This window comes from Pseudomonas sp. MWU12-3103b (genome assembly GCF_023100615.1).
Lineage (GTDB): Bacteria > Pseudomonadota > Gammaproteobacteria > Pseudomonadales > Pseudomonadaceae > Aquipseudomonas > Aquipseudomonas putida_A.
Genome location: NZ_JALMEY010000007.1, coordinates 1 through 57,671, shown reverse-complemented (window position 1 = coordinate 57,671; position 57,671 = coordinate 1). Strand labels below are relative to the sequence as shown.

Here is a 57,671-nt window from a genome sequence, read left to right as displayed (position 1 = left end):
GCCGAAAAAGGCCAGGTAAAGTGCATCGGGTTGTTGCAGGTAAGGAACGGCTTCGGATTTCAAGCTAGGTATGAACGACAGCAGCAAGGCCGCTGCGCCCATTAGCAGGTGGACGATTTTCAACATTTTGATTGGCTCACGTTATGACGGCTCACAAGGAAGAGCTGAAGGCGCACGGTTCGCTTCGGAACAATAAAGAGGCGTTGGACACGTGCCCGGCATCAGCCTATGCGCGACACCCCCGAAAAATGGGGCGTAGCGACACACTGCCTATTTAACAGCAAAGCCTGCAGCTACTCAAATTACCCCGGCCAGCGGCACGTGCCCGGTCGATTTGTCGCATGGCGAGTGAAGATTGTCGGCTGCGAGGTGGCGGCTGCCTTGCTAGAGTGGGTCTGCACCTGTTGGATGAATTCAATCGCCTTAGGGGGTAAACATGGCAATCGATATCGGTATCAGTGAAGAAGATCGCAAGTCCATCGTCGAGGGGCTGTCGCGGCTGCTGTCGGACACCTACGTGCTGTATCTGAAAACCCATAACTTCCACTGGAACGTCACAGGTCCCATGTTCAGGACCCTGCATCTGATGTTCGAAGAGCAATACAACGAGCTGGCGCTGGCGGTGGATCTGATCGCCGAGCGTATCCGCGCTCTGGGTTTTCCTGCGCCGGGTGCCTACGCGACTTACGCGCGTCTCTCCTCTATTAAAGAAGAAGTCGGGGTGCCAAGTGCCGAGGACATGATCAAGCAGTTGGTCGATGGCCAGGAAGCGGTCACTCGCACCGCTCGCGGCATCTTCCCGCTGTTGGACAAGGTCAGTGACGAGCCGACGGCTGACTTGCTGACCCAGCGCATGCAGGTGCATGAGAAGACCGCGTGGATGTTGCGCGCGTTGCTCGAGGCCTGATAGTTCGGTGCGCGGACGTCCGCAGGTGTGGATGTCCGCATACTGTTTCAAATCTTACTGAACATGTCGGCTTATCCTACGCTGCTGGGCAACTAGTCATCTGGCGCTGACTTTGCGTCTGCGTTTTTATGAAGGCACAGGATGTTGTCTTTATAAAAGCAGCGATGACAAAGGAGTGTCAGCGATATGGTAGGTGGAGACAGGCGATGCGAGCACGTCGGTTCGCAACGGGAAATGAAGGTCGATCCGTTTGTCAGCGATTTCGATTTTGAGCTGATCCGGCCGCTGGCCAGATCAGTGCGTTTGAACGGCTTTGCCACTTGCTTGAGGCTCGAGCAGGTTTACTGGAACATTCTTGGTGACATGGCCGGGCACAACGGCTGTTCGGTCAGCACGCTGCTGTCACATGTGGACCGCCAAGTGCACCTGCGCCACGGCGGGGTGAAAAACTTCAGTGGTCTGGTACGGGTGGTGTGCGTGATGAATGGCCTGCGCGATACCCCGGCGGCCGTCATGCCCTGAACGGGCAATACTTGAAATGACGTGGCGGGCTGTGCAGTCTTACGGCTGCACAGCCCGCATTTAATGGATATAATCCCGCTCTTTCGCCGCAAAGCCCTGCGCGCGGTGGCAATCTGATCGCCGAGACACCCCCATGCCGATGTACGATTATCAATGTGCTTCCTGTGGTCATCAGTTGGAAGCCATTCAAAAGATCAGCGAGGCACCGCTGGTCGACTGCCCTGCCTGTCAGGCGCCAGAGCTCAAGAAACAGCTGTCCATGCCGGGTTTTCGCCTCAGCGGCAGCGGTTGGTACGAAACCGATTTCAAGACCGGAGCCAAGAAGAATCTGGCCGGTGGCGACAAATCTGACTAGGGTTCAGGCCCAGGTCGAACGACACGCGTGAGATTCTGCAGTGCTTGAGTGCGACGGGATCTCCACCGAATTTCGAATTACGAGAAGCGAAACCACTACCATGATGCGCAGCCATTATTGCGGCCAACTGAACGAAAGCCTGGAAGGCCAGGAAATTACCCTTTGCGGATGGGTTCACCGTCGTCGCGACCACGGCGGGGTGATTTTCCTCGATATCCGTGATCGTGATGGTCTGGCTCAGGTGGTGTTCGATCCGGATCGCGCCGAGAGCTTCGCCGCCGCCGATCGCGTGCGCAGCGAATACGTCGTGAAGATCACCGGTAAGGTGCGTCTGCGTCCGGCCGGTGCGACCAACGCCAACATGGCGTCGGGCATGATCGAAGTGTTGGGCTACGAGCTGGAAGTGCTGAACGAGTCGGAAACCCCGCCGTTCCCGCTCAACGAATACTCCGACGTCGGCGAAGAAACCCGCCTGCGCTACCGCTTCCTGGACCTGCGTCGTCCGGAAATGGCCGAGAAGCTGCGTCTGCGTTCGCGCATGACCACCAGCATCCGTCGCTTCCTCGACGAGAACGGCTTCCTCGACGTCGAAACGCCGATTCTGACCCGTGCTACCCCGGAAGGCGCCCGCGACTACCTGGTGCCGAGCCGTACTCACGCCGGTTCGTTCTTCGCGCTGCCGCAATCGCCTCAGCTGTTCAAGCAACTGCTGATGGTTGCCGGTTTCGACCGTTACTACCAGATCGCCAAATGCTTCCGCGACGAAGACCTGCGTGCCGACCGTCAGCCTGAGTTCACTCAGATCGACATCGAGACCAGCTTCCTCGACGAAAAAGACATCATGGGCCTGACCGAAGGCATGATCCGCAACCTGTTCAAGGAAGTGCTGGATCTGGAATTCGGCGAATTCCCGCACATGACCTTTGAAGAAGCCATGCGTCGTTACGGTTCCGACAAGCCGGACCTGCGTAACCCGCTGGAACTGGTCGACGTTGCCGATCAACTCAAAGAAGTCGAATTCAAGGTGTTCAGCGGCCCGGCCAACGATCCGAAATGCCGTATCGCTGCACTGCGCGTTCCAGGCGGGGCGAGCATGCCGCGCAAGCAGATCGACGACTACACCAAGTTCGTCGGCATCTACGGTGCCAAGGGCCTGGCGTACATCAAGGTCAACGAGCGCGCTGCCGGTGTTGAAGGTCTGCAATCGCCGATCGTGAAAAACATCCCTGAAGCCAACCTGAACGTGATCCTCGATCGCGTCGGTGCGGTTGACGGCGACATCGTGTTCTTCGGTGCCGACAAGGCCAAGATCGTCAGCGAAGCCCTGGGCGCGCTGCGTATCAAGCTCGGTCACGACCTCGACCTGCTGACCTGCAAGTGGGCGCCAATGTGGGTCGTCGACTTCCCGATGTTCGAAGAGAACGACGACGGCAGCTTCTCTGCGCTGCACCATCCGTTCACCGCACCGAAGTGCTCCCCTGAAGAGCTGGAAGCCAATCCGGCCGGCGCTCTGTCCCGCGCCTACGACATGGTGCTCAACGGCACCGAGCTGGGTGGCGGTTCGATCCGTATCCATCGCAAGGAAATGCAACAAGCGGTGTTCCGCCTGCTGGGTATCAATGAAGCGGAACAGGAAGAGAAGTTCGGCTTCCTGCTCGACGCGCTGAAGTACGGTGCACCGCCGCACGGTGGTCTGGCCTTCGGTCTGGACCGTCTGGTGATGCTGATGACCGGCGCCCAGTCGATCCGTGAAGTGATCGCCTTCCCGAAAACCCAGAGTGCTGCGGACGTCATGACGCAAGCCCCGGGTGTGGTAGATGCCAAGGCACTGCGCGAGCTGCACATTCGTTTGCGCGAAACGCCAAAGGCTGAGTAAGACGGGCCTGAAGGCGCATCTTCGGATGCGCCTTTTTTCTTTCTATAGAGAGCAGGTCGAGATTTTTTGTTTGCTGGCCACTGCGTGAGCAGGGCGGGCAACGTTTCAAGAGAATTCGGAGCGAGTTATGGCAGGTCATTCCAAGTGGGCGAACATCAAGCACCGCAAAGAACGTCAGGATGCCAAGAGAGGCAAGATCTTCACCAAGTGGATCCGTGAGCTGACCGTTGCGGCCCGTCAGGGCGGCGGCGACCCGGGTTCCAACCCGCGTCTGCGCCTGGCCCTGGACAAGGCCCTCAGTGCGAACATGAGCCGCGATATCATCGACCGCGCCGTTGCGCGTGGCGCCGGTGCGACCGAAGCGGACAACGTTGAAGAGCTGACCTATGAAGGTTACGGCCCGGGCGGCGTGGCGGTGATGGTCGAGTGCATGACCGACAACCGCAACCGTACCGCAGCTGCCGTGCGCCATGCGTTCAGCAAATGTGGCGGCAACCTTGGTACCGACGGTTCGGTTGCGTACCTGTTCGAACGCAAAGGGCAGATCAGCTTCGCCTCGGGCGTTGACGAAGACGCCCTGACCGAGGCGGCGCTGGAAGCGGATGCCGACGACGTGGTCAGCCATGAAGACGGCTCGATCGATGTGTTCACCTCGTTCACCAGCTTCTACGCGGTGCGTAACGCGTTGGAAGCGGCCGGGTTCAAGGGTGACGACGCAGAAATCGTCATGCAGCCGACCACCAGCGCCGAACTGGATCTGGAAGGCGCGGAGAAGGTGCTCAAGCTGATCGACATGCTCGAGGATCTGGATGACGTACAGAACGTCTACTCCAACGCAGACATTCCGGAAGACGTGGCCGCTCAGCTCGGTTAAGAGCGACTAGGCTTCAATGTGGGAGCGAGCAAGCCCGCTCCCACATTGGTTATTCGCTGTTTTGAATTTCTTGTTTTTACCGACTCCGCAGGCGTTATGACTTTAATTCTGGGTATCGACCCCGGCTCGCGCATCACCGGTTACGGGATTGTTCGCGATACCGGCCGCGGCGGCTGCATCTATGTGGCCTCGGGCTGCATCCGTACCGGCGCCGGTGAGTTGCATGAGCGGCTGCAGATCGTTTATCGCGGCGTGCGTGAAATCATTCAGACCTATGGCCCGGTGACCATGGGCATCGAAAAAGTGTTCATGGCGAAAAACGCCGACTCGGCGCTCAAACTTGGGCAGGCTCGCGGCGCCGCCATTGTGGCTGGCGCTGAAGAGTGCCTGGAGATTGCCGAGTACACCGCCACCCAGGTCAAGCAAGCTGTGGTCGGCACCGGCGCCGCCAATAAAGAACAGGTGCAGATGATGGTCATGCACATGCTCAAGCTGACCAGCAAACCGCAGATCGATGCCTCGGATGCCCTGGCCATCGCGATTTGTCATGCGCACACCCGTTCCAGCCTGCTGCCGCATGGCCTGGGAACCGCACGCAGTCGTGGCGGGCGCCTGCGTCTCTGATAGCATCAGCAATCATTTTTGCGGAATGCGGATTTCGCGCCTGGGTCGTCGGCCCGATTCCCGCCTTCCATCTGTCGCCAGCCCACGGCTGGCCAACGCTCAAGGATCTGAAACGTGATTGGACGCTTGCGCGGCACCCTGGCTGAGAAACAGCCGCCGCACCTGATTCTGGATGTAAACGGCCTCGGGTATGAGCTGGAAGTGCCCATGACCACCCTTTATCGTCTGCCGTCGGTCGGTGAACCGCTGACGCTGCACACCCATTTGGTCGTACGCGAAGACGCGCAGTTACTCTATGGTTTCGCCGGCAAGCGTGAGCGAGACTTTTTTCGCGAGTTGATCCGTCTCAATGGTGTCGGACCGAAACTGGCCCTGGCCTTGATGTCGAGCCTTGAAGTCGATGAACTGATTCGCTGCGTGCAATCCCAGGACACCTCGGCGCTGACCAAGGTCCCCGGGGTCGGCAAGAAAACCGCTGAGCGCCTGCTGGTTGAACTGAAGGATCGCTTCAAGGCCTGGGAAACCTCGCCGGCCATGTTCGCTCTGGTGCCGAACCAGCCGGACGGCCCGGCGCCGGTCAACACCGCTGAAAACGATGCGGTCAGTGCGCTGATTTCCCTGGGCTACAAGCCGCAGGAAGCGAGCAAGGCGATTACCGCCATCAAGGACAAGAATTTGAGCAGTGAAGACCTGATCCGCCGCGCCCTGAAGGGAATGATTTAAGTGATTGAAGCTGATCGTCTGATCGCCGCCGCGCACAGCCCGCGCGAGCGCGAAGAAGTCCAGGACCGGGCCATTCGCCCGGTCAGTCTGGCCGACTATATTGGCCAGCCGACCGTGCGCGAGCAGATGGAGCTGTTCATCCAGGCGGCGCGTGGTCGCAGTGAATCGCTGGATCACACGCTGATCTTCGGCCCGCCGGGGTTGGGTAAAACCACGCTGGCCAACATCATTGCCCAGGAAATGGGCGTGTCGATCAAGAGCACATCCGGCCCGGTGCTTGAGCGTCCGGGAGATCTGGCGGCACTGCTGACCAATCTGGAACCGCACGACGTGTTGTTCATTGACGAGATCCATCGCCTGTCGCCCATCGTTGAGGAAGTGCTGTATCCGGCAATGGAGGACTTCCAGCTCGACATCATGATCGGCGAAGGGCCGGCAGCGCGCTCGATCAAGCTTGATCTGCCACCGTTCACCCTGGTGGGCGCCACCACCCGTGCCGGCATGCTGACCAACCCGTTGCGCGACCGCTTCGGTATCGTCCAGCGCCTTGAGTTCTACAGTACGGCGGATCTGGCGACGATTGTCAGTCGGTCGGCGGCGATTCTCGGTCTGCCGCTGGATCCGGAGGGGGCTTTCGAAATCGCTCGTCGTGCCCGTGGCACGCCGCGGATCGCCAATCGTCTGCTGCGTCGGGTGCGCGATTTTGCCGAAGTCCGGGCCAAGGGCCATATCACCAAGGCGGTTGCCGATCTGGCGTTGAATCTGCTGGATGTCGATGAACACGGCTTCGATCATCAGGACCGGCGCTTGCTGCTGACCATGATCGAGAAGTTCGATGGCGGTCCGGTGGGCATCGACAGCCTCGCGGCGGCGATCAGCGAAGAGCGCCACACCATCGAAGATGTGCTGGAGCCGTACCTGATTCAGCAGGGTTACATCATGCGTACACCACGGGGCAGGGTGGTGACGCGACATGCGTACCTGCATTTCGGTTTAAACATTCCGTCACGAATGGGCGAAATGCCTGTGGCAGACGAGTTTCTCGATGCCGTGGACGATTGATACACATTTTTTGGCGATTTATTCAGCGTTTGTACTGTCACAGGACGGTACTTTTGCGGTAAAGCCTTAAACACTGAAAAAACAGTTGCCTGGCCGGATTGGCAACCCGAGGAGTAAGCACTAGAGTATGCGCGCGCAAAACGGGCTTGAGCCGTTCGCACATCGTTGTCGCGTTTATTACGAGGACACCGATGCGGGCGGCATCGTGTATTACGTTAATTACCTCAAGTTTATGGAACGGGCTCGAACCGAGCGGCTCCGGACGCTGGGCTTTGCCCAGTCGGAACTGGCCGGGGAGGACCTGTTGTTTGTCGTGCATTCCAGCGAAGCGCGCTACCACGCGCCGGCGCGACTGGACGATGAACTGCTGGTAAGCGCTGATGTAATCGAATTGAACCGTGCCAGCCTGCGCTTTAAACAGCAGGTCAGGCGGGCCACGGATAATGCGCTGCTCTGTGAAGGGCAGTTTCTGGTGGCCTGCGTGCGCACCGACAGTTTGAAACCCCGGGCCATGCCCGAATCCTTGCGTGCGGCCTTTGCCGACGCGGGCGGCACGGGTACACACTCAAAGCAGGAGATAAAGCGTGGAAGCTAACGTCGTCGACCATTCCTCCATGTGGAGCCTGGTCAGCAATGCCAGCATCGTGGTGCAGTTGGTAATGTTGACCCTGGTGGCCGCATCGGTGACCTCATGGATCATGATCTTTCAGCGCAGCAATCTGTTGCGCGCCGGTCGACGCGCCCTGGAGAGCTTCGAAGAGCGCTTCTGGTCGGGTATCGATCTGTCCAAGCTGTACCGTCAGGCCGGCAGCAACCCGGATCCGGATTCGGGCGTGGAGCAGATCTTCCGTGCCGGTTTCAAGGAGTTCTCCCGTCTGCGTCAGCAGCCAGGTGTTGACCCTGAAGCGGTGATGGAAGGTGTGGCGCGTGCCATGCGCGTTGCCATCTCCCGCGAAGAAGAGAAGCTGGAGCAGAGCCTGCCGTTTCTCGCCACCGTTGGTTCGGTCAGCCCGTACATCGGTCTGTTCGGTACCGTGTGGGGCATCATGAACTCCTTCCGCGGTCTGGCCAGCGCCCAGCAGGCGACCCTGGCCACCGTGGCCCCGGGTATCGCCGAAGCCCTGATCGCTACCGCGATCGGCCTGTTCGCCGCGATCCCGGCCGTTATCGCTTACAACCGTTTCTCTGCACGCAGCGAAACCTTGCTGAGCCGCTACTACACCTTCGCCGATGAGTTCCAGGCGATCCTGCACCGCAAAGTGCACACCAGCGAAGAATAAGCAGGTATTTCCCGATGGCTTTAATCGCTCGAGCCCGAAACAAGCGCAAGCCGGTCGCCGAGATGAACGTGGTGCCATACATCGACGTGATGCTGGTGCTGCTGGTTATCTTCATGGTGACCGCGCCGATGCTCAATCAGGGCGTGAAAGTGGATCTGCCCAAGGTTTCCAGCGAAGCCTTGCCGCAGGACAACAACACTCAGGTGCTGACCATTTCGATCAAGGCTGACAAGACCTACTACTGGAACCTTGGCAGCGAAGTCGATACCGAAAAGCAGCAGGACAGGGCAATGACGCTGCCGCAGATGACTGACGCGGTGACCAAGATCATTCGTGCCGGCACCGAAGGCGGCAAGCGTACCCAGGTCTTTATCCGTGGCGACAAGTCGGTCGACTACGGCGCCGTGATGGGTGCCATGGGCGGGTTGCAGAAAGCCGGGGTCGGTAATGTTGGTTTGATTACCGAGGCCCCCTGATGCAGCAACAGCGAGAGCCGTCCGCCTCGGAAAGCTACTTCTGGCCTAGTGTTCTGGCGATTGTCCTGCACGTGCTGGTGTTCGGCATGCTGTTCGTCAGTTTCGCCTTTACACCCGAGTTGCCGCCGGCCAAGCCGATTGTCCAGGCGACCCTGTACCAGTTGAAATCGAAAAGTCAGGCAACCACCCAGACCAATCAGAAGATTGCGGGTGAGGCGAAGAAATCCGCCGCGCGCCAGACCGAAGTCGAGCAGATGGAACAGAAAAAGGTCGAGCAGGAAGCGGTGAAGGCTGCGGAACAAAAGAAAGAAGAAGCGGCTCAAAAGGCCGAGGAAGCCAAGAAGGCCGATCAGGCGAAGAAAGCGGACGAGGCGAAAAAGGCTGATGAAGCCAAGAAAGCCGACGATGCGAAGAAAGCCGAGGCCAAGAAGGCAGAAGAGAAACAATTGGCTGATATAGCCAAGAAGAAAGCCGAAGAAGAAGCCAAGAAGGCGGCTGAAGAAGAGGCCAAGAAAGCGGCCGCTGAAGAAGCCAAGAAGAAGATCGTCGAAGACGCGAAGAAGAAAGCCGCCGAAGACGCCAAGAAAAAAGCTGAAGCTGAAGAGGCGAAGAAGAAAGTCGCCGACGAAGCGAAGAAGAAAGCTGCTGCCGATGCTGCGAAGAAAAAATCGCAGGAAGCGGCACGTAAATCCGCCGAAGAGAAAAAGGCTCAGGCCCTGGCAGATTTGCTTTCCGACACGCCACAGCGTCAGCAGGCCTTGGCCGATGAACAGGGTGACGAAGTCGCGGGCAGTTTCGATGACCTGATTCGTGCGCGAGCAGCGGAAGGTTGGGCGCGTCCGCCTTCGGCACGCAAAGGCATGACGGTCGTGCTGCAAATCGGCATGTTGCCGGACGGTACGGTGACTTCGGTCAGCGTGGCCAAGTCCAGTGGCGATGGTCCGTTCGATGCGTCGGCAGTTGCGGCAGTGAAGAATATTGGACGTTTGACAGAAATGCAGGGAATGAAGCCGAGCGATTTCGCTCCGTATCGTTCATTCAAGATGACATTCACACCTGAGGATCTAGCCTTGTGAGAAACCTTCTTCGAGGAATGCTGGTCGTGATCTGCTGCATGGCAGGGATCGCGATGGCTGATGAAAAGAACATTCTGGTCACCAGCGGCAGCGATCGGGCCACCCCGATCGCCGTCGTACCGTTCGGCATGCAGGGCGGTGCCGTTCTGCCGGACGACATGGCTGAAATCATTGGTAACGATTTGCGGAACTCGGGCTACTACTCGCCGATTCCAAAGCAAAACATGATCAGCCAGCCAAGCCAGCCGAGCGAAATCATCTTCCGTGACTGGAAGGCGGTGGGTGCTCAATACATGATGGTCGGCAGCATTGCTCCAGCAGGCGGTCGTCTGCAGGTGCAGTGGGCACTGTTCAACGTGGCCACCGAGCAGAAAGTGGCTGACGGCAGTGTCTCTGGTACCACCGAGCAACTGCGTGACATGGCGCACTTCATCTCTGACCAGTCGTTCGAAAAACTCACCGGTATCAAAGGTGCGTTTTCGACCCGTCTGCTGTACGTGACAGCCGAGCGTTTCTCCGAGAAGAACACGCGCTACACCCTGCAGCGTTCGGACTACGACGGTGCCCGTGCCGTGACTCTGCTGCAATCGCGCGAGCCGATCCTGTCGCCGCGTTTCGCACCGGATGGCAAGCGCATCGCCTACGTGTCGTTCGAGCAGAAGCGTCCACGGATCTTCATGCAGAACATCGACACCGGTCGCCGTGAGCAGATCACCAACTTCGAAGGCCTGAACGGCGCACCAGCCTGGTCGCCGGATGGCAATCGCCTGGCTTTCGTCCTGTCGAAAGACGGTAACCCTGACATCTATGTGATGAATCTGGGTTCGCGTCAGATCACTCGTGTGACGGCAGGTCCTGGCATCAACACCGAACCGTACTGGGGCAAGGATGGTTCGACCATCTACTTCACCTCGGACCGTGGCGGCAAGCCGCAGATCTACAAAACCAGCGCCAGCGGCGGCGGTGCCGAGCGTGTGACGTTCATTGGCAACTACAACGCCAACCCGAAGCTGTCGGCTGATGAAAAGACGCTGGTGATGATTCATCGCCAGGATGGTTTCACCAATTTCAAGGTGGCGGCCCAGGATTTGCAGCGAGGTAGTGTAAAGATCCTCACTGATAGCACTCTGGACGAGTCACCTACTGTTGCGCCCAACGGCACCATGGTAATCTACGCCACCCGCCAGCAGGGCCGGGGAGTCTTGATGCTCGTGTCCATTAATGGACGCGTGAGGCTCCCGCTTCCTACCGCACAAGGCGAAGTCAGAGAACCGTCCTGGTCCCCTTACCTGAACTGACGCGGCGCTTTACGTTTTACTTAACACACTGGGGTTCATTAGGAGTTTCACGATGGAAATGCTGAAGTTTGGTAAATTTGCTGCGCTGGCTCTGGCCATGGCTGTAGCTGTAGGTTGCTCGTCCAAAGGCGGCGACAACGCCGGTGAAGGCGCTGTTGATCCAAACGCTGGTTACGGCGCAAACACTGGTGCCGTTGACGGTTCCCTGAGCGAAGAAGCTGCTCTGCGCGCAATCACCACCTTCTACTTCGAATACGACAGCTCGGACCTGAAGCCAGAAGCCATGCGCGCTCTGGACGTTCACGCCAAAGACCTGAAAGCAAACGGCGCTCGCGTTGTTCTGGAAGGCAACACCGACGAACGTGGTACTCGTGAGTACAACATGGCACTGGGCGAGCGTCGTGCGAAAGCCGTTCAGCGCTACCTGGTACTGCAAGGTGTTTCCCCAGCTCAGCTGGAACTGGTTTCCTACGGCGAAGAGCGTCCAGTTGCTACCGGCAACGACGAGCAGTCCTGGGCTCAAAACCGTCGCGTCGAACTGCGTAAGTAATTCGATATGCGAACGTGCCGTCGTGCTGTAACTGTTCTGGCTCTCAGCCTCGCGCCGCTTGCGGCGTGGGCTGCGGTTCCTGTGGTCGATGACAACTCCGGTTATAACAATAGCGGGAGCAGTTATCCGCCTGCGGGTTACGGTACGAACGGCGCCTATGCCGGGGGAGCGGCTTCGGCCCCTGCCTCGGCACAGGGCATGCTGTTCAACCAACTGCAACAGATGCAGGATCAGATATCGCGCCAGCAAGGTGTGATCGAAGAACTGCAGAATCAGGTTGCGCGCATGAAACAGGAATCCCTGGAGCGATACCAGGATCTTGATCGGCGCATAGGATCCGGTGTTGCACCTGCCGCGACTCCTGAGAATTCTTCTGCCGGTGGCGATGCAAGTGCTGCTGCCGGTGCTGCCGCTGGCGCCGGGGCTGCTGCCCAGGCACCTGCTGCAAGTAGCGAACCGGGTGATCCGGCCAAGGAAAAGCTGTATTACGATGCCGCTTTCGACCTGATCAAAGCCAAGGATTTCGACAAGGCCAGCCAGGCTTTCTCGGCATTCCTGCGCAAATACCCGAACAGCCAATACGCGGGCAACGCCCAGTACTGGTTGGGCGAAGTGAACCTGGCCAAGGGCGATCTGCAAGGTGCAGGTCAGGCTTTTGCCAAGGTGTCGCAGCTCTATCCCAAGCACGCCAAAGTGCCGGATTCGCTGTACAAGCTGGCTGATGTAGAGCGCCGCCTCGGTCACACCGACAAGGTCAAAGGCATTCTGCAACAGGTGGTTTCCCAATACCCGGGGACCTCCGCTGCTCAGTTGGCCCAACGCGATCTGCAACGCATGTAAGTGTGTTTGACCCGTTTGGAAGAAACCCGCGCTTGTCGCGGGTTTTTTCGTTAGAATTCACGCCCTTTTTCTGAAACACGCTTCTGGTGATCTACGCGTTGGCGGGGTTATCTGAAGTGCCTGACGGAGGCGGACAGCCTGTTTAGCTGTTACGCCCGTGGCGACTATGCAAGACACATTGAGAATTACCGAAGTTTTCTACTCGTTGCAGGGGGAAACGCGGACTGCCGGGCTGCCCACGGTTTTTGTGCGCCTGACCGGTTGCCCATTGCGTTGCCAATACTGCGACAGCGCCTACGCGTTCAGCGGCGGTACGATCCGCACTCTCGACGATATCCTCGAACAAGTGGCCGGGTTTCGCCCGCGCTACGTCTGTGTGACCGGCGGTGAACCGCTGGCGCAGCCCAATGCCATCCCGTTGCTCAAGCAATTGTGTGATGCCGGTTACGAAGTGTCACTGGAAACCAGTGGTGCACTCGATATCTCGGCGGTAGATTCGCGCGTCAGTCGCGTGGTCGACTTGAAGACACCGGACTCCAAAGAGGCGCACCGCAACCGCTACGAAAACATCGAACTGTTGACGCCCAACGATCAGGTGAAGTTTGTCATCTGTTCGCGGGACGACTATGACTGGGCGGTTTCCAAACTGATCCAGTACGGTCTCGATCAACGTGCGGGTGAAGTGCTGTTTTCCCCAAGTCATCATGACCTCAATGCCAGGGATCTGGCGGACTGGGTGGTGGCAGACAACCTGCCGGTGCGTCTGCAATTACAGCTGCACAAGTATCTTTGGAATGACGAGCCGGGGCGCTGAGATGACTGAACAACTGAACACCACCGAACAGCGTGCAGTGATTTTACTGTCGGGCGGTCTGGATTCGGCCACGGTCGTGGCGATGGCCCGAGCCGAAGGTTTCGCCTGCTACACCATGAGTTTCGATTACGGCCAGCGCTCCCATGCAGAGCTGCATGCCGCCGCGCGCGTCGCTCGCGATCTGGGTGTGGTCGAGCACAAAGTGATCGGCCTGAACCTGAATGGCATGGGCGGCTCGGCACTGACCGACACCAGCATCGACATCCCGGAAGAGCTGGGCGAGGGCATCCCGGTGACCTACGTACCGGCGCGCAACACGGTGTTCCTGTCGCTGGCACTGGGCTGGGCTGAAGTGCTTGGCGCGCGTGACATCTTTATCGGGGTCAACGCGGTGGACTATTCCGGTTACCCGGATTGCCGTCCGGAGTTCATCGAGTCGTTCGAGCGCATGGCCAACCTGGCGACCAAGGCGGGTGTGGAGGGCAACGGTTTCCGCATTCAGGCACCGCTGCAGAACCTGAGCAAGGCGCAGATCGTCCAGGCGGGCGTGAAGCTGGGCGTGAATTACGGCCTGACTGTTTCCTGCTATCAGGCGGACGATGACGGCCGCGCGTGCGGCAAATGCGACAGCTGCCGCCTGCGTGCAGAAGGCTTCGCAGCGGCCGGTGTAAGCGATCCAACACCTTATTTTTGATTTTTTTCAAAAAGGTGTTGAATAGTCCTTAAAAATCAGTATTATACGCGCCACCACACAGCGGGTCGTTAGCTCAGTTGGTAGAGCAGTTGGCTTTTAACCAATTGGTCGTAGGTTCGAATCCCACACGACCCACCATATTTGGCGGTTTAGAAAATCCGGAAGGCCCACGAAAGTGAGGATTTCCGGGTTTTTTTTTGCCTGCGATTCAGGCACCTCTCCCTTGATCGTTGCCTGCGCTGACACAGGTCAGAATCATCTTTTGTATCAACGGGATATTCTGTAGCCTTGCGCAGCTTCAACGCTGTCCGTGCCTGATAATACTCACTCTCCCGGCGGTACCCTCAAGTGGTCCGGAGCCGGGTGTATACTCGACTTTCGCGCGAAAGCGCCTGCAGGTCTTGCGAACATGACGCAGATTTCCGAACGCCTTCTGGTTCAAGCCCACCTCGATGCCAAACAGCCCAAACCGCTGACTGCCGAGGAAGAGGCCTACTACCGTTCCGCCATCGCCGCCGAGCTCAAGGCTCAGGACGCGGTGCTGGTGGCCCACTTCTATTGCGATCCGGTGATTCAGGCCCTGGCCGAAGAAACCGGCGGCTGTGTGTCTGACTCCCTCGAAATGGCGCGCTTCGGCAACGCTCACCCGGCCAAGACCGTGGTGGTCGCCGGCGTGAAGTTCATGGGCGAGACCGCGAAGATCCTCAACCCGGAAAAACGCGTGCTGATGCCGACCCTGGACGCGACCTGCTCGCTGGACCTCGGTTGCCCGGTGGACGAGTTCTCGGCGTTCTGCGATCAGCACCCGGAGCGTACGGTGGTGGTGTATGCCAATACCTCGGCCGCGGTCAAAGCCCGTGCTGACTGGGTGGTAACGTCGAGCTGCGCACTGGAGATCGTCGAAAGCCTGATGGACAACGGCGAGACCATCATCTGGGGCCCGGACAAGCACCTGGGCACCTACATCCAGCGCAAGACCGGCGCTGACATGCTGCTGTGGGACGGTGCCTGCATCGTCCACGAAGAGTTCAAGTCCAAGCAGCTCGAAGACATGAAGGCGCTGTATCCGGACGCCGCGATTCTGGTGCATCCGGAGTCGCCGACCTCGGTGATCGAACTGGCGGATGCAGTAGGTTCCACCAGTCAGTTGATCGCTGCCGCGCAAAGCCTGCCGAACAAGACTCTGATCGTCGCCACCGACCGTGGCATCTTCTACAAGATGCAGCAGCTGTGCCCGGACAAGGTCTTCATCGAGGCGCCAACCGCCGGTAACGGCGCGGCGTGCCGCAGTTGCGCACATTGCCCGTGGATGGCCATGAACACCCTTGAGCGCACGCTCAAGAGCCTGAAGGAAGGGACCAACGAGATCTTTGTCGATCCAGCGCTGATTCCGCAGGCGATCCGCCCGTTGAAGCGCATGCTGGATTTCACCCAGGCGGCGCGGATGAAGCTGGCGGGTAACGCTTAAGTTCCAAAGGCAAAAAACAAGACCTGTGGGAGCGAGCTTGCTCGCGAAAGCGGTGTATCAGTCATCATTTAGATTGACTGACACGACGCCTTCGCGAGCAAGCCCGCTCCCACATTGGTATCTGGTGTCTGGAAACTATTTGACCTTCTTCGGAATCCGCACCACGCGGGTATCGGAGTAGATGTCGTGCCAGGTGCGCTTTTGCTTGTCGTACAGCGACCAGAAGAAGCCTAGCCCTGCGCACAGCCACGAAGCGATCGATACCATGAAGCGCAGCAGCGCCTGCCACAGGCTGATCGCGCTGCCATCGGCGTTCTGTACGCGGATGCCCCATACCTGCATGCCCAGTGTCTGCCCGCCGTGGGTCCAGAACTTGGCGAAGAACGCAAACAGCACCAACAGCAACACTGTGGAATACAGCGGATCGCCATCCATTTTTCCGGCGTCGGTCAGCACGCGCAGGCGTTCTTCACCGATGATCGCTGCCTGGATCAACTTGTAGACGAATCCGGTGACGATCAGCAGGGCAGTGCACAACAGGAAGTCATAGAACATCGCGGCCAGGCGCCGGCCGAGGCCAGCAGCAGGAAAGTCGCCCTGGGGAGTGAGCAGGTTCTTCGACATGGCAGCCTCTGGACGCAAAATGAAGCGCCATTTTACGGATTCGCGCGCACAAAAAAGCCCCTGATATCAATATCAGGGGCTTTTTCGTTACAGAAGATTAACCTTCTGCTTGTACTTCATCAGCCTGCATGCCTTTCTGGCCTTGCACAGCAACGAAGGTCACTTTCTGGCCTTCTTTCAGGCTCTTGAAGCCGTTGCCCTGAATAGCGCGGAAATGCACGAACAGATCCGGACCGCTTTCTGGAGTGATAAAACCAAAACCTTTCTCGTCGTTAAACCACTTGACGGTACCGCTCTGACGTTGGGACATTTCTTATTTCCTTTGACGCATAAATTGATGACAGCCTCTTTCTCATGAAAGAGTACTGGGGCTGGTTGCAGGAGAGTAAGAAGACGTCGAGCGGGATGTAGCTAACTTGTAGGCTACTGCCCAGGTCACGATTCCAAGCTGACCCATGCAAACACAGTGGACAAACTCTACGCCAACTACGGGAGAAAAAACAAGCCCCGCGAAGGCCCCGGTTTTACTGTCCCTGCTGGCAGTTAGTCAGTCTGCTAGTGCGGCTTAGACGATTAGCTTGTTCAAAAGTTTTCGAACGTTATAAGTAAAGTTCATAATCGAATCAAATGTTAGAAAATGCACTTTTTTGTGGCGATTGCGTTACACATTAGTGCACGCATAACGCAATCGCGTTACTTATAGAAACAGTCAATCAACCACGATAGTAGCGTTGTGGAACAAATGGCATTTTGCTTACAAGCATTTGCACCTTTTTCCCACGAACGATGGCCCAGACTGGCGTATCCAGGGTGACATAAGCGCTGTCGAGGTAACCCATCGCCAACGGCCCGCCCAGGGTCGGGCCGAAGCCGCCGCTGCACACGCTGCCGATGATTTCGCCCGCGTCGTTGACGATTTCTGCGCCTTCACGCACCGGCGTACGTTCCTGTGGCAGCAGACCGACGCGTTTGCGCGCGACGCCATTCTGCTGCTGAGCAAAAACTGTCTCTGCCCCCGGGAAACCACCGGCCCGCGCGCCGTCGGCACGGCGTGGCTTGGAGATTGCCCACAACAGGCTGGCTTCGATCGGCGTGGTCTCGGTGTTCATGTCGTGCCCGTACAGGCACAGGCCGGCTTCCAGGCGCAGCGAGTCGCGGGCGCCGAGGCCGATGGCCTGAACTTCCGGTTCGGCCAGCAGGGCGCGGGCGAGTTTTTCTGCATCGGCGGTGGGCACCGAGATTTCGAAACCGTCTTCACCGGTGTAGCCCGAACGGCTGACGAAGCAATCCACGCCCAGCAGTTGCACGCGATTGAACTGCATGAACGTCATCTTCGCCACCTCTGGCGCAAGACGCGCCAGCACGGTGACCGCAGCCGGGCCTTGCAACGCCAGCAGCGCGCGCGCTTCGAACAGCTCCGTAATGGTGCACTGAGCGCCAATGTGTCTTTGCAGATGCGCCAGATCCTGATCCTTGCACGCGGCGTTGACCACCAGGAACAGCTCGTCGTTACCGAGATTGGCGACCATCAGGTCGTCGAGGATGCCGCCGTTGTCGTTGGTGAACATTGCGTAGCGCTGCATGCCCACCGGCAGGTCGATGATATCCACCGGCACCAGGGTTTCCAGAGCCTTGGCGGCATTGGCGCCGGTCAGGCGGATCTGGCCCATGTGCGAGACATCGAACAGCCCGGCCTGCTCGCGGGTGTGCTGGTGTTCTTTCATCACGCCCAGCGGGTATTGCACCGGCATGTCGTAGCCGGCGAACGGCACCATGCGGGCGCCGAGTTCGATGTGCAGAGCGTGCAGCGGGGTTTTCGACAGTTGTTCGGTGGACATGCGTGGCTCCTTGAAAGTTTGAGTTTGGGGGGCATGGGGCTAGATTTAGATCAAGATCAAAAGCCCCTCACCCCAGCCCTCTCCCGGAGGGAGAGGGGGCTAAGTGCGGTCCTCTCCCAAAGGGAGAGGACATAAATCAGCATTCGATGATGTTGACTGCCAGACCGCCGCGGGCGGTCTCTTTGTATTTGCTTTTCATGTCGGCGCCGGTCTGGCGCATGGTGCGGATGACTTTGTCGAGGGAGACGAAGTGTTGCCCGTCGCCGCGCATGGCCATGCGCACCGCGTTGATGGCCTTCACCGAGCCCATGGCGTTGCGCTCGATACACGGCACCTGCACCAGCCCGCCAATCGGGTCGCAGGTCAGGCCGAGGTTGTGTTCCATGCCGATTTCCGCCGCGTTCTCGACTTGCTGCACGCTGCCGCCAAGCACTTCACACAGCGCGCCGGCGGCCATCGAGCAAGCCACGCCGACCTCGCCCTGACAGCCGACTTCGGCGCCGGAGATCGAGGCGTTTTCCTTGTACAGAATGCCGATCGCGGCGGCGGTCAGCAGAAAGCGCACCACGCCGTCATCGTTCGCACCCGGGATAAAGCGCATGTAGTAATGCAGCACCGCCGGGATGATGCCCGCCGCGCCGTTGGTCGGCGCGGTGACCACGCGGCCGCCGTTGGCGTTTTCTTCGTTGACGGCGAGGGCGTACAGGTTGACCCAGTCCAGCACCGACAGCGGATCGCGCAGGGCTGATTCCGGGTTCTTGCACAGTTGCCGATGCAATGCCGCCGCCCGGCGTTTGACCTTCAGCCCGCCCGGCAAAATGCCTTCGTTGCGACAGCCAGCGGCAACGCAGTCCTGCATCACTTGCCAGATTTTCAGCAGACCGGCGCGGGTTTCCGCCTCCGGGCGCCAGGCGCTTTCATTGGTCAGCATCACCTGACTGATCGACAGACCGTAGGTGGCGCAATGGCCGAGCAAGTCCTTGGCACTTTTGAACGGGAAGGTCAGCGGGGTGGTGTCTTCGACGATGCGGTCGGCGCCGGCGGCATCTTCATCGACCACAAAGCCGCCACCGACCGAGTAGTACTCACGGCTGCGAATCTGAATACCGGCAGCATCGAAGGCGCGAAAGATCATGCCGTTGGGGTGATAGGCCAACGGTTTGCGGATCATCGCCAGGTGTTCTTTCTCGTTGAACGCAATGCTGTGTTCGCCGAGCAGATTCAGCCGGCCATTGCCGCGAATCTCCTGCAGGCGCGCGGCGACGGTTTCGGTGTCGACGGTGTCCGGGTGTTCACCTTCAAGGCCGAGCAGCACGGCTTTGTCGCTGCCGTGTCCCTTGCCGGTAGCACCGAGCGAGCCGTACAGCTCGACTTTGATGGTGCTGGTGGCCGACAACAGGTCATCGCGGCGCAGGCCTTCGGCGAAGCGCGCAGCGGCACGCATCGGGCCGACGGTGTGGGAGCTGGAAGGGCCGATGCCAATCTTGAACAGGTCGAACACGCTTAACGACATGAGTGGTTCTCCGGTTTCTTGTTATAGGAATTGGCGCAAGCTCGAGGCTGGACACAAATCCCCTGTGGGAGCGGGCTTGCTCGCGAATGCGGTGTGTCAGGCAACATTGATGGCGATTGATACACCGCATTCGCGAGCAAGCCCGCTCCCACATTGGGATCTATGGTGTTGCTGAAAATCGGGGCAGGTGACCTGCCCCTCCTCCGCTTAAGCGTAGCTTTCGATCGACGGGCAGGCGCAGACCAGGTTGCGGTCGCCGAACACGTTGTCGACGCGACCGACCGGCGGCCAGTATTTGCCTTCGATCAACGACGCTACCGGATAAACGGCCTGCTCACGGCTGTACGGATGGGTCCACTCGCCGACCAGTTCCGCAGCAGTGTGCGGAGCGTTTTTCAGCGGGTTGTCGTCCTTGTCCAGCGTGCCGTTTTCCACCGCGCGGATTTCTTCGCGGATGCGGATCATGGCGTCGCAGAAGCGGTCCAGTTCTTCCTTGGATTCGCTTTCGGTCGGCTCGATCATCAGTGTACCGGCCACCGGGAACGACATGGTCGGCGCATGGAAACCGAAGTCGATCAGGCGCTTGGCAACGTCATCGACGCTGATGCCGCTGCTGTCTTTCAGTGGACGCAGGTCGAGAATGCATTCGTGCGCCACCAGCCCGTTGCTGCCGGTGTACAGCACTGGATAGTGCTCTTCGAGGCGACGGGAAATGTAGTTGGCATTGAGGATCGCCAGTTGCGAAGCACGCTTCAGACCGGCGCCGCCCATCATGCGAATGTACATCCAGGTGATCGGCAGAATGCTCGCGCTGCCGAACGGCGCTGCGCAGACCGCGCCTTCCTTGCGTGCCATCTGGCCGTGACCCGGCAGGAACGGGGTCAGGTGCGACTTGACGCCGATCGGGCCGACGCCCGGGCCGCCACCGCCGTGAGGGATGCAGAAGGTTTTGTGCAGGTTCAAGTGCGAAACGTCGCCGCCGAACTTGCCTGGTGCGCAGAGGCCGACCATCGCGTTCATGTTGGCGCCGTCGATGTACACCTGGCCGCCGTTGTCATGAATGATCCCGCAGATTTCGCGGATGCCTTCTTCGAACACGCCGTGGGTCGACGGGTAGGTGATCATCAGCGCCGCGAGGTGTTCGCGGTGCTCGATGGCTTTGGCGCGCAGGTCTTCGATGTCGACGTTGCCACGGGCATCGCACGCGGTCACCACCACGCGCATGCCGGCCATGTTGGCGGTGGCCGGGTTGGTGCCGTGGGCCGACGACGGGATCAGGCAGATGTCGCGGCGCTCGTCGCCACGGCTCTGGTGGTACGCGCGAATCGCCAGCAGGCCTGCGTATTCACCCTGCGAACCGGCGTTCGGTTGCAGCGAGATCGCGTCGTAACCGGTGGCGGCGCAGAGCATCGCTTCCAGTTCGTCGGTCAGTTGCTGATAACCGGCGCTCTGTGCGGCTGGGGCGAACGGGTGCAGGGCGCCGAATTCGGCCCAGGTCACCGGGATCATTTCGCTGGCAGCATTGAGTTTCATGGTGCACGAGCCCAGCGGGATCATGGTGCGATCCAGTGCCAGGTCCTTGTCCGCCAGTTTGCGCAGGTAGCGCATCAGCTCGGTTTCCGAGTGATAACGGTTGAACACCGGGTGGCTGAGGATCGGCGACTGACGTACCAGTGCAGCCGGGATGGTGCTTTGCACCGAAGCGGCCAGCGCAGCGAAGTCCGGCAGGGCCTTACCGTCGGCGAACAGCCCCCATAGGGTTTCGATATCAGTCTGAGTGGTGGTTTCGTCCACCGACAGGCCCAGACGCTGGGCGTTGATCACCCGCAGGTTGATCTGCGCGGCATGCGCCTTGTCGTGCAGCGCGGCGGTGTGTGCGCCGGTGGCGATGGTCAGGGTGTCGAAGAAGCTTGTCTGCTCGACGGTCTGGCCCAGTGCGCTCAGGCCCTTGGCCAGAATCGCGGTCAGGTGATGCACGCGGTTGGCGATCTGGGTCAGGCCTTTCGGACCGTGGTACACGGCGTACATGCTGGCGATGTTGGCCAGCAGCACTTGTGCGGTGCAGATGTTCGAGGTGGCCTTCTCGCGGCGGATGTGTTGCTCGCGGGTCTGCATCGCCAGACGCAGCGCCGGTTTGCCGAAACGGTCAACCGAAACACCGACCAGACGGCCCGGCATGTCACGCTTGAACGCATCCTTGGTGGAGAAGTAAGCCGCGTGCGGGCCACCGAAGCCCAGCGGCACGCCGAAGCGTTGTGCGGAACCGATGGCGACGTCGGCGCCGAACTCGCCCGGAGCGGTCAGCAAAGTCAGGGCCAGCAGGTCGGCAGCCACGGCCACCAGCGCGTTGGCGGCGTGGAAGCGCTCGGTCAGTTCGCGGTAGTCGAACACATCACCATTGCTCGCCGGGTATTGCAGCAGCGCGCCGAAGAACGGCGTGACGTCGCTCAGTTCACGCTCATCGCCAACCACCACGTCGATGCCCAGCGGCTCGGCACGGGTGCGCAGCACGTCGAGGGTTTGCGGGTGGCTGTGGATCGAGGCGAAGAACTGGTGGCTGCCCTTGTTTTTGCTCAGGCGTTTGCAGAAGGTCATGGCTTCGGCAGCGGCGGTGGCTTCGTCGAGCAGCGAGGCGTTGGCGATCGGCAGGCCGGTGAGGTCGCTGATCAGGGTCTGGAAGTTCAGCAGCGCTTCGAGACGGCCCTGGGAAATTTCCGGCTGGTACGGGGTGTAAGCGGTGTACCAGGCCGGGTTTTCCAACAGGTTGCGCAGGATCGGTGACGGCGTGTGGCAGTTGTAGTAGCCCTGGCCGATGTAGGTCTTGAACAGTTGGTTTTTGCCGGCGATCGATTTGATCATCGCCAGTGCATCGGCTTCGCTCAGGCCGTCGTCCAGGCCGAGGACGCTGGTGCCCTTGATGCTTTCCGGGATGACGCTGGCGCTCAGCGCTTCGAGCGAGTCGAAGCCGAGGCTGTTGAGCATGGCTTGCTCGTCACCGGCGCGTGGGCCGATGTGACGGGCGATGAATTCGTTGGCAGTGCCGAGGTTTACTTGGGTCATGTCGTTACTCCTCAGGCTTCGGCTTGGGCTTTGATCAGGCGGTCGTAGGCGTCTTGATCGAGCAGTTTGCCGACAGCGGCGGCGTCGCTTGGCTGAAAGCGGAAGAACCAGCCTTCGCCCAGCGGATCTTCGTTGACCAGTTCCGGGCTGCCGTCCAGTGCCGGGTTCACTTCCACAACTTCACCGTCGAGCGGCATGTACACGCCGCTGGCGGCTTTCACCGATTCAACGGTGGCGGCTTCGGCGCCTTTTTCGTAAGCCTGCAGCTCAGGCAGTTGCACGAACACCACGTCGCCCAAAGCGTTCTGCGCGAAAGCGGTGATGCCGACAGTAACGCTGCCGTCAGCTTCGGTGCGCAGCCATTCGTGATCTTCAGTAAAACGCAACTCGCTCATGGAAACTCCTAAGGGGGCCAGACTCGTCTGGTGGACGCGGTGGAAGGCTTGGGCATGAAAGCCCTGATTTATGAGCGGTTACTTAGCAAGAACGCGGCCAGATTGTATTTATCTATATAAATCAAATAGTTATATGTTTCTGGTTGTGATGGGTGTGGGGCTTCTGTAGCGAAATCGCTACAGCTTGGGGCGGGGAGAAAAGCTGAAGCGGATCAAAGCCTTGCACAGCGGTGATCAGAGGCGGGTGTAGCGATATCGTTCCGCTGTAGCGCTTTCAGTACAGATGGAGGTCGGTTTTGAACGGATTTCGAATCCGTCACATGAACCCCCTGTGGGAGCGGGCTTGCTCGCGAAAGCGTCAGGTCAGTCGACATCCCTGTTGAATGGCCCACCGCATTCGCGAGCAAGCCCGCTCCCACATTTTTGATCGCGTGCGGCTTACGGTTTGTTGGGGATGCCGTATTTGCGCAATCGATGGGCAATCGCCGTGTGCGAAGTCTGCAGGCGGCTGGCCAGTTGGCGGGTTGAGGGGTAGCTGACGTAGAGTTTTTCCAGCAGCGATTTTTCGAAGGATTCGACGGCTTGTTCAAGGCTGTCGACGTCGCTGTCGGTCTGCCGCGCCACCGAGGTGCCGGCGATGTCGAGATCACCAATATCGACCAGGCTGCTTTCGCAGATCGCCGCGGCGCGGAAGATCACGTTCTGCAACTGCCGCACGTTACCCGGCCAACGATTACCGAGCAGCGCCGGATAGGTACCGGGCGCAAGGCGACAGACCGGGCGCTGAATCTGCGCACACGCCTGCTGCATGAAATAGCGCGCCAGCAGCAGAATGTCCTGACCTCGCTCACGCAGCGGCGGCACTTCGACGTTGAGCACGTTGAGACGGTAGAACAGGTCTTCGCGGAACAGGCCTTCGCTGACCATTTTTTCCAGGTCGCGGTGGGTCGCGCTGAGGATCCGCACGTTGACCTTCACTTCGCGATCACCGCCGACCCGACGGAAGCTGCCGTCATTCAGAAAGCGCAATAACTTGGCCTGCAAGTAGGGCGACATCTCGCCGATCTCGTCGAGAAATACCGTGCCCTGGTTGGCCAGTTCCATCAGCCCCGGTTTGCCGCCACGTTGCGCGCCGGTAAAGGCGCCGGGGGCGTAGCCGAACAGTTCGCTCTCGGCGAGGTTTTCCGGCAGCGCCGCGCAGTTCAGCGCGAGAAACGGCGCACTGTGCCGCGCACTGATCGCGTGGCAAGCGCGGGCCACCAGTTCTTTACCGGTGCCGGTTTCGCCTTGAATCAGCAGCGGTGCGTCGAGGGCTGCGACTCGTTGCGCGCGGGCCTTTAGTGTGCGGATCGCCGGGGATTCGCCGAGCAGTGCATCGAAACCTTCGGCATGGTCATGGTGCAACGCTGACAGTTGTTCGCCGATACGATTCGGCTGATACAGGGTCAGCAGCGCGCCAGCGTCGGTGATCGGTGTGGCGTCGAGCAGCAGGGTCTGGCCATTGACAGTGATCTCGCGCAGCGGCAGGCGGAAGCCTTGTTCGAGCAGGGTTTCCAGCAGGCCGGGATCGTTGAACAGCTCAGAGACACTTTCCCCCGCCGGTTCACGCCCGTACAGCGCAATCAGTGCCGGGTTGGCCAGCAGCACCTTGCCGGCGCTATCGAGGGCAAGTACCGGATCGGTCATCGCCGCGAGCAGCGCATCGAGCTGCAGGTGCCGACGCTGACCAGGGAGGATGTCGACCACCACCACGGCCTCCACGCCGCGCACCCGAAACAACGCATCTTTGAGTTCTTCGAGCACTTGCGGGCTCAAGGTCGGTGCATCGATGTAGACGTTGGGCGGGATCATCTCCACCGCATCCAGATTGAGATTGCGCCCACCGAGGATCGCCAGGACTTCCTGGGTGATGCCGACGCGGTCGATGAAGCTGACGTGGATACGCATGGGGCGGTTCAGTGTTCTGGAATGCGGAGGGGGGCAAGTATGCCTTGATGGGGGACTGGGGTGAAATCTTGAGATTGTTGTCGTGCTGGAGATCTACCCCTCACCCCAACCCTCTCCCCAGAGGGGCGAGGGGGAAAGGGAGCAGGTTGGGGGCTTTTCAAAACTTGAGTTCGGCTCGCTATTTCAGGTCGGTGTACCTTGAGCGAGCAACTCGGTCAGTCCCCTCTCCCTCCGGGAGAGGGTTAGGGTGAGGGGGCTTTTGGGGTTACTCGAAGTGCTCGAGATTGACTGGATCCCCGGATTGCATATTCAACTTCTGCCGGATGTCCTCAAACATCAGATCGTAATGTTTGTGCACCGAACCGATCTGGCTGTGAGCCTTTGGAATCCCGTATTTCTCGGCAATCCGGGTCACGTCGCGGGCGAAGTTGTAAGCCTCTTCCTTGGGCAGGAAAAACGCTTCCTTCATGTCCTTGCCCTGCATATTGCCGTGCAGGGTGAACTGTATCCCTTTGCCTTTTTGCGGATCGGTGAACACTTCATAGTCGAGACACAGGTCGTAACTGACGTCATCTGGCGTCAACGCATGTCGCTCGATGTGCAAATGACCGGGGTTGAATATGGCCATGGGTTTCTCCTGATCAAGGCATGGGAGAAGGGCAGACCCTGGGCCTGCCCTTGAGTTTCTAATTATCGATAGCTGATGCCCGGCTTCGCCGTGCTGACGCGTGTGCCGGCAGTGCCCTGGACGATCGCTTCGATGTCCGCGAGCGAACCGATCACCGCGACCTTGCCAGTATGGCGCGCGAATTCGCAGGCTGCCTGCACCTTCGGCCCCATGGAGCCAGCGGCGAAACCGAGGCGTTCGAGTTCATCCGGGTGGGCTTCGGCGATGGCTTTCTGCGACGGCTTGCCATAGTCGACGAACGCCGCGTTGACGTCGGTGGCGATCACCAGCAAGTCAGCTTCCAGTTGCTCGGCGAGCAGCGACGAGCACAGATCCTTGTCGATTACCGCCTCGATGCCCTTGAGGTTGCGGTGCTCGTCGTACATGGTCGGAATCCCGCCGCCACCGGCGCAGATGACGATGCTGCCCTTGTCCAGCAGCCACTTGATCGGACGGATCTCGAAGATGCGTTTCGGCCGTGGACTGGCCACCACGCGGCGGAACTTGTCGCCGTCCGGAGCGATGGCCCAACCTTTCTCGGCGGCGAGTTTTTCCGCTTCGGCTTTCTCGTAGACCGGGCCGATCGGTTTGCTCGGGTTCTGGAAGGCCGGGTCCTTGGCGTCGACTTCAACCTGGGTCAGCAGGGTGGCGAACGGCACTTCGAAGTCCAGCAGGTTGCCCAGTTCCTGTTCGATGATGTAGCCGATCATGCCTTCGGTTTCGGCACCGAGCACGTCCAGCGGGTAAGGGGTGACGGAGGTGTAGGCCGCCGCCTGCAGCGACAGCAGGCCGACTTGCGGGCCATTGCCGTGGGCGATGACCAGTTGATTGCCGGGATGGATCTTGGCGATTTGCTCGGTGGCGATGCGGATGTTGGCGCGCTGGTTGTCAGCGGTCATCGGCTCGCCACGACGGAGCAGGGCGTTACCGCCCAGAGCTACGACGATACGCATGGTGCATGTCCTTCTAAAACAGAGGAATGGCAAACGACTCGGTCGCACTGCCGGAACCGGGGGCCTTGGTGGGAGGGGGCTTGCTCCCGAAGGCGGCGGATCAGTCGACATCTCTGTTGAATGACACACCGCTTTCGCGAGCAAGCCCGCTCCCACATTGGGATTCGGTTCCTTCAGTGGGAGCTATTTCAGTTACAGATCAGCCAGGGTCGAGACCAGAATCGCCTTGATCGTGTGCATGCGGTTTTCCGCTTGCTCGAAGGCAATGCAGGCGGGCGACTCGAACACGTCGTCGGTGACTTCGATGCCGTTGGCCAGGTGCGGATACTGTTCGGCAATTTGTTTGCCGACCTTGGTATCGCTGTTGTGGAACGCCGGCAGGCAGTGCATGAACTTGGTGCGCGGGTTGCCGGTGGCTTTCATCAGCTCTTTGTTGACCTGGTACGGCAGCAGTTGCTGGATACGTTCGGCCCAGGCTTCAACCGGCTCGCCCATCGACACCCAGACGTCGGTGTGGATGAAATCGACGCCTTTGACTGCGGCTTTCGGGTCTTCGGTCAGGGTGATGCGTGCGCCGGATTCTTCCGCGTATTTCTTGCAGCGATCGACCAGATCGTCATGCGGCCACAGGGCTTTCGGCGCGCAGATGCGCACGTCCATGCCGAGCTTGGCGCCGACCAGCAGCAGCGAGTTGCCCATGTTGTTGCGCGCATCGCCGAGGTAGGCGTAGCTGATTTCGTGGATCGGCTTGTCGGCGTGTTCACGCATGGTCAGCACGTCGGCGATCATTTGCGTTGGGTGATATTCGTCGGTCAGGCCGTTGAACACCGGCACCCCGGCGAACTTCGCCAGCTCTTCGACGATTTCCTGTTTGAAACCACGGTATTCGATGGCGTCGTACATGCGACCCAGCACGCGGGCCGTGTCTTTCATGCTTTCCTTGTGGCCGATCTGCGACGAGTTCGGGTCGATGTAGGTGACATTGGCGCCTTGGTCATAGGCCGCCACTTCGAACGCGCAACGGGTGCGGGTCGAGGTTTTTTCGAAGATCAGGGCGATGTTGTTGCCCTTGAGGTGTTGCTGTTCGGTGCCGGTGTATTTCGCGCGTTTCAGATCGCGGGACAGGTCGAGCAGGTAACGCAGCTCGCGTGGGGTGTGGTGTTCCAGGCTGAGCAGGTTACGGTTGTGGATGTTAAAAGCCATGATGGATCTCCTTCGGTGTCGGTTATCCCCCTGGCCGCGCTTTGTAAGTCGCGGCCAAGGCTCAGAGGTTTAGTAATCGATCGGGTCGCGGATGATCGGGCAGGTCATGCAGTGGCCGCCGCCACGGCCACGACCGAGTTCGCCGGCGCTGATGGTGATGACCTCCACGCCCGCCTTGCGCAGCAGGGTGTTGGTGTAGGTGTTGCGGTCGTAGCCGATGACCACGCCCGGTTCCACGGCCACCACGTTGTTGCCGTCGTCCCATTGCTCGCGTTCGGCGGCGAAGCTGTTGCCGCCGGTTTCCACCACGCGCAGCTTCGCCAGGTTGAGGGCTTTGGCCACGGTGTCGAGGAAGCTGCCTTCTTCGCGGCGGATGTCGATGCCGCCCTGTTTGCTTTCGTCAGGACGCAGGGTGAAGGCGACGATCTGGTTGACCACTTCCGGGAAAATCGTCACCAGGTCGCGATCGCAGAAACTGAACACGGTGTCCAGGTGCATCGCGGCGCGGGACTTCGGCAGGCCGGCGACGATGACTTTTTCCACCGCTTTGTTCTTGAACAGATTCAGCGCCAGTTGGCCGATCGCCTGACGCGATGAGCGTTCGCCCATGCCGATCAACACCACGCCGTTGCCGATCGGCATCACGTCGCCGCCCTCAAGGGTCGAGCTGCCGTGATCCTTGTCCGGGTCGCCGTACCAGATTTCGAAATCGGCGTTGGTGAACTGCGGGTGGAATTTGTAAATGGCAGTGGCCAGCAGGGTTTCCTGGCGACGCGCCGGCCAGTACATCGGGTTCAGCGTCACGCCACCGTAGATCCAGCAGGTGGTGTCGCGGGTGAACTGGGTGTTCGGCAGCGGCGGCAGGATGAAGCTGGAGTGGCCGAGGAAGTCGCGGAACATCTGGATGGTCTTGCCACCGAAGCTGTCCGGCAGATCATCGGCGGATACGCCACCAATCAGGTATTCGGCGATGTGTCGCGGCTCAAGGCTTTTCAGCCAGGATTTGACTTCGCTGATCAGGCCCAGGCCCACCGAGTCGGCGGTGACCTTGCGCTCGAGAATCCAGTCCAGCGCTTCCGGGATGGCGACGATGTCGGTCAGCAGGTTGTGCATTTCCAGTACGTCGATCCCGCGCTCACGCATCTTGGTCACGAAGTCGAAGTGGTCGCGCTTGGCCTGGGCGACCCAGAGCACGTCATCGAACAGCAGTTCATCGCAGTTGTTCGGGGTCAGGCGCTGGTGGGCCAGACCTGGGGAGCAAACCATGACTTTGCGCAGTTTGCCGGCTTCGGAATGGACGCCGTACTTAACTTTTTCCGTGGTCATTGCAGTGATCCTCCAGATTACAAATCAAGGGTTACAAGGTCAGGAAGCCGTCGTAGAGACCGTAGGCAGCCACCAGGGCACCCACGACCACTGCGGCGAAAATCAGCTTCTCGACGTTAGTGAAAATCGGTTGTTTGAGTTCCAGCTTGGCCTTGGCGAACAGGATCGCGCCGGGTGCGTAGAGCAGGGCCGAGAGCAGCAGATACTTGACCCCGCCGGCATACAGCAGCCACACCGCGTAGATCAGCGCGATGCCGCCGATAATCAGATCCTTGCGTCGTTCGGCCGCGAAGCCTTCGTAGCTTTCGCCGCGCACCGCCAGCAACAGGGCATAGGCCGCCGACCACAGGTACGGCACCAGAATCATCGAAGTGGCGAGGTAGATCAGCGACAGGTAAGTGCTGGCCGAAAACAGGGTGATGATCAGGAACAGCTGGACCATCGCGTTGGTCAGCCACAGGGCGTTGACCGGTACGTGATTGGCGTTTTCCTTGCGCAGGAACTCGGGCATGGTGTGGTCTTTGGCGGCGGCGAACATGATCTCCGCACACAGCAGCACCCACGACAGCAGCGCGCCCAGCAGCGAGATGATCAGACCGACGCTGATCAGCACTGCGCCCCAGTGACCAACCACGTGTTCGAGCACGGCGGCCATCGACGGGTTTTGCAATTTGGCCAGTTCCGGCTGAGTCATGATGCCCAGCGACAGCACGTTGACCAGCACCAGGAACAGCAGCACGGTGATGAAACCGATGACGGTGGCCTTGCCGACGTCGGAGCGTTTTTCCGCCCGCGCCGAGAAGATGCTCGCGCCTTCAATGCCGATGAACACCCACACGGTGACCAGCATCATGTTGCGCACCTGGTTCATCACGCTGCCCAGATCCGGGTTTTTCACACCCCAGATGTCGGCGGTGAAGATGTCCAGTTTGAAGGCGAATACCGCGATCAGCACGAACAGCAGCAGCGGCACGACCTTGGCGACGGTGGTCACCAGGTTGATGAACGCCGCTTCCTTGATCCCGCGCAGTACCAGAAAGTGCACGGCCCACAGCAGCACCGAGGCGCCGATCACCGCCGCTACCGTGTTGCCTTCGCCGAAAATCGGAAAGAAATACCCGAGGGTGCTGAACAACAGAACAAAGTAGCCAACGTTGCCCAGCCAGGCACTGATCCAGTAACCCCAGGCGGACGAGAAACCCATGTAATCGCCGAATCCGGCCTTGGCGTAGGCGTAGACACCGCCGTCCAGGTCAGGCTTGCGATTGGCGAGGGTTTGAAAGACAAAAGCGAGGGTGAGCATGCCGACAGCGGTGATGGCCCAGCCAATCAGTACCGCGCCGACGTCGGCGCTCGCGGCCATGTTTTGTGGCAAAGAGAATATCCCGCCACCAATCATTGAGCCGACTACCAAGGCAACCAATGCACCGAGTCGTAGTTTTCCGGGAGCTTCAGACATTGCATGACTCCATTGCAGGAGAGAAGAGTTCACAGCGTAGATCTGTTGTCTGTTCAATCAGCTGACATAGATCAGTGCATGGCCACATTCCATTGTTAATGAATGACTTATGAAAGAGCTGATGGCATAAAGCTGCTGCCCGAAAAGGCCCATTCCAGAGGCTTTTGGCAGATGTGGTTGGGAATTTCTCTTATTACTTTGGAATTATCACGCTAGTTGGTTTTCAGCTTTTGGCAAATTTTTCACATCTGTTTTCAGTACAGAATCGAATAATCAGGATTCGCGCACAAAAGCGATTAGTCGTGCTATGCGTTAGCGTTGTTGGCTATATATAAGAGGGGTATTGGCGTTATTCAAAAAACGTACTTACGCTTTATCCGTTTAGTTAATACCCAGAAATAGACACACCTTGTGGCGAGGGGATTTATCCCCGATGGGTGGCGTAGCCGCCCCAGATCCATTCGGCGCGGTGTCAGGCAGAACGAGTTCTCAGGTTTTGGGGCGGCTATGCCGCCCATCGGGGATAAATCCCCTCGCCACAGGTATAAACAGGTTTCGAGAACCGTTGTCAGGAAAAGGGAGACTGGAATGTCGCAACCGACGCAAAAGCTGCGACTGGGTGCGTTGATCGCCCTGGTGGTGGGGTCGATGATTGGCGGGGGGATTTTTTCCCTGCCGCAGAACATGGCGGCCCGCGCCGATGCCGGGGCAATCCTGATCGGCTGGGGGATCACCGCCATCGGCATGCTAACCTTGGCCTTCGTGTTCCAGACCCTGGCCAACCGCAAGCCCGAGCTGGACTCGGGGGTCTATGCCTACGCCAAGGCCGGGTTTGGCGACTACATGGGTTTCTCGTCCGCCTGGGGCTACTGGATCAGCGCGTGGCTGGGCAACGTCGGTTATTTCGTGTTGCTGTTCAGCACCCTCGGTTACTTCTTTCCGGTATTCGGTCAGGGCAATACGCCGATCGCCATCGGCTGCGCGTCGGTGCTGTTGTGGGCGGTGCATTTTCTGGTGATGCGCGGGATCAAGGAGGCGGCGTTCATCAATCAGGTGACCACGGTCGCCAAGATCGTGCCGCTGATCATGTTCATCGTGATTGCCGCCGTGGCGTTCAAGGCCGACATTTTCACCCGCGACATCTGGGGCCGCAGCAACCCGAGCTTCGGCGGGGTGATGGATCAGGTGCGCAGCATGATGCTGGTCACGGTGTTCGTGTTCATCGGCATCGAGGGCGCCAGCGTCTATTCGGCGCGGGCGGAGAAACGCACCGATGTCGGGCGCGCCACGGTGATCGGTTTCCTCGGGGTGCTGGCGCTGCTGGTGCTGGTCAACGTGCTGTCGCTGGGGATCATGAGCCAGCCCGAATTGGCCAGGTTGCAAAACCCGTCGCTGGCGGCGGTGCTGGAACACATCGTCGGGCCGTGGGGCGCGCTGCTGATCAGCCTCGGTCTGGCGGTGTCGCTGCTCGGCGCATTGCTGTCATGGGCGCTGCTGTGCGCGGAAATCCTCTTCGCCACGGCCCGGGACAAGACCATGCCGGCGTTCCTGAAAAAGGAAAACGCCAACCATGTGCCGGTCAATGCGCTGTGGCTGACCAACGTGATGATTCAGATATTCCTGCTGATCACACTGTTTTCCGCCGGCACCTACACCAGCCTGATCTACCTCGCTTCGTCGATGATTCTGGTGCCGTACCTGTGGTCGGCGGCGTACGCGGTGCTGCTCAGCGGACGTGGCGAAACCTACGAACATGCCTCGGCCGAACGTACCAAGGATCTGCTGATTGGCGGGATTGCTCTGTGTTATGCGGTGTGGTTGTTGTATGCCGGCGGAGTGAAATACCTGCTGCTGTCGGCGTTGCTGTATGCGCCGGGGGTGGTCCTGTTCGCCAAGGCCAAGCATGAGCAGGGCGAGCCGCTGTTCACCCCTGTCGAGAAAGGCATTTTCGCCTGCGTGCTGATCGGCGCGGGGCTGGCGGCGTATGGTTTGTACAGCGGGGTGTTGTCGCTGTAGGTGGATTGATTGTGCATCGGTGGTGTCAGTGCGGGCCTCTTCGCGAGCAAGCCCGCTCCCACATTTGAAATGCATTCCCCTGTGGGAGCGGGCTTGCTCGCGAAGAGGCCCGAATGGTCATCACCACTGCGCGCGATGCGAACCCAATTCAGTAGCCGGCAACGCCCACTGCAGCGGCGTCCCGCTGATCGTCACCGGTGCCAGCAAGCGGTGCGCCGGCCCCCACGGGGTCTGCTCCACCCGTGAGTCTTGATCCTGTTTAGCCTCGGCGCGCAACGCTTCGCTCGTCCCAGGCCCATGTTCGATCAACAGTTTGGCGGTGCGCGCCAGTGACAAGCGTGCAGAACCGCCGCGACCGCTGCGCAAACGTTCAGTGAGCAATGTGATCGCACTCGCCGCCATCAGATACCCGGTCGCGTGATCCAGCCCCTGCACTGGCAGCGGCGTCGGCTTGTCAGCCTGTTTCCAGCGCTGCCCGGCCTCGGCGATGCCGCTGCTCATTTGCACCAGGCTGTCGAAACCCCGCCGGTTGCGCCATGGGCCGCTCCAGCCGTAGGCATTGAGACTGACGTCGATCAGCCCCGGCGCCAGGTGTCGGCGGCGTTCGGCGCCGAAACCGAGGTGTTCCAGGGCATCGGCACGGTAGCCGTGCAGGAGAATGTCGGCGTCCTTCAACAGGATTTCGAACACCGCGCGATCGCTCGGTTGCTGCAGGTCCAGCCGCGCACAGCGTTTGCCAAGAGTCATGTCGGGAATGACACCCGGCTCGTTCCAGCTCGGCGGATCGATGCGCAGCACGTTGGCGCCGAGGCCCGCGAGAAAACGGCTGGCGGTGGGGCCGGCGAGCACGCGGGTCAAGTCGAGCACCTTGAGCCCGGCCAGCGGTTGCGCCACCGAGCCTTGCCACGGGTGGGTGATTTCATCCTGCGAATCGATGAAATGCACCAGCGGTTCGGCGTTCACCGCCTGGCCCTGCGGATGCTGTTGCCACTGCGCCCAACTGCGCATTTCCGCGGCGCAGCCCTTGGCCTCGACCACCGCCTGCTCCAGCTCGGTACTGCTCCATTGCGCGACTTTCGCCGCCATCGTGGCGCGATCGGCGCAGGTACCGAGCACGCTTTCAGCCGCAGCACGGTGATGTGGGGCGTTGGTGTGCAGGCGGATCCAGCCGTCCTTGGTTGCGTAGTCGCCGGCGACCGGATCCCACAGCGGCGGGACTTCCCAGCCGATCGGCCGCAACGAGGTGGCAAACCAGAACGACGCCAGACGTCGATCGACTTCCACGGCGGGCAAGTGCCCGGTCTGTTGCCGGAGCAGTTCGCTGACGGCCTGACCGGCAGCGCCGATGCTGGCGCAGGCCAGGTCGCTGACGGCGAACGCCGAGGGCAGGGCGCCACTGGCGGTGAACGGAATCGGCGTGTGGGGCAAGCCGAGTGCGGCTTGAATGGACGTGAGTAAATCAGTCATCGAAGGCCCTCCGGGAGAGAGGGCGATGATAGTGCAAAAAAATCTCGGCTTAGATGAAAACCCTCATCTCCTGAGTCAACACAAATCCCTGTGGGAGCGGGCTTGCTCGCGAATGCGGTGTATCAGCGCCATATAAAGTGACTGACACACCGTATTCGCGAGCAAGCCCGCTCCCACAAGGGGACTGTGGTGGATTTCAGACGCGGAACTGATCCATCAGCTTCATCTGCTGACTGGCCAGGGCATTGAGCTGGCTGCTGATCGCCGCCGATTCAGTGGCCTGTTCAGTCAGGGTTTCAGTCACGGTGCGAATCGCCGAGACGTTGCGGTTGACCTCTTCGGCCACGGCGCTCTGCTGTTCGGCGGCGCTGGCGATCTGCAGGTTCATGTCGCTGATCACCGTCACCGCATCGCTGATCTTGCCCAGTGCGTCCACGGCCTGACGGATCTGCCCGGCGTTGTTGTGCGCCTGGGTCTGGCTCGAATGCATGGTCGCGACCACGCCACGGGTGCCGGTCTGGATGCGTTCGATGACGATGCGGATTTCTTCCACCGAATCCTGAGTGCGCTTGGCGAGGTTGCGCACCTCGTCGGCCACCACCGCGAAACCACGACCGCTTTCCCCGGCGCGGGCCGCTTCGATGGCGGCGTTGAGCGCCAGCAGGTTGGTCTGTTCGGCGATGCTGCGGATGACTTCCAGCACCGAACCGATCTGCTCGCTGTTGACCGCCAGCGCTTCGACTTCGGTCACCGCTTTGCTGACTTCATCGGCCAGTTGATTGATGTCGCGGGTGCTGCGCTCGATGATCGACATGCCGTCCCTGGCCGACTGATCGGCGCCCTTGGCGGCGTTGGCCGCGTTCGACGCGCTGTTGGCGACGTCGTGGGCGGTGGCGCTCATTTCGTTGGACGCGGTGGCGACCTGATCGATTTCGCGGAACTGCACCTGCATGCCTTCGCTGGTCTGGCGGGCGATTTCCGAGGACTGATCGGCGGTGCCGCGCGCTTCGGTGATGCTCTGCTTGATCTGGGCGATGGTCGGTTGCAGCTTGTCGAGGAAGCGGTTGAACCAGTTCACCAGTTCGCCCAGTTCATCCTTCTTGCTGTAGTTCAGGCGCTGGGTCAGATCGCCTTCACCGCTGGCGATGTTCTTCAGCATCTCGGCGACGCTGTTGATCGGCCGGGTCACGCCCGAGGCGGTGAGCCAGATCAGCAGCAGACCGACCAGACCGGCCACCACAGCCACCAGCAACGCAGTGAGCACACCGGTTTCCTGCGCATCGTCGAGTACCGCTTGCAGCTTGACCGAGTCGGCCAGGAGCACCTGTTTCGGCAGGTCGATGACCACACCCCAGGCCCGCGAGTTGCCAATCGGATCGACCGGATACACCGCGCGAATCAGCTCGCCCTGTTCGAGAATCTTCGGCGTGCCGCTGCTGACCAGTTGCAGCAGATCCTTGCCATCGGCACCGAGGGTGTCGCCGATCTTTTTGCCGACCTTGGCGGCGTCCGAGCTGTCGGCAGCCAATACGCCGCTGCCGGAGACGATCAGCATGTGCCCGGCGTTTTTGAACAGGTTGCGCTGGGAATCCACCGCCGCCGCTTGCAGGGCATCGAGGGCGATGTCGACACCGACCACGCCGATGGCCTTGCCATCGACGATCAGCGGCACGGAAATGGTGGTCATCAACATTTCCTTGGTCCCTACGGTGTCGGCGTACGGGTCGAGCAGGCAGGTACGCTTGTTGTCGCGAGGGCAGGTGTACCAGCTGTTGTACGGCGTGCCGCTGACGCTGAGGGTGGTCTTGGTCATGTCTTCTTCGACCATGATCGTGTTCAGCGCCGAGCCGGCAGCGCGGCTCCAGTAAGTTGCAAAACGCCCGGCTTCGTTGGACTGACGCGCGGCATCATTGACGAACTCGCTGTCCTTGCCGTCGAGGCCGTTGGGTTCGAAGGCGAGCCAGATGCCGAGCACCTTGTCGTTGCGCTCGAACGCGGTTTTCAGGCTCTGGTTCAACTCTTCACGCAGGGCACCGGCGTCCAGCGAACGCTTGGCGGCCAGTGCGCGCATGTCCTTGATCTGATCGGCCAGCGCGGTGATCACCGTCAGGCTTTCGCCAAAGGTCTTCTGCACCCGCACTGCTTGTTCGGCCGCCTTGGCCTGCAACAGGTTCTGCACACTGGCGGTGAGCATCTTGCTGCTGGAGTCACTGACCAGATCGTCGTTCTGGTTGGTCTGGTAAATGTTCATGCCGACGATCAGCGCAACCACACCCAGCAGGCACAGGCCGGAGAGCAGGACGATTTTCAGGCGAATGGAGAGAGAGTCGAACATGGGGCGATCTCGTGAATGAATGAGCAGGTGGCCACGGGATGAACTACCCGGTTCGCCAAATCCATTCAGCGCCATGCATTGCTCATCGGCGCGCAGCGAAGGTGCATGAGGCGCTTGCCGACGAACGGTCAGCGCTAAACGTTTGCGCAGGGGATTGTGCTGAAAAGGCGATTATTTACAGGGAAGTTTCAGTCCCATGAACCCCGAGGCACTGCTTGTGATGAGGCTTTGTGGTGAGGGGATTTAGCGAAACGTCGCACCGCCCCGATGGACTGCGCAGCAGGCCCAAAACCTGACAACCAGTTTTAACTGAAACTCTGCGGATGCCTGATTTAGTGGCTGCTGCGCAGCCAATCGGGGATAAATCCCCTCACCACAAAAGCCACATCCACAAAGCATAGTGGGAGGTCAGGAAGAGGAGGGGAGCGCTTCCGGGCGTGACCAGATCCACAGATTGCCCAGACTCATCCCGGCAATCGCCAGGTACACCGGCCAGCCGTGATCGAGCATTACCAGCATCAACGTCGCGCACAGTAGCATGCTGATCGTGGCGCTGACCTTGGCTTTGCGCGCGATGATCTTGCCGTTGCGCCAGTTGCTCAGGATCGGCCCGAACAGCCGATGGTTTTCCAGCCAGGCGCTCAGGCGCGGCGAGCTGCGAGTCGCGGCCCAGGCGGCGAGCAGGATGAACTCGGTGGTCGGCAGGCCGGGCACGACGATGGCGATCAGGCCAATGCCGAGGCTGACGTAGGCCAACAGGCCGAACAGCAGACGGGCGAGTTTTGAGGTGGCGGGTTGCGGCATGGGCTCGGGGAGTACAGTGAGACGAATCGGGGATTCTACAGGCTCGCGCTGTTCCCATGTGGGAGCGGGCTTGCTCGCGAATGCGCTGTGTCAGTGACATATGAGGTGGCTGACACAGCGCTTTCGCGAGCAAGCCCGCTCCCACAGTAGGGATTTGTGTTGCGTCAGGCCGGTTCGGCTTCTGTGGCGTAAGCCTGTTCCAGCAGCACGGTGAAGCGGTTGAATGCGTCGATTGCGCCTTGCTCGACTTCGGCTTCCTCTTCGGCGGTGAACGGCAGGGAATCGAGGGTGCGCACGAAGCTTTTCCAGCCTTCGGCACGGCCGCCTTCCGGTTCACCCAGGTGACGGGCACCAAAGGTTTCGCTCAGCTCCAGCGCCACCGCACGTTTGATCAGGAACGCAGCGCCGAGCTTCGAACCTTCGGAGACGAAGATCCAGCCGAGGGCGCGAGCCTTGCTCGGGTTTTTCAGCGCACCGGCCACCGGTGCCGGGATGTCGGTGTCGAGATCCGCCAGGTCAGCCTTGGCCGCATCCGCGCGGCAACGGGCCGGCAGATCCGGGACGATGGCCGTCAGTTCGGCGTTGTTATACAGGTCGACCAGTTCCGACTGGAACAGGTACTGCGCGACCACGAAACGCGCGAAGTTGGCGCGGGTTTCGAACGGCGCGTGGGCCTTGACCAGGGCGTCGAGCTTGCTGTGCGGCTCGTGGGTGATCTGGTTCAGGCGTTGTGAACGCAGGGCTTTTTCCGAAGTGGTCATGGGGGTGTCCTTGATAAAAGAGGCGCTTGATAACGAGACGAACGGGCAGGTGCCAAACCGTAAAAAAAGCCCCGCGACGCGCTGATCAATGCGCGTCGCAGGGCCGTGCGGTTCAGATGTCCCAGACCAGATTGATCGCGAAGTTGCGGCCCGGCTGGGTCAGGCGATCGAGGTTGGCCGGTTGTGTCACCGAGGCTTCGCCGACGCTGTCGTAACCGCGCACGTCATCCCACAGCCAGTACTTTTTGTCGGTCAGGTTGTAAATGCCGCCGCTGACGGTGACGTCGTCGGTGACTTTGTAATAGCCGGCCAGATCGAGAATGCCGAAGCCCGGGGTCTTGAACTGGCTGCTGACGCCATCCGGCGACTTGAAGTTGCTGTCGTCGACGCGATCCTTTTTCTTCACCACGGTCCAGCTCAGCAGGCCGCCGTAATTGTCCTGGTCGTAACCCAGACCGAATACGCCAGTCAGCGGATTGACGCTGTTGAGTGGCTCGCCGTTGTCGTTGTTGCGACCGTAGGCATAGGCGATCGAGCCTTGGGTGTAGAGGCCCTGCGGCGCGCCGAACGCATCGAGGTTCAGACGACCTTTGACTTCGGCACCCTTGATGGTCGCGTGCTTGATGTTGCTCGACTGGAAGGTCAGCTCGTCGTAACCGGGAGTGACCGCGTCTTCGTTGATGAAATCGCGGTACTTGTTATAGAACACCGCCACGTCGAACGAGCCTTGTTCGAAGTTGCCGCGCAGACCGGTTTCATAGCTTTTGCTTTTCTCCGGTTCCAGGTTCGGGTTGGGCGCCACGTTGTAGCCGGTGGTGCTGTTTTCAAAGCGTCCGTACAGCGCTTTCGCGGTCGGCGTGCGGAAACCTTCGGCGTACTGGCCGTACCAGGTGTAATTGTCGGTCAGGGCGTAGGTCAGGCCGAATTTGGGCGAGACTTTGTGCCAGCTCTTGTTCGCGTCGCTGACCGTGCCGTTGCCGTCGGCGGCCACGGTGTTGAGGAATTCCTGGGTGATGTGCGGCTTGAGCTGGGTGTGGTCGTAGCGCAGGCCCGGCAGGAAGGTCCACTGGTTCCAGCTGATCTGATCCTGGGCGAACAGGCTGTAGGTGTTGATGGTCGGGTCCGGGAAGTCGCTGGATTTTTTCAGCACGTCCGCCGCGCTGGTGGCGCCGATGGCGGTGCAACCACGCCCGACTGCCAGGCACTTGCCGTCGCCGCTGCGCGAACCGGTGACTTTCTGCTGTTTGATCGTGGTGCCGTAGGTCAGCACGTGATCGGTGTCACCGATGGCGAAGGCCTTGTCCAGTTGCGCATCGAATACCCACTGTTTTTCCTCGTAGACCGTGTCGCGGGTGCGCAGCACTTTACGGGTCATCGGATAGTAGAACTCTTCGGTGCTCTGATCGGTTTTGGCGATCTGGTGATTGAGGCTCCACTTCACGTTATCGGCCAGCAGGCTGTCGAGGGCGAAGCTGTGCTCGAGGCCGAAACGCTCGCGGGTGATGGTGTCATTGCCGGTGCGCCACTGGTACATGCCGCCGGGCAGCATGCTGTTGGGGATGGTCGGCGCGCCGTTGAAGTACGGGCCGCCGTAGGCACTTTTCTGATCGGTGTCGCGATCGTCCTTGTACTTCTCGTAGGTCAGGCCCAGACGCGAATCGTCGTTGTAGTTCCAGCCGATCTTCGCCAGGACGTTGGTGGCCTTGACGTCTTCCGGGTTGGCAGCGGTGCGCGCCAGGCCAGTGCCGTTGTTGCTGCCGTAGGAATCGGTTTCGTGACCGTCGCGTTGGCTGAAGTGCAGCAAGCCGTCGAACTGCTCGGCACGCCCGGCGACGGTGGCGGATTTCAGCCAGCTCTCATCGGCGGAGCTGTAACCGGTTTTGAGGCGAGCGCCGACGTCTTTGCCGGGCTTGATGATGTCGTCCGGGTCGAGGGTGTAGTAGCTGACGGCGCCGCCGATGGCGTTGCTGCCGTACAGCACCGAGGCCGGACCCCGGAGGATTTCCACGCGTTTGACGATTTCCGGGTCGACGTAATTGCGCTGGGTCTTGGCGTACGGGCCATTGAAGAAACCGTCCGGCACTTCGACGCCGTCAACCTGCGTCAGGATGCGGTCGCCGTCGATGCCGCGGATGTTATAGCCGCTGATACCGCCACGCTGGCCGGCGCCGCCGACGGATACGCCCGGCTCGTAGCGCACCAGATCCTTGATGGTGTTGACGTTGTTGCGATCCAGATCCTGGCGGGTCTGCACAGTGACGGTGGCCGGAACGCTATTGACCGACTGTTCCTGGCGGGTGGCGCTGATGGTCACCTGATCCAGATTGAGTGCGCCGCTGGAGCTGCGCTTCTCCAGCACCACGTTGTTGTTGCTCAGCTTGCGGAAGCTCAGGTTGGTCCCCACCAACAGGCGCTCCAGGGCTTTTTCCGGCGGCAGCGAACCGCGCACACCCGGCGACGACACGCCTTGACCCAGTTCTGCCGGCAAGCCGACCTGCCAGCCGGTCACACTGGTGAAGGCATTGAGCGCCGACACCAGCGGTTGCTGGCCGATCGAGAACGAATAATCACCCATGTTGCGCGCCGGCTGTTCGCTGGCAGCCATCAGCGGTGCGGTGCCGGCCATGAGGATGGCGGCCGTCAGCAGCGACAATACGCGGGAAGGGGTAGCAGTCTGGCGGGTAAGGCGAGAGGACATCGATAGCGCTCCGTGTCGCACGAATCTTTATAGGTGCTGATCCGCCTCCGAAGATGCGAATCAATTGCATTGGCTATAACGAGACGAACGGGCTTTGGCTATCGAGTAAAAATAATTCTCATTTAGTTCAGGATCACCAGCGCGGGGAATTCCTGCAGGCGCGCCGAGGTGATGTGGGCGAGGGAACGCACCACGTCCAGCGGCTGGTCGAGGCGGTAGTTGCCGGTGACGTTGACGTCGGCCAACTGTTCGTTGGTGTTGATGATCCAGCCCGGGTAGTAGCGGCGCAGTTCGGCCAGCACCTTGTCGAGCGGACAGTTCTCGAAGATCAACCGGCCCTGAACCCAGGCCAGGTCGGTGGCAGTATCCAGTTTGGCCGGACGATCGAAACCGTTGGGGCCGATGCGAATGCTTTCGCCGGCGCTCAAACGCACTCGTGCATCGTTGTGCGTGGCGCGCAGATCGACATCGCCGCGTTGCACATTGACCTGCGCGACGCCGTCCAGATAGCGCACGGCGAACGCGGTGTCGCGCACGCTGGCCTGCACCGGGCCGGCATCGATTTGCAGCGGCTGGCCACGGTTGGCAGCCACTTCGAAAAACGCTTCGCCCTGATACAGCCGCGCCACGCGCTGCCGGTCATTGATGGTGCTGGAGAATGCCGAGTTGGTGTTGAGCAGCACCTTGGAGCCATCCTCCAGTTGCAGGCGCTGACGCTCGCCGATCACGGTCAGGTGATCGGCCTGCAGGCGCATCGGCAGATTGCTGAAACTGAACAGGCCCAGAATCAGCACCGCAGCGGTGGCCAACGGTTTCCAGTGCGGACGTAACCGCTTGAGGACGGTGACTTTCGCCGGTTTGGCCGCGAGGCTTTGCGCGCACTGGGCGACTTGCGGCCCGTCCCAGACTGCCTGCGCCTTGGCGAACGCCTCGGCATTCAACGGATCGGCCGCCAGCCATGCGTGAAATTGCCGGGTCTGCTCTTCGTCCGCACTGCCGAGCACGATGAGCCAGTCCAGAGCCTGGTCCATTGCACGGGCGGCGTCCTGCGCCGTTGCGGGCGAAGGCGGGCGGTGGGTGTCCGTCACGGTGTGTCCTCGGCAGTGTCTGTGCACGGCTGTTTTTTTAGTGAAGCGTAAAAGTCGGGCAAGGGTAGCAAAGCCCAATGATCAGTGCAGTCGATCCTGTGGATGACAGCAAACGCCTTTGGCCTCAGTCGCCATTCAAGCGCTCGGCAACACCGATGCAGATCGACATGATCAGCTTGAGTTCCTTCTGCACGGTGCTGAGGGACACATTCAATTCGTCGGCGATTTCCTGATAGCTGTGCCCGTGCAGGCGGCTGAGGATGAAAATCTGCTGCTGACGCGGGCTGAGTTGACTGAGGCTCACGTTCAGGCGCTCCAGCAATTGTTCGGCGTGGGCGGCGTCTTCGGCGCTGCTGGCGGGGGCGGCGACGCTGTGCACCACGTCCTGCGGCACGTCATCGACCATGGTCCGCGAATGGATCTTGCGCGCACGCAGGTGATCCAGCGCCAGATTGCGCGCGGTCTGGAACACGAAGGGTTCAAGGTGATCGATGGCGCGCTCGCTCAGCGCCCGCGTGACGCGCAGGTAGGTCTCCTGCAACAGGTCTTCGGCGGTGCTGTGGTTGTTGACCATCCGCTCGATCGTGCGCAGCAGGGACGTGCGCTGAGAGAGGAAGACATGATTGAAGCGCGATTGACTCACGGGGGAACCTGATCCATTTCGAGCGAATGATAATGCTTATCATCTAGTCGAGTGGTCAAGTGTTGATTTCAGATTGAAATCAAAAACCTGTGGGAGCGGGCTTGCTCGCGAATGTGGTGAGTCAGTCGATACATTAATTGCCTGACACGACGCCTTCGCGAGCAAGCCCGCTCCCACATGGGAGGAGGGGATTATTCGGCGTTGCAGAGCGCCAGGCAGTTATCCAGCATGCGGTTGGAGAAGCCCCACTCATTGTCGTACCAGGCCAGCACCTTCAGCAGTTTGCCGCTGGCTTTGGTGTGATTGGCGTCGAAGATCGACGACAACGGGTTGTGGTTGAAGTCGCTGGAAACCAGCGGCAACGTGTTGTAACCCAAAATTTTCGAGTGCTGGCTGGCCGCCTTCATCAGCGCGTTGACTTCCTCGGCCGTGGCTTCCTTCTTCAACTGCACCGTCAGGTCCACCAGCGACACATTGATCACCGGCACGCGCACGGCCATGCCGGTCAGTTTGCCCGCCAGTTCCGGCAGCACCAGGCCTACCGCTTCGGCGGCACCGGTCTTGCTCGGGATCATGTTCTGCGTGGCCGAACGCGCGCGGTACGGGTCGGTGTGGTAAACGTCGGTCAGGTTCTGGTCGTTGGTGTAGGCATGAATCGTGGTCATCAGGCCGCTTTCGATCCCCAGCTCGCGGTGCAGCACCTGCGCCACTGGCGCCAGGCAGTTGGTGGTGCACGAAGCGTTGGAGATGATCTGGTGCGACTGGCGCAGAATGTCGTGGTTCACACCATAAACCACCGTAGCGTCGGCGCCTTTGGCCGGGGCCGAGATGATGACTTTGCGCGCGCCGGCAGTAAGATGCGCAGCCGCTTTGGCGCGGTCGGTGAACAGACCGGTGCATTCGAACACCACATCAATCTTTTCCGCCGCCCATGGCAGCTCGGCCGGGTTGCGAATGGCGCTGACCGCAATGCGGTCGCCATTGACCGTCAGGCTCTCATTGTCATGGGCCACTTCGGCGTCGAATGTGCCGTGAACGGTGTCGTATTTGAGCAGATGGGCATTGATGGCGCTGTCGCCCAGATCGTTGATGGCGACGATCTGCAAATCCTGTCGATAGCCTTGGGTATACAGTGCGCGCAGGACATTACGGCCGATGCGGCCAAAACCATTGATTGCGATTCGAAGAGTCATTGAACAGCGCCGCCGTCGTTTTGTTGTTGGAATTACAAGATTATTCGCATAAAAATAGAAAACAAGCCTTTTTAGTGGCAATATTTTGTTTTATCTACAACGAGTGACCTGAATCAACTGGTCCGAATGGTCAAAAAAGCCGTCTGTCATTCCAACAACAACGGCGTTTGATCAGCATAGACAATCAGGTCGCCACATCCGTTAGCCTGGAGTTCTACACATGCATCCCCGCGTTCTTGAGGTCACCGAACGGCTTATCGCCCGCAGCCGCGCCACGCGTCAGGCTTACCTTGCACTGATTCGCGGTGCCGCTACCGACGGGCCGATGCGCGGCAAGCTGCAATGCGCCAACTTCGCCCACGGCGTGGCCGGGTGCGGCAGCGAAGACAAGCACAGCTTGCGGATGATGAACTCGGCGAACATCGCCATTGTTTCTTCGTATAACGACATGCTCTCGGCGCACCAGCCGTACGAAGTCTTTCCCCAGCAGATCAAAAACGCCTTGCGCGAAATCGGCTCGGTCGGCCAGTTCGCGGGCGGTACGCCGGCAATGTGCGACGGCGTGACCCAGGGCGAGCCAGGCATGGAGCTGAGCCTGCCGAGCCGCGAAGTGATCGCGATGTCCACGGCGGTGGCGCTGTCGCACAACATGTTCGACGGCGCGCTGATGCTCGGCATCTGCGACAAGATCGTGCCGGGGCTGATGATGGGTTCGCTGCGCTTCGGCCATCTGCCGACGATCTTCGTCCCGGGCGGGCCGATGGTCTCGGGAATTTCCAACAAGGAAAAAGCCGACGTGCGGCAGAAGTACGCCGAAGGCAAGGCGACCCGCGAAGAGCTGCTGGAATCGGAGATGAAGTCCTACCATAGCCCGGGCACCTGCACCTTCTACGGCACCGCCAACACCAACCAGTTGCTGATGGAAGTCATGGGTCTGCACTTGCCGGGCGCGTCGTTCGTCAACCCGAACACCCCGCTGCGTGATGCCCTGACCCGCGAAGCCGCGCATCAGGTCACACGCCTGACCAAGCAGAACGGCAACTTCATGCCGATCGGCGAAATCGTCGACGAGAAGGCGCTGGTCAACTCGATCGTCGCGCTGCACGCCACCGGCGGCTCGACCAACCACACCCTGCACATGCCGGCGATCGCCATGGCTGCGGGCATTCAATTGACCTGGCAGGACATGGCCGACCTCTCCGAAGTCGTGCCGACCCTGAGCCACGTCTACCCGAACGGTAAAGCCGACATCAACCACTTCCAGGCCGCTGGCGGTATGTCGTTCCTGATCCGTGAGCTGCTTGAAGCGGGCCTGCTGCACGAAGACGTCAACACCGTGCTTGGCCACGGTCTGAGCCGCTACACCAAAGAGCCGTTCCTCGATAACGGTGAGCTGGTGTGGCGCGAAGGGCCGATCGAAAGCCTCGACGAAAACATCCTGCGCCCGGTTGCCCGTGCATTCTCCGCCGAGGGCGGTCTGCGGGTGATGGAAGGCAACCTCGGTCGCGGGGTGATGAAGGTTTCCGCTGTGGCGCTGGAAAACCAGATCGTCGAAGCGCCAGCCATGGTGTTCCAGGATCAGCAGGATCTGGCCGATGCGTTCAAGGCCGGTTTGCTGGAGAAGGATTTTGTCGCGGTGATGCGCTTCCAGGGCCCGCGCTCCAATGGCATGCCCGAGCTGCACAAGATGACGCCGTTCCTCGGCGTGCTGCAGGATCGTGGCTTCAAAGTCGCGCTGGTCACCGACGGGCGCATGTCCGGAGCGTCGGGGAAAATCCCGGCGGCGATTCACGTCAGCCCCGAAGCTTATGTCGGTGGTGCTTTGGCGCGGGTGCAAGAGGGCGATATCATCCGCGTCGATGGCGTCAAAGGCACTTTGGAACTCAAGGTCGACGCCGCCGAATTTGCAGCGCGCGAACCTGCCAAAGGCCTGTTGGGCAACAACATCGGCAGCGGTCGCGAACTGTTTGGCTTCATGCGTTTGGCCTTCAGCTCGGCGGAGCAGGGCGCCAGCGCCTTCACTTCTGCCCTGGAGACGCTTAATTGAAACTGGCTTTGGTCGGTGATATCGGAGGCACCAACGCGCGGTTCGCGTTGTGGAAAAACCAGCAACTGGAATCGGTTCAGGTGCTGGCGACAGCCGACCACGCCAGCCCGGAACAGGCGATCAGCCTGTACCTGAGCGGCCTCGGTCTGGCGCCGGGTTCGATCGGTTCGGTGTGCCTGTCGGTGGCGGGGCCGGTGAGTGGTGATGAATTCAAATTCACCAACAACCACTGGCGCCTGAGCCGCACGGCGTTCTGCAAAACCTTGCAGGTCGAGCAACTGCTGCTGATCAACGATTTCTCGGCGATGGCGCTGGGCATGACCCGTTTGCAGCCCGGCGAATTCCGCGTGGTCTGCGAAGGCACGCCGGAGCCTTTGCGCCCGGCGGTGGTGATCGGCCCGGGCACTGGCCTGGGCGTCGGCACCTTGCTCGATCTGGGCGAAGGCCGGTTTGCCGCATTGCCGGGGGAGGGCGGTCACGTCGATCTGCCGCTGAGCAGCCCGCGTGAAACCCAGCTCTGGCAGCACATCCACAACGAGATTGGCCACGTCAGCGCCGAGACTGCGTTGAGCGGCGGCGGCTTGCCTCGTGTGTACCGGGCGATCTGTGCGGTGGACGGACATGAACCAAAGCTTGATACGCCGGAAGCGATTACTGCGGCCGGTCTGGCTGGCGATCCGATCGCGCTGGAAGTGCTGGAGCAGTTCTGCTGCTGGCTCGGCCGCGTGGCCGGCAACAACGTGCTGACCACCGGTGGGCGTGGCGGCGTGTACATCGTTGGCGGGGTGATTCCGCGCTTTGCCGATTTCTTCGTCGAAAGCGGTTTTGCCCGCAGCTTCGCCGACAAGGGCTGCATGAGCGATTACTTCAAGGGCATTCCGGTGTGGCTGGTGACGGCGCCGTATTCCGGGCTGGTGGGGGCCGGTGTCGCACTGGAACAAGCAATCCCGACCTGAAATGCAATCCAATTGTGGGAGCGAGCCTTTGTGGCGAGGGGATTCATCCCCGATGGCCTGCGAAGCAGGCCCGGTTTTTCCAGGGTCGCTGCGCAACCCATCGGGGATAAATCCCCTCACCACAGGTTTGTTCCCACAGTGGTTCTGTGGTGTTTGCAAGTTCGATGCTTAAGGCATAATCCGCCCCAATTCCAACAACAAGGATGCCTTCGAAGTGAGCTCAGTCAACAAGTCGATATTGTTGGTCGATGACGACCAGGAAATACGCGAGTTGCTGGAAACCTACCTGACCCGCGCCGGGTTTCAGGTGCGGGCCACGGCCGACGGCGCCAGTTTCCGCCAGGCCCTCAACGAGGCGCCCAGCGATCTGGTGATCCTCGATGTGATGCTGCCCGACGAAGACGGTTTCAGCCTGTGCCGCTGGGTGCGCCAGCATCCGCGTCAGGCGCAGGTGCCGATCATCATGCTCACCGCCAGTTCCGACGAAGCCGACCGCGTGATCGGGCTGGAGCTCGGCGCTGATGACTACCTCGGCAAACCCTTCAGCCCTCGTGAACTGCAAGCGCGAATCAAGGCTTTGCTGCGTCGCGCGCAGTTCGGTCAGGAACGCAGCGGCAGCGACGTGCTGGCCTTCGACGAGTGGCGGCTGGACATGGTCAGTCATCGACTGTTCCATACCGACGGCGAAGAAGTGATTCTCTCCGGCGCCGACTTCGCTCTGCTGAAGCTGTTTCTCGATCATCCGCAGGAAATTCTCGACCGCGACACCATCGGCAACGCCACCCGGGGCCGTGACCTGATGCCGCTCGACCGGATTGTCGACATGGCCGTCAGCCGCTTGCGCCAACGTCTGCGCGACACGGAAAAACCGCCACGACTGATCCGCACCGTGCGCGGCAGCGGCTACCAACTGGCAGCCAATGTGGTTGCCGGCAATGCTCACTGAGTCGCTGCGCCGCCTCGCCAGCAAGGTGCCGGTGCCGCGTTCGCTGCTCGGGCGGATGCTGCTGCTGACCCTGTTGGCGGTGCTGTTTGCGCAGACTTTGTCGAGCGTGATCTGGGTCTCGCAACTGCGCGCCACCCAGCTCGAAGGCCTGGTCACCAGCGCCCGCAGCCTGGCCCATTCGATGACCGCCAGCGTCAGTTATTTTCGCTCGTTGCCAGTGGCGTATCGACCGCTGGTGCTCGACCAGTTGCGCAGCATGGGCGGCACCCGGTTCGTGGTGACGCTCAACGACAAACCGCTGGGTATGGACGTGTTGCCGATCACCCCGCGCAAGGCTGCGGTGATTCAGGCGGTGGACGAAGTGTTGCGTCAGTCGCTGGGCCACGATACCGATATCTCGGTGACCTTCGTCAGCCCCGAGGATCTGCGGATCTTCAATGCCGGGCTTAAACTCGATGAGCTGCCGCGCTCGTGGGCGCATTACGCGCTGACCCTCGAACCGGTGAATCCGCCGGTGCTGGTCACGCAGATTCAGATGGCGCCGGGCGAATGGCTGTACATCGCCTCGCTGTTGCCCGAACCCTACACCAGTCTTGAAGAGCAAGGCCTGCCGGCGCAGCAGGTGTGGTTCATCGTCCTCACCAGCGGCTTCTTGCTGTTGTTCATCGGCCTGCTGGTGCACTGGCAGAGCCGGCCGCTCAAGCGTCTGGCGCGGGCGGCGCGGGATCTGTCGCTGGGCGCCGATGTCGAGCCGGTGGCCGAGGGCGGCGGCAGCGAAGTGGTGGAAGTGGGCCGTGCATTCAACACCATGCGCGAACGCATCAGCCGTTACCTGACCGAACGCAGCCAGTTGTTCAGCGCGATTTCCCATGACCTGCGCACACCGATCACCCGTCTGCGCTTGCGCGTCGAACTGCTCGAAGACGAGAAGCTACAAGCCAAGTTCGGTCGCGATCTGGATGAGTTGGAGTTGCTGGTCAAAGGCGCGCTGCAATGCGTGAAAGACACCGACATCCACGAGAACATCGAGCCGGTGGACTTGAACCACGTACTCGACTGCCTGGTGGAGCCGTATCTGGCGCCCAACGGCAATGGCCGCGTGACCCAGCAAGGCAAGGCGCTGGCGGCGTATCCGGGCAAGCCTCTGGCGTTGAAACGCTGCATCGGCAACCTGATCGACAATGCGCTGAAGTACGGGCAGAACGCGCATCTGCACATCGACGACGATGAGCGCGCGTTTGTCCTGCACGTCGACGATGAAGGCCCGGGGGTTCCGGAGCAGCGGCTGGAGCAGGTGTTCGAGCCGCACTTTCGCTTGGCCGGGCAGCAGCAGGGTTATGGTCTCGGTTTGGGCATTGCGCGCAACATTGCTCACAGCCATGGCGGTGAGGTGACGTTGCAGAATTTGCGTGAGGGCGGGTTGCGCGTGACCCTGCAGTTGCCGCGTTCGGCGGATTAGATCAAAAGAGCCCCTCACCCTAGCCCTCTCCCGGAGGGAGAGGGGACTGACCGAGTTGTCTTGCGTCATACATCGACCTGAAACACCGTGTCGATTATGGATTCGCTGAAAAACTTTCAGGTCGGCGTAACTCTTCAATACCCCTCGGTCGGCCCCCTCTACCTCTGGGAGAGGGCTGGGGTGAGGGGTTGCTCTTTGTCACAGCCTGGTGACAAACCCCGCCCCCTTCGTTACAAGCCCACCCCGACTCGTTGTTTAGACTCCCCGCAGTCATAACAACAAAAAAGGGCCACTCATGGACACCTTTCACCCAGACTTCAGCAGTTGGCTGAATGCCCCTGCCCACCAGCAATGGCTCGCCGACGAGGGCCTGCGCCTGCTGGCGTTCGCCAAAGCGGCAAAACTGCCCGAAGGTTTCGGCAACCTCGACGAGCGCGGCCGTTTGCCGGCGCACGCGCAAGCCGAAACCATGAACACTGCACGCATGACCCACAGTTTCGCCATGGCTCACATTCAGGGTCTGCCGGGGTTCGCGGAGCTGGTCGATCACGGCATTGCGGCGCTGCGCGGACCATTGCGTGATGCGCTGCACGGCGGCTGGTTTGCGGTCGCCGAACATCGCGATGGCAACACCGGCAAGAACGCCTATCTGCATGCCTTTGTCGCACTCGCGGCCAGCTCGGCGGTGGTCGCGCAGCGTCCCGGCGCCCAGGCGCTGCTGGATGATGCGATCGACATCATCGACACGTATTTCTGGAGCGAAGAAGAGGGCGCCATGCGCGAATTCTTCAATCGCGACTGGCGCGAAGAAGAGGCCTATCGCGGCGCCAACAGCAACATGCACGCCACCGAAGCGTTCCTCGCGCTGGCCGATGTCACTGAAGATCCGCGCTGGCTGGTACGTGCGCAGCGCATCGTCGAGCGGGTGATCCACGGTCACGCCGCCACCAACGGCTACATGGTCATCGAGCATTTCGACCGCGACTGGCAACCGCTGCGCGAGTACAACCACGACAATCCCGCTGACGGCTTCCGCCCTTACGGCACCACCCCGGGCCACGGTTTCGAGTGGGCGCGGCTGCTGCTGCACCTCGAAGCGGCGCGGGTCCAGGCCGGGATGCTTACGCCGGGCTGGCTGGCGACCGATGCGCAAAAACTCTTCGAACAGAACTGCCGCAACGGCTGGGACGTCGATGGCGCGCCGGGGATCGTTTACACCCTCGACTGGGGCAACAAAGCCGTGGTGCGTCATCGCTTGCACTGGACCCATGCTGAAGCCAGCGCGGCTGCCAGCGCCTTGCTCAAACGCACCGGTGATGCGCAATACGAAACCTGGTACCGGCTGTTCTGGGAATTCTGTGAAGGCCATTTCATCGATCGCTGCGACGGCAGCTGGCATCACGAACTCGATCCGCAAAACCGTCCGAGCGCCGATATCTGGCCGGGCAAACCCGATCTGTATCATGCCTGGCAGGCGGTATTGATCCCTCGTCTACCCTTGTCACCGAGTATGGCGACAGCTCTGGCGCAAATATCCCGGCCTGTTCCTGTGTAACCATGTGGTGACATTTGCGCGTCCCTTCGTTACCTGCGAAGGGAATCGCCCTGTTTAAACTCCTGTGCAGCGCAAGCACCAGACTTGCATGCATAACAACAAGAAAGGTACATCTCAGATGAATGCGATTTCTCGCCTCGCTACTGTCATTTCTGTCGCCTCCCTGTTCCCGCTCGCAATTCTGCCTCTCAGTGTTTCCGCTGCCGAATCCAAAGGTTCGGTCGAAGTCGTGCACTGGTGGACGTCCGGTGGCGAAAAAGCCGCTGTCGATGTGCTCAAGGCGCAAGTTGAAAAAGACGGTTTCACCTGGAAAGACGGCGCTGTCGCCGGCGGTGGCGGTGCCACGGCCATGACCGTGCTGAAAAGCCGCGCCGTTGCCGGTAACCCGCCGGGTGTCGCCCAGATCAAGGGCCCGGACATCCAGGAGTGGGCTTCCACCGGTCTGCTCGACACCGACGTCCTGAAGGACGTGGCCAAAGAAGAGAAGTGGGACAGCCTGCTCGACAAGAAAGTCTCCGATACCGTGAAGTACGACGGTGATTACGTGGCCGTACCGGTGAACATTCACCGGGTGAACTGGCTGTGGATCAACCCGGAAGTCTTCAAAAAGGCCGGCATCACCAAGAACCCGACCACCCTCGAAGAATTCTACGCCGCCGGCGACAAGCTCAAGGCTGCGGGCTTCATCCCGCTCGCCCACGGCGGTCAGCCTTGGCAGGACAGCACTGTGTTCGAAGCCGTGGTGCTCTCGGTCATGGGCGTTGATGGCTACAAAAAAGCCCTGGTCGATCTGGACAACAAAGCGCTGACTGGCCCGGAAATGGTCAAGGCGCTGACCGAGCTGAAGAAAGTCGCGACCTACATGGACCAGGACGGTAAAGGCCAGGACTGGAACCTGGAAGCGGCCAAGGTCATCAACGGCAAGGCCGGCATGCAGATCATGGGTGACTGGGCCAAGTCCGAATGGACCGCCGCCAAGAAAGTCGCCGGCAAGGATTACGAGTGCGTAGCCTTCCCGGGCACCGACAAGGCGTTCACCTACAACATCGACTCCCTGGCGGTGTTCAAGCAGAAAGACAAAGGCACTGCGGCCGGTCAGCAGGACATCGCCAAAGTCGTGCTGGGTGAAAACTTCCAGAAAGTCTTCAGCATCAACAAAGGCTCGATCCCGGTACGTAACGACATGTTGAACAACATGGACAAGCTCGGTTTCGACTCCTGCGCGCAGACCGCTGCCAAGGACTTCCTGGCAGACGCCAAGTCCGGTGGCCTGCAGCCGAGCATGGCGCACAACATGGCCACCACGCTGGCGGTGCAGGGCGCGTTCTTTGATGTCGTGACCAACTACATCAACGACCCGAAAGCCGACCCGGCCGATGCGGCCAGGAAACTGGGTGCGGCGGTTCAGTCGGCCAAATAACCCTCAGTAGCGTAGGTCCCTCTTTGTGGGAGCGGGCTTTGTGGTGAGGGGATTTATCCCCGATGGGTCGCGCAGCGGCCCCAGAAAGTTGCAGCGGTGGAGTACCAGAAAGACCGCGTGCAAAGGTTTTGCGACTGCTTCGCAGCCGATCGGGGATAAATCCCCTCGCCACAGAGCTCGCTCCCACAAGGGATCTCACTGTAGTTTTTATTCCCTGTACTGGATTTCCCCATGAGTTCTGTTGCTGTGTTCAGCAAAGCCTCGCCGTTCGATGCACTGCAGCGCTGGCTACCGAAACTGGTGCTGGCGCCGAGCATGTTCATCGTGCTGGTGGGCTTCTATGGCTACATCCTGTGGACGTTCGTGCTGTCGTTCACCACCTCGACGTTCCTGCCCAACTACAAGTGGGCCGGCCTGGCGCAATACGCGCGGCTGTTCGACAACGATCGCTGGTGGGTGGCGAGCAAGAACCTCGCGGTGTTCGGTGGCATGTTCATCGGCATCACCCTGGTGATCGGTGTGCTGCTGGCAGTGTTCCTCGACCAGCGCATCCGTCGCGAAGGCTTTATCCGCACCATTTACCTGTACCCGATGGCGCTCTCGATGATCGTCACCGGTACCGCGTGGAAATGGCTGCTCAACCCGGGCATGGGCCTGGACAAATTGTTGCGTGACTGGGGCTGGGAAGGCTTCCGTCTGGACTGGCTGATCGACCCGGATCGCGTGGTCTACTGCCTGGTGATCGCCGCCGTGTGGCAAGCCTCGGGCTTCATCATGGCGATGTTCCTCGCCGGCCTGCGTGGGGTCGATCAGTCGATCATCCGTGCCGCGCAGATTGATGGCGCGAGCATGCCGACCATCTACTGGAAAGTCGTACTGCCAAGCCTGCGTCCGGTGTTCTTCAGTGCGGTGATGATCCTCGCCCACATCGCGATCAAGAGCTTCGACCTGGTCGCGGCGATGACGGCGGGTGGCCCGGGTTATTCCTCCGACCTGCCGGCGATGTTCATGTACTCCTTCACCTTCAGTCGCGGCCAGATGGGCATGGGCTCGGCCAGTGCGATTCTGATGCTCGGTGCGATTCTCGCGATCATCGTGCCTTACCTGTACTCCGAGCTGAGGACCAAGCGTAATGACTAGTCTCGCTGCCAAACCCGCTTTCAGCCTGAGTCGCGTCGCGATCTACGCGGTGCTGATCCTCGCGGTCCTGCTGTACCTGATTCCGCTGGTGGTGATGCTGCTGACCAGTTTCAAGACCCCGGAAGACATCAGCACCGGCAACCTGCTGAGCTGGCCGACCGTGGTCAGCGGCATCGGCTGGGTCAAGGCCTGGGCCACGGTGGACGGCTACTTCTGGAACTCGATCAAGATCACCGTGCCGGCCGTTGTCATCTCCACCGCCATCGGCGCGTTGAATGGCTACGTGCTGTCGTTCTGGCGCTTCCGCGGTTCGCAGCTGTTCTTCGGTCTGCTGCTGTTCGGCTGCTTCCTGCCGTTCCAGACCGTGCTGCTGCCGGCCTCGTTCACCCTCGGCAAGATGGGCCTGGCGAGCACCACCACCGGCCTCGTCTTCGTCCACGTGGTCTACGGTCTGGCGTTTACCACGCTGTTTTTCCGTAACTACTACGTGAGCATTCCCGATGCGCTGATCAAGGCTGCACGGCTGGATGGCGCGGGTTTCTTCACGATCTTCCGGCAGATCATTCTGCCGATGTCGACCCCGATCATCATGGTTTGCCTGATCTGGCAGTTCACCCAGATCTGGAACGACTTCCTGTTCGGTGTGGTGTTCTCCAGCGGTGATTCGCAACCGATCACGGTGGCGCTGAACAACCTGGTCAACACCAGCACCGGCGCCAAGGAATACAACGTTGATATGGCAGCGGCGATGATCGCCGGCCTGCCGACCCTGCTGGTCTATGTGGTCGCAGGCAAGTATTTCGTGCGCGGGCTGACGGCCGGCGCAGTCAAGGGGTAATCATGGCAACGCTCGAACTTCGCAACGTCAACAAGACCTACGGTGCCGGCCTGCCGGACACCCTGAAGAACATCGAACTGTCGATCAAGGACGGTGAGTTCCTGATCCTGGTCGGCCCGTCGGGCTGCGGCAAATCGACCCTGATGAACTGCATCGCCGGCCTCGAGACCATCACCGGTGGCGCGATCATGATCGGCGATCAGGACGTCAGCGGCATGAGCCCGAAGGATCGTGACATCGCCATGGTGTTCCAGTCCTACGCGCTGTACCCGACCATGAGCGTGCGCGAGAACATCGAGTTCGGTCTGAAGATCCGCAAGATGAGCCAGTCGGCGATCGACGAAGAAGTCGCGCGCGTGGCCAAGCTGCTGCAGATCGAACACCTGCTCAACCGCAAGCCGGGTCAGCTCTCCGGTGGTCAGCAACAGCGTGTGGCGATGGGCCGTGCGTTGGCGCGTCGGCCGAAGATCTATCTGTTCGACGAACCGCTGTCCAACCTCGACGCCAAGCTGCGCGTCGAGATGCGTACCGAAATGAAACTGATGCACCAGCGCCTGAAAACCACCACGGTCTACGTGACCCACGACCAGATCGAAGCGATGACCCTGGGCGACAAAGTGGCGGTGATGAAGGACGGGATCATTCAGCAGTTCGGCACGCCGAAAGAGATCTACAACGATCCGGCCAACCTGTTTGTCGCAAGCTTCATCGGTTCGCCGCCGATGAACTTCATTCCGCTGCGTCTGCAACGCAAGGACGGTCGTCTGCTGGCGCTGCTCGACAGCGGCCAGGCCCGTTGCGAGTTGCCGATGAGCATGCAGGATGCCGGGCTGGAAGATCGCGAAGTGATCCTCGGCCTGCGCCCGGAACAGATTGTTCTGGCGAACGGCGAGGGCAATGGTCTGCCGAGCATCAAGGCCGAAGTGCAGGTCACCGAACCGACCGGTCCGGACACCTTGGTGTTCGTCAACCTGAATGAGACCAAGGTCTGCTGCCGCCTGGCGCCGGACGTGGCACCGCAGGTGGGCGAGACCCTGACCCTGCAATTCGATCCGTCGAAAGTGTTGTTGTTCGATGCCAAGACTGGCGAGCGTCTGGGCGTTGCGGGCCAAGCGCAGACCGAAGCGCGGTCGGCGAACGTCGCGCAATTCAAGGGTCGCTGAAGATCAAAAATGTGGGAGCGGGCTTGCTCGCGAAAACGGAGTGTCAGGCAGCACACATGGCGACTGACATGACGCCTTCGTGAGCAAGCCCGCTCCCACAGGGGAAAAGTGGTGTTCGGCCTGTCGTTCGCCGCACTTTTTATGTAAACCGCGTTGGAAAAAAACAGTTAATAACAATAAAGACGAGGATGTAGGGATGAAAAAGAAACACGTCAATGCCCGGTTGATCTGCCAAGTGTCAGCTGCGGCGGCATTGGTGCTGGCCGGTAACGCCATGGCGGCGGATGCCTTCAGCTCCGACTCGAAATGGATGACCGGTGACTGGGGTGGCGAGCGGACCAAGCTGATCGAGCAAGGTATCGACATCAAGGCTGACTACGTTGGGGAAATGGGCGCCAACCTGCATGGCGGCTACAACGACGACAAGACCGGTCGCTACAGCGATCAGTTCGGTCTGGGCGTGGCGCTGGACCTGCAAAAACTCTGGGGCTGGGACAACACTCAGGCCAAGATCCAGCTGACCAACCGTAACGGGCAAAACATCTCCAACGACCGCGTTGGCGATCCGCGTGCCGGCACTCTGTCTTCCTCGCAGGAAGTTTACGGTCGTGGCCACATGGTACGTCTGACGCAGTTGTGGATTCAGCACCAGTTCTTCGACAACAAGCTGGACGTCAAGGCCGGTTACTTCGGTGAAGGCGAAGACTTCAACACCTTCCCGTGCGACTTCCAGAACCTGGCGTTCTGCGGCTCGCAAGTGGGTAACTGGGCGACCAACATCTGGTACAACTGGCCCGTCAGCCAGGCCGCGATCCGTGTGAAGTACAACATCAACGACGAGCTCTACGCGCAGATCGGTGCTTACAACCAGAACCCGTCGCAATTGGAACACGGCAACGGCTTCAAGCTCAGCGGCAGCGGCACCAAAGGCACCGTTCTGCCAGTCGAACTGGTCTGGTCGCCGAAGGTCAACAGCCTGCCGGGCGAATACCGCGTCGGTTACTACAAGAGCACGGCTGACGCCAATGACGTCCGTGAAGACGTCAACGGCTTCGACGCTGCAACCACTGGCGACGCGTACAAGACCCACAGCAGCAAACACGGCTACTGGTTCGTCGCGCAGCAGCAACTCACCAGCCACAACGGTGATGCTACTCGCGGTCTGAACATCGCCGCCAACGCGACCTTCCACGACAAGGACACCAACTTCATCGACAACTACCAGTCGGTGATGTTTGTCTACAAAGGCCCGTTCGACGCGCGTCCTAAAGATGACGTGGGTATCGGTGCGGCGCGTATTCATGTCAACGATGACGTGAAGAAAAACGCCGAGTTCCTGAATGCGTCCAACGGTGTTTCGGACTACGACAATCCGGTGTTCTCGCCGATTCGTGAAACCGAATACAACTACGAGATCAACTACGGCTTCCACGTCACCAACTGGCTGACGGTGCGTCCTAACCTGCAGTACATCACTCACCCGGGTGGTGTGGATGAAGTGGACAACGCATTGGTCGCCGGTCTGAAAATTCAGTCTACGTTCTAACGCTGTTGCGATAAGCTCCTCTCTATGTGCGCATATTTGCGGACAGCCAAGGCTGTCCGCTTTTTTTTGCGATAGACGTCCGATGTTATACCTGTGGCGAGGGGATTTATCCCCGATGGGGCGCGAAGCGGCCCTGAACCCATTGCATACGATATGTCAGTGGGAAAACGGTTGCAGGTTTGGGTTTGCTTCGCAACCCATCGGGGATAAATCCCCTCGCCACAGTGTTCACTCTCACTGGGCACAAAGGTAATTGAGTACCCCCATGATTTTCAGGACCGTGGCCAATGCATGAGCATCCGCTGCAACGCTTCTTCAAATCCCTGCGCGAACGACCGGTGTTTGCCTGGGAGCGCTATCAGATGCGCGATGTGCTGGTGATCGACCATCCGCTGTGTCAGGCGGTATTCAGTCGCCAGGGCGCGCAGTTGCTGCACTTTCAGCCGCGCGGGCAGAAACCGTGGTTGTGGTGTGCGGCGAAGTGGCCGCACGTTGGCGCCATTCGTGGTGGCGTGCCGGTGTGCTGGCCGTGGTATGGCCGCCATCCGAGCGAAAATGCTTGGCCATCCCATGGCTGGGCACGACTGCTCGACTGGAAGTTGCTCGACAGCAGCAGCGCCGAAGATGGCGTGCGACTGCACTGGCAATTGCAGTTGTGCGACTGGCAGGTCGACCTGCACGCGCACCTCGGTGAACGCATGGAATTACGCCTGAGCACCGAGCATCAGGACGACATGCCGTGCCAATTGAGCCAGGCTTTGCACGCTTACTGGCGTATTGGTGATGTCGGTGAGATAGCGCTGTCTGGGCTCGAAGGTGCGCAGGGTTATGACCAACTGAGCCGCCAGTCCTGTCAGCAGGAAGGCGAGTTGCGCGTCGATGGCGGTTGTCAGCGAGTGTTCCAGCACGACGGCGAATTACAGCTCAAGGATCACGCCTGGCAGCGCGAGTTGTGCATCGATACCGGTGACAGTGGCGATACCGTGGTCTGGCATCCTGGCTCGCGCCCCCTGTTGGGCGTGAGCTGGGATGAAGTGACGGAGTTTGTCTGTGTCGAAGCGGCGGCGGGCGGTACCGACAGCCTGCATCTGGCGCCGGGGGAGAAGGCGCATTTGAGTTTGCAGGCGTGGGCGGCGGCTTGAGTGCGTCAAGTTCACCGCTACCCTCACCCT

51 protein-coding genes and 1 tRNA gene (1 of these 52 running past the window's edge) are annotated in these 57,671 nt (G+C 60.3%); 31 read left to right on the top strand and 21 right to left on the bottom strand.

Going from position 1 to position 57,671, the window contains the following annotated elements; all coding sequences use genetic code 11:
* Nucleotides 1-126: the 5' end (the start) of a cold-shock protein gene (locus M0808_RS28480; RefSeq protein WP_027612531.1), read on the bottom strand. It extends 477 nt beyond the left edge of the window; the window shows 126 of its 603 coding nt (coding positions 1-126); the start codon lies at nt 124-126; its stop codon lies off the left edge, out of view.
* A gap of 310 nt (nt 127-436) precedes the next feature.
* Here M0808_RS28480 and M0808_RS13075 point away from each other — a divergent pair, with 310 nt between their 5' ends.
* The 19 genes from M0808_RS13075 to nadA all read left to right on the top strand — a co-directional run bounded on the left by M0808_RS13075 (nt 437) and on the right by nadA (nt 15,439).
* Nucleotides 437-907 (top strand): Dps family protein, encoded by a 471-nt coding sequence (locus tag M0808_RS13075; protein WP_007912745.1) that lies wholly within the window; start codon nt 437-439, stop codon nt 905-907.
* Between the two features lie 186 nt (nt 908-1,093).
* Nucleotides 1,094-1,429 carry a ribbon-helix-helix domain-containing protein gene (locus M0808_RS13070; RefSeq protein ID WP_247269719.1) on the top strand — a complete coding sequence of 112 codons (336 nt, stop codon included), beginning with the start codon at nt 1,094-1,096 and terminating at the stop codon, nt 1,427-1,429.
* Nucleotides 1,430-1,562: 133 nt separating this feature from the next.
* Nucleotides 1,563-1,784, top strand: a complete 222-nt coding sequence (locus M0808_RS13065; RefSeq protein WP_003227532.1) for a zinc ribbon domain-containing protein — start codon at nt 1,563-1,565, stop codon at nt 1,782-1,784.
* A 100-nt stretch (nt 1,785-1,884) separates the two neighbouring features.
* Complete coding sequence (gene aspS / locus M0808_RS13060; RefSeq protein ID WP_003227530.1) at nt 1,885-3,660, top strand: aspartate--tRNA ligase; 1,776 nt, start codon at nt 1,885-1,887, stop codon at nt 3,658-3,660.
* Between the two features lie 127 nt (nt 3,661-3,787).
* Nucleotides 3,788-4,534 (top strand): YebC/PmpR family DNA-binding transcriptional regulator, encoded by a 747-nt coding sequence (locus M0808_RS13055; RefSeq protein ID WP_247841357.1) that lies wholly within the window; start codon nt 3,788-3,790, stop codon nt 4,532-4,534.
* A 96-nt stretch (nt 4,535-4,630) separates the two neighbouring features.
* Nucleotides 4,631-5,158: a crossover junction endodeoxyribonuclease RuvC gene (gene ruvC, locus M0808_RS13050; RefSeq protein WP_007962095.1), complete on the top strand. Its 528-nt coding sequence runs from the start codon at nt 4,631-4,633 to the stop codon at nt 5,156-5,158.
* A 114-nt stretch (nt 5,159-5,272) separates the two neighbouring features.
* On the top strand, nt 5,273-5,881 hold the full coding sequence (ruvA, locus tag M0808_RS13045; protein ID WP_003227522.1) for a Holliday junction branch migration protein RuvA: 609 nt from the start codon (nt 5,273-5,275) through the stop codon (nt 5,879-5,881).
* Entirely contained in the window at nt 5,882-6,943 is a 1,062-nt protein-coding gene (gene ruvB, locus M0808_RS13040; RefSeq protein ID WP_186648170.1) for a Holliday junction branch migration DNA helicase RuvB, read from the top strand. It begins immediately after the preceding gene.
* Between the two features lie 127 nt (nt 6,944-7,070).
* Nucleotides 7,071-7,538, top strand: coding sequence for a tol-pal system-associated acyl-CoA thioesterase (ybgC, locus tag M0808_RS13035; protein WP_003227519.1), 468 nt, complete (start codon nt 7,071-7,073; stop codon nt 7,536-7,538).
* Nucleotides 7,528-8,223, top strand: a complete 696-nt coding sequence (gene tolQ, locus M0808_RS13030) for a protein TolQ (RefSeq protein ID WP_007912733.1) — start codon at nt 7,528-7,530, stop codon at nt 8,221-8,223. The genes ybgC and tolQ overlap by 11 nt, the downstream gene beginning before the upstream one ends.
* Nucleotides 8,224-8,246: 23 nt before the next feature.
* Entirely contained in the window at nt 8,247-8,699 is a 453-nt protein-coding gene (gene tolR / locus M0808_RS13025) for a protein TolR (protein ID WP_161794900.1), read from the top strand.
* Complete coding sequence (gene tolA / locus M0808_RS13020; protein ID WP_097085954.1) at nt 8,699-9,775, top strand: cell envelope integrity protein TolA; 1,077 nt, start codon at nt 8,699-8,701, stop codon at nt 9,773-9,775. Before tolR ends, tolA begins: the two co-directional genes overlap by 1 nt.
* Nucleotides 9,776-9,792: 17 nt before the next feature.
* Nucleotides 9,793-11,073, top strand: a complete 1,281-nt coding sequence (gene tolB, locus M0808_RS13015) for a Tol-Pal system beta propeller repeat protein TolB (protein WP_164747834.1) — start codon at nt 9,793-9,795, stop codon at nt 11,071-11,073.
* Between the two features lie 52 nt (nt 11,074-11,125).
* On the top strand, nt 11,126-11,623 hold the full coding sequence (pal, locus tag M0808_RS13010) for a peptidoglycan-associated lipoprotein Pal (RefSeq protein WP_003178634.1): 498 nt from the start codon (nt 11,126-11,128) through the stop codon (nt 11,621-11,623).
* A gap of 6 nt (nt 11,624-11,629) precedes the next feature.
* Nucleotides 11,630-12,463: a tol-pal system protein YbgF gene (ybgF, locus tag M0808_RS13005; protein WP_097085952.1), complete on the top strand. Its 834-nt coding sequence runs from the start codon at nt 11,630-11,632 to the stop codon at nt 12,461-12,463.
* A 166-nt stretch (nt 12,464-12,629) separates the two neighbouring features.
* Entirely contained in the window at nt 12,630-13,277 is a 648-nt protein-coding gene (gene queE, locus M0808_RS13000) for a 7-carboxy-7-deazaguanine synthase QueE (protein ID WP_027612537.1), read from the top strand.
* Nucleotide 13,278: 1 nt separating this feature from the next.
* Nucleotides 13,279-13,971 (top strand): 7-cyano-7-deazaguanine synthase QueC, encoded by a 693-nt coding sequence (queC, locus tag M0808_RS12995; protein ID WP_135296423.1) that lies wholly within the window; start codon nt 13,279-13,281, stop codon nt 13,969-13,971.
* A 62-nt stretch (nt 13,972-14,033) separates the two neighbouring features.
* Nucleotides 14,034-14,109, top strand: a tRNA-Lys gene (locus M0808_RS12990).
* A gap of 271 nt (nt 14,110-14,380) precedes the next feature.
* The gene (nadA, locus tag M0808_RS12985; protein ID WP_003227499.1) at nt 14,381-15,439 is read left to right on the top strand and encodes a quinolinate synthase NadA; all 1,059 of its coding nucleotides are present in this window, start codon (nt 14,381-14,383) and stop codon (nt 15,437-15,439) included.
* A 135-nt stretch (nt 15,440-15,574) separates the two neighbouring features.
* Here the strand turns inward: nadA and M0808_RS12980 are convergent, their stop codons facing one another.
* From M0808_RS12980 to arcD (M0808_RS12925), 12 genes are all read right to left on the bottom strand, one after another.
* The gene (locus tag M0808_RS12980; RefSeq protein ID WP_247841356.1) at nt 15,575-16,063 is read right to left on the bottom strand and encodes an RDD family protein; all 489 of its coding nucleotides are present in this window, start codon (nt 16,061-16,063) and stop codon (nt 15,575-15,577) included.
* 97 nt (nt 16,064-16,160) lie between these two features.
* A complete protein-coding gene (locus M0808_RS12975; protein WP_007934683.1) occupies nt 16,161-16,373 on the bottom strand; it encodes a cold-shock protein in 213 nt (70 codons plus the stop codon).
* Nucleotides 16,374-16,776: 403 nt separating this feature from the next.
* A complete protein-coding gene (gene gcvT / locus M0808_RS12970; protein WP_247841355.1) occupies nt 16,777-17,901 on the bottom strand; it encodes a glycine cleavage system aminomethyltransferase GcvT in 1,125 nt (374 codons plus the stop codon).
* Between the two features lie 136 nt (nt 17,902-18,037).
* Nucleotides 18,038-19,414: an L-serine ammonia-lyase gene (locus M0808_RS12965; RefSeq protein ID WP_247841354.1), complete on the bottom strand. Its 1,377-nt coding sequence runs from the start codon at nt 19,412-19,414 to the stop codon at nt 18,038-18,040.
* Between the two features lie 207 nt (nt 19,415-19,621).
* A complete protein-coding gene (gene gcvP / locus M0808_RS12960) occupies nt 19,622-22,489 on the bottom strand; it encodes an aminomethyl-transferring glycine dehydrogenase (RefSeq protein WP_247841507.1) in 2,868 nt (955 codons plus the stop codon).
* The gene (gene gcvH, locus M0808_RS12955) at nt 22,486-22,869 is read right to left on the bottom strand and encodes a glycine cleavage system protein GcvH (protein ID WP_027612543.1); all 384 of its coding nucleotides are present in this window, start codon (nt 22,867-22,869) and stop codon (nt 22,486-22,488) included. The genes gcvP and gcvH overlap by 4 nt, the downstream gene beginning before the upstream one ends.
* 438 nt (nt 22,870-23,307) lie before the next feature.
* Nucleotides 23,308-24,816, bottom strand: coding sequence for a sigma-54-dependent transcriptional regulator (locus tag M0808_RS12950; RefSeq protein WP_027612544.1), 1,509 nt, complete (start codon nt 24,814-24,816; stop codon nt 23,308-23,310).
* A gap of 265 nt (nt 24,817-25,081) precedes the next feature.
* The gene (locus tag M0808_RS12945; protein WP_007962061.1) at nt 25,082-25,444 is read right to left on the bottom strand and encodes a DUF5064 family protein; all 363 of its coding nucleotides are present in this window, start codon (nt 25,442-25,444) and stop codon (nt 25,082-25,084) included.
* Between the two features lie 62 nt (nt 25,445-25,506).
* Nucleotides 25,507-26,436 carry a carbamate kinase gene (gene arcC, locus M0808_RS12940; protein WP_247841353.1) on the bottom strand — a complete coding sequence of 310 codons (930 nt, stop codon included), beginning with the start codon at nt 26,434-26,436 and terminating at the stop codon, nt 25,507-25,509.
* Between the two features lie 192 nt (nt 26,437-26,628).
* A complete protein-coding gene (locus M0808_RS12935) occupies nt 26,629-27,639 on the bottom strand; it encodes an ornithine carbamoyltransferase (protein ID WP_003227481.1) in 1,011 nt (336 codons plus the stop codon).
* Nucleotides 27,640-27,708: 69 nt separating this feature from the next.
* Nucleotides 27,709-28,965, bottom strand: coding sequence for an arginine deiminase (gene arcA, locus M0808_RS12930; protein ID WP_225136097.1), 1,257 nt, complete (start codon nt 28,963-28,965; stop codon nt 27,709-27,711).
* A 31-nt stretch (nt 28,966-28,996) separates the two neighbouring features.
* A complete protein-coding gene (gene arcD / locus M0808_RS12925; protein ID WP_047599542.1) occupies nt 28,997-30,424 on the bottom strand; it encodes an arginine-ornithine antiporter in 1,428 nt (475 codons plus the stop codon).
* A gap of 588 nt (nt 30,425-31,012) precedes the next feature.
* Here arcD (M0808_RS12925) and arcD (M0808_RS12920) point away from each other — a divergent pair.
* On the top strand, nt 31,013-32,440 hold the full coding sequence (gene arcD / locus M0808_RS12920; protein ID WP_247841352.1) for an arginine-ornithine antiporter: 1,428 nt from the start codon (nt 31,013-31,015) through the stop codon (nt 32,438-32,440).
* A 120-nt stretch (nt 32,441-32,560) separates the two neighbouring features.
* Here the strand turns inward: arcD (M0808_RS12920) and M0808_RS12915 are convergent, their stop codons facing one another.
* From M0808_RS12915 to gap, 8 genes are all read right to left on the bottom strand, one after another.
* Nucleotides 32,561-33,907 (bottom strand): CoA transferase, encoded by a 1,347-nt coding sequence (locus M0808_RS12915; protein ID WP_247841351.1) that lies wholly within the window; start codon nt 33,905-33,907, stop codon nt 32,561-32,563.
* Nucleotides 33,908-34,103: 196 nt separating this feature from the next.
* Nucleotides 34,104-36,242, bottom strand: a complete 2,139-nt coding sequence (locus M0808_RS12910; protein ID WP_247841350.1) for a methyl-accepting chemotaxis protein — start codon at nt 36,240-36,242, stop codon at nt 34,104-34,106.
* Nucleotides 36,243-36,650: 408 nt separating this feature from the next.
* Nucleotides 36,651-37,046: a YbaN family protein gene (locus M0808_RS12905; RefSeq protein ID WP_097085930.1), complete on the bottom strand. Its 396-nt coding sequence runs from the start codon at nt 37,044-37,046 to the stop codon at nt 36,651-36,653.
* Nucleotides 37,047-37,210: 164 nt separating this feature from the next.
* Nucleotides 37,211-37,807: a biliverdin-producing heme oxygenase gene (locus tag M0808_RS12900; protein WP_135296414.1), complete on the bottom strand. Its 597-nt coding sequence runs from the start codon at nt 37,805-37,807 to the stop codon at nt 37,211-37,213.
* 112 nt (nt 37,808-37,919) lie between these two features.
* Entirely contained in the window at nt 37,920-40,505 is a 2,586-nt protein-coding gene (locus tag M0808_RS12895; RefSeq protein WP_247841349.1) for a TonB-dependent receptor, read from the bottom strand.
* Nucleotides 40,506-40,627: 122 nt separating this feature from the next.
* Nucleotides 40,628-41,593, bottom strand: a complete 966-nt coding sequence (locus M0808_RS12890) for a FecR domain-containing protein (protein WP_247841348.1) — start codon at nt 41,591-41,593, stop codon at nt 40,628-40,630.
* A gap of 124 nt (nt 41,594-41,717) precedes the next feature.
* The gene (locus M0808_RS12885) at nt 41,718-42,236 is read right to left on the bottom strand and encodes a sigma-70 family RNA polymerase sigma factor (RefSeq protein ID WP_027612557.1); all 519 of its coding nucleotides are present in this window, start codon (nt 42,234-42,236) and stop codon (nt 41,718-41,720) included.
* 191 nt (nt 42,237-42,427) lie between these two features.
* Complete coding sequence (gene gap / locus M0808_RS12880; protein WP_098965249.1) at nt 42,428-43,429, bottom strand: type I glyceraldehyde-3-phosphate dehydrogenase; 1,002 nt, start codon at nt 43,427-43,429, stop codon at nt 42,428-42,430.
* 220 nt (nt 43,430-43,649) lie between these two features.
* On the opposite strand from gap, the gene edd reads away from it, so the two are divergent.
* The 11 genes from edd to M0808_RS12825 all read left to right on the top strand — a co-directional run bounded on the left by edd (nt 43,650) and on the right by M0808_RS12825 (nt 57,641).
* Nucleotides 43,650-45,476: a phosphogluconate dehydratase gene (gene edd / locus M0808_RS12875; RefSeq protein WP_047599558.1), complete on the top strand. Its 1,827-nt coding sequence runs from the start codon at nt 43,650-43,652 to the stop codon at nt 45,474-45,476.
* Nucleotides 45,473-46,432 carry a glucokinase gene (locus M0808_RS12870; RefSeq protein ID WP_247841346.1) on the top strand — a complete coding sequence of 320 codons (960 nt, stop codon included), beginning with the start codon at nt 45,473-45,475 and terminating at the stop codon, nt 46,430-46,432. Before edd ends, M0808_RS12870 begins: the two co-directional genes overlap by 4 nt.
* 214 nt (nt 46,433-46,646) lie before the next feature.
* On the top strand, nt 46,647-47,378 hold the full coding sequence (locus tag M0808_RS12865) for a response regulator transcription factor (RefSeq protein ID WP_007917879.1): 732 nt from the start codon (nt 46,647-46,649) through the stop codon (nt 47,376-47,378).
* Nucleotides 47,368-48,837 (top strand): ATP-binding protein, encoded by a 1,470-nt coding sequence (locus M0808_RS12860; RefSeq protein ID WP_134787168.1) that lies wholly within the window; start codon nt 47,368-47,370, stop codon nt 48,835-48,837. The genes M0808_RS12865 and M0808_RS12860 overlap by 11 nt, the downstream gene beginning before the upstream one ends.
* Before the next feature lie 295 nt (nt 48,838-49,132).
* Nucleotides 49,133-50,392: an AGE family epimerase/isomerase gene (locus tag M0808_RS12855; RefSeq protein ID WP_247841344.1), complete on the top strand. Its 1,260-nt coding sequence runs from the start codon at nt 49,133-49,135 to the stop codon at nt 50,390-50,392.
* A gap of 118 nt (nt 50,393-50,510) precedes the next feature.
* Nucleotides 50,511-51,812, top strand: coding sequence for an ABC transporter substrate-binding protein (locus tag M0808_RS12850; protein WP_123588691.1), 1,302 nt, complete (start codon nt 50,511-50,513; stop codon nt 51,810-51,812).
* A 231-nt stretch (nt 51,813-52,043) separates the two neighbouring features.
* Nucleotides 52,044-52,952: a sugar ABC transporter permease gene (locus tag M0808_RS12845; protein ID WP_007917874.1), complete on the top strand. Its 909-nt coding sequence runs from the start codon at nt 52,044-52,046 to the stop codon at nt 52,950-52,952.
* A complete protein-coding gene (locus tag M0808_RS12840; RefSeq protein WP_007969317.1) occupies nt 52,945-53,790 on the top strand; it encodes a carbohydrate ABC transporter permease in 846 nt (281 codons plus the stop codon). Before M0808_RS12845 ends, M0808_RS12840 begins: the two co-directional genes overlap by 8 nt.
* 2 nt (nt 53,791-53,792) lie before the next feature.
* A complete protein-coding gene (gene ugpC, locus M0808_RS12835; protein WP_027612564.1) occupies nt 53,793-54,953 on the top strand; it encodes a sn-glycerol-3-phosphate ABC transporter ATP-binding protein UgpC in 1,161 nt (386 codons plus the stop codon).
* 196 nt (nt 54,954-55,149) lie between these two features.
* The gene (locus M0808_RS12830; protein ID WP_096795066.1) at nt 55,150-56,499 is read left to right on the top strand and encodes a carbohydrate porin; all 1,350 of its coding nucleotides are present in this window, start codon (nt 55,150-55,152) and stop codon (nt 56,497-56,499) included.
* 287 nt (nt 56,500-56,786) lie between these two features.
* Nucleotides 56,787-57,641 (top strand): D-hexose-6-phosphate mutarotase, encoded by an 855-nt coding sequence (locus M0808_RS12825; protein WP_007969321.1) that lies wholly within the window; start codon nt 56,787-56,789, stop codon nt 57,639-57,641.
* The last annotated feature ends 30 nt before the right edge of the window (nt 57,642-57,671 follow it).

Excerpts from the sequence above, each read along its gene's own strand:
- M0808_RS12945 (WP_007962061.1), bottom strand. The coding sequence starts at position 25,444 with ATGGCCATATTCAACCCCGGTCATTTGCACATCGAGCGACATGCGTTG.
- M0808_RS12850 (WP_123588691.1), top strand. The coding sequence starts at position 50,511 with ATGAATGCGATTTCTCGCCTCGCTACTGTCATTTCTGTCGCCTCCCTG.
- queE (WP_027612537.1), top strand. The coding sequence starts at position 12,630 with ATGCAAGACACATTGAGAATTACCGAAGTTTTCTACTCGTTGCAGGGG.
- nadA (WP_003227499.1), top strand. The coding sequence starts at position 14,381 with ATGACGCAGATTTCCGAACGCCTTCTGGTTCAAGCCCACCTCGATGCC.
- M0808_RS13055 (WP_247841357.1), top strand. The coding sequence starts at position 3,788 with ATGGCAGGTCATTCCAAGTGGGCGAACATCAAGCACCGCAAAGAACGT.
- gcvT (WP_247841355.1), bottom strand. The coding sequence starts at position 17,901 with ATGTCCACCGAACAACTGTCGAAAACCCCGCTGCACGCTCTGCACATC.
- ugpC (WP_027612564.1), top strand. The coding sequence starts at position 53,793 with ATGGCAACGCTCGAACTTCGCAACGTCAACAAGACCTACGGTGCCGGC.
- aspS (WP_003227530.1), top strand. The coding sequence starts at position 1,885 with ATGATGCGCAGCCATTATTGCGGCCAACTGAACGAAAGCCTGGAAGGC.
- M0808_RS12950 (WP_027612544.1), bottom strand. The coding sequence starts at position 24,816 with ATGCGTATCCACGTCAGCTTCATCGACCGCGTCGGCATCACCCAGGAA.
- tolA (WP_097085954.1), top strand. The coding sequence starts at position 8,699 with ATGCAGCAACAGCGAGAGCCGTCCGCCTCGGAAAGCTACTTCTGGCCT.
- queC (WP_135296423.1), top strand. The coding sequence starts at position 13,279 with ATGACTGAACAACTGAACACCACCGAACAGCGTGCAGTGATTTTACTG.
- pal (WP_003178634.1), top strand. The coding sequence starts at position 11,126 with ATGGAAATGCTGAAGTTTGGTAAATTTGCTGCGCTGGCTCTGGCCATG.
- M0808_RS12975 (WP_007934683.1), bottom strand. The coding sequence starts at position 16,373 with ATGTCCCAACGTCAGAGCGGTACCGTCAAGTGGTTTAACGACGAGAAA.
- M0808_RS13070 (WP_247269719.1), top strand. The coding sequence starts at position 1,094 with ATGGTAGGTGGAGACAGGCGATGCGAGCACGTCGGTTCGCAACGGGAA.
- M0808_RS12855 (WP_247841344.1), top strand. The coding sequence starts at position 49,133 with ATGGACACCTTTCACCCAGACTTCAGCAGTTGGCTGAATGCCCCTGCC.
- M0808_RS12965 (WP_247841354.1), bottom strand. The coding sequence starts at position 19,414 with ATGTCGTTAAGCGTGTTCGACCTGTTCAAGATTGGCATCGGCCCTTCC.
- M0808_RS12860 (WP_134787168.1), top strand. The coding sequence starts at position 47,368 with ATGCTCACTGAGTCGCTGCGCCGCCTCGCCAGCAAGGTGCCGGTGCCG.
- M0808_RS12935 (WP_003227481.1), bottom strand. The coding sequence starts at position 27,639 with ATGGCTTTTAACATCCACAACCGTAACCTGCTCAGCCTGGAACACCAC.
- M0808_RS12830 (WP_096795066.1), top strand. The coding sequence starts at position 55,150 with ATGAAAAAGAAACACGTCAATGCCCGGTTGATCTGCCAAGTGTCAGCT.
- edd (WP_047599558.1), top strand. The coding sequence starts at position 43,650 with ATGCATCCCCGCGTTCTTGAGGTCACCGAACGGCTTATCGCCCGCAGC.
- M0808_RS12895 (WP_247841349.1), bottom strand. The coding sequence starts at position 40,505 with ATGTCCTCTCGCCTTACCCGCCAGACTGCTACCCCTTCCCGCGTATTG.
- M0808_RS12905 (WP_097085930.1), bottom strand. The coding sequence starts at position 37,046 with ATGCCGCAACCCGCCACCTCAAAACTCGCCCGTCTGCTGTTCGGCCTG.
- M0808_RS12915 (WP_247841351.1), bottom strand. The coding sequence starts at position 33,907 with ATGACTGATTTACTCACGTCCATTCAAGCCGCACTCGGCTTGCCCCAC.
- tolB (WP_164747834.1), top strand. The coding sequence starts at position 9,793 with ATGCTGGTCGTGATCTGCTGCATGGCAGGGATCGCGATGGCTGATGAA.
- arcA (WP_225136097.1), bottom strand. The coding sequence starts at position 28,965 with ATGACCACGGAAAAAGTTAAGTACGGCGTCCATTCCGAAGCCGGCAAA.
- arcC (WP_247841353.1), bottom strand. The coding sequence starts at position 26,436 with ATGCGTATCGTCGTAGCTCTGGGCGGTAACGCCCTGCTCCGTCGTGGC.
- M0808_RS12910 (WP_247841350.1), bottom strand. The coding sequence starts at position 36,242 with ATGTTCGACTCTCTCTCCATTCGCCTGAAAATCGTCCTGCTCTCCGGC.
- M0808_RS12825 (WP_007969321.1), top strand. The coding sequence starts at position 56,787 with ATGCATGAGCATCCGCTGCAACGCTTCTTCAAATCCCTGCGCGAACGA.
- M0808_RS13065 (WP_003227532.1), top strand. The coding sequence starts at position 1,563 with ATGCCGATGTACGATTATCAATGTGCTTCCTGTGGTCATCAGTTGGAA.
- ruvC (WP_007962095.1), top strand. The coding sequence starts at position 4,631 with ATGACTTTAATTCTGGGTATCGACCCCGGCTCGCGCATCACCGGTTAC.
- gcvH (WP_027612543.1), bottom strand. The coding sequence starts at position 22,869 with ATGAGCGAGTTGCGTTTTACTGAAGATCACGAATGGCTGCGCACCGAA.
- arcD (WP_247841352.1), top strand. The coding sequence starts at position 31,013 with ATGTCGCAACCGACGCAAAAGCTGCGACTGGGTGCGTTGATCGCCCTG.
- M0808_RS12900 (WP_135296414.1), bottom strand. The coding sequence starts at position 37,807 with ATGACCACTTCGGAAAAAGCCCTGCGTTCACAACGCCTGAACCAGATC.
- ybgF (WP_097085952.1), top strand. The coding sequence starts at position 11,630 with ATGCGAACGTGCCGTCGTGCTGTAACTGTTCTGGCTCTCAGCCTCGCG.
- M0808_RS12980 (WP_247841356.1), bottom strand. The coding sequence starts at position 16,063 with ATGTCGAAGAACCTGCTCACTCCCCAGGGCGACTTTCCTGCTGCTGGC.
- arcD (WP_047599542.1), bottom strand. The coding sequence starts at position 30,424 with ATGTCTGAAGCTCCCGGAAAACTACGACTCGGTGCATTGGTTGCCTTG.
- M0808_RS12840 (WP_007969317.1), top strand. The coding sequence starts at position 52,945 with ATGACTAGTCTCGCTGCCAAACCCGCTTTCAGCCTGAGTCGCGTCGCG.
- M0808_RS13075 (WP_007912745.1), top strand. The coding sequence starts at position 437 with ATGGCAATCGATATCGGTATCAGTGAAGAAGATCGCAAGTCCATCGTC.
- M0808_RS12845 (WP_007917874.1), top strand. The coding sequence starts at position 52,044 with ATGAGTTCTGTTGCTGTGTTCAGCAAAGCCTCGCCGTTCGATGCACTG.
- gap (WP_098965249.1), bottom strand. The coding sequence starts at position 43,429 with ATGACTCTTCGAATCGCAATCAATGGTTTTGGCCGCATCGGCCGTAAT.
- ybgC (WP_003227519.1), top strand. The coding sequence starts at position 7,071 with ATGCGCGCGCAAAACGGGCTTGAGCCGTTCGCACATCGTTGTCGCGTT.